Source organism: Pseudomonas guariconensis, from assembly GCF_015680235.1.
GTDB lineage: Bacteria > Pseudomonadota > Gammaproteobacteria > Pseudomonadales > Pseudomonadaceae > Aquipseudomonas > Aquipseudomonas guariconensis_A.
In genome coordinates this window covers 1-57671 of record NZ_JADLJL010000026.1, presented here as the reverse complement: position 1 = coordinate 57671, position 57671 = coordinate 1, and the positions used below count along the sequence as shown (strand labels likewise).

45 protein-coding genes, 4 tRNA genes and 1 pseudogene (1 of these 50 running past the window's edge) are annotated in these 57671 nt (G+C 64.3%); 20 read left to right on the top strand and 30 right to left on the bottom strand.

Features of this window, described 5'->3' with window-relative positions; genetic code table 11:
* Positions 1 to 231, top strand: partial view of an L-2-hydroxyglutarate oxidase gene (gene lhgO, locus IRZ56_RS17225; protein ID WP_196146041.1) — the final stretch only. Its footprint begins 963 nt before the window's first position; 231 of the gene's 1194 nt are visible here — the last part of the coding sequence; the start codon falls outside the window, past its left edge; it ends in the stop codon at positions 229 to 231.
* 42 nt (positions 232 to 273) lie between these two features.
* Complete coding sequence (locus IRZ56_RS17220; RefSeq protein ID WP_196146040.1) at positions 274 to 1602, top strand: MFS transporter; 1329 nt, start codon at positions 274 to 276, stop codon at positions 1600 to 1602.
* 95 nt (positions 1603 to 1697) lie between these two features.
* On the opposite strand, the gene IRZ56_RS17215 is transcribed toward IRZ56_RS17220, so the two are convergent.
* On the bottom strand, positions 1698 to 3020 hold the full coding sequence (locus IRZ56_RS17215; protein ID WP_196146039.1) for a T6SS phospholipase effector Tle1-like catalytic domain-containing protein: 1323 nt from the start codon (positions 3018 to 3020) through the stop codon (positions 1698 to 1700).
* A gap of 218 nt (positions 3021 to 3238) precedes the next feature.
* Between IRZ56_RS17215 and IRZ56_RS17210 the strand changes: the two genes are divergently transcribed.
* From IRZ56_RS17210 to IRZ56_RS17145, 14 genes are all read left to right on the top strand, one after another.
* Positions 3239 to 4198: an AAA family ATPase gene (locus tag IRZ56_RS17210; RefSeq protein ID WP_196146038.1), complete on the top strand. Its 960-nt coding sequence runs from the start codon at positions 3239 to 3241 to the stop codon at positions 4196 to 4198.
* 4 nt (positions 4199 to 4202) lie between these two features.
* Positions 4203 to 5147 carry a DUF58 domain-containing protein gene (locus IRZ56_RS17205; RefSeq protein WP_196146037.1) on the top strand — a complete coding sequence of 315 codons (945 nt, stop codon included), beginning with the start codon at positions 4203 to 4205 and terminating at the stop codon, positions 5145 to 5147.
* The gene (locus tag IRZ56_RS17200) at positions 5144 to 5638 is read left to right on the top strand and encodes a DUF4381 domain-containing protein (protein WP_196146036.1); all 495 of its coding nucleotides are present in this window, start codon (positions 5144 to 5146) and stop codon (positions 5636 to 5638) included. Before IRZ56_RS17205 ends, IRZ56_RS17200 begins: the two co-directional genes overlap by 4 nt.
* On the top strand, positions 5631 to 6707 hold the full coding sequence (locus IRZ56_RS17195; protein ID WP_196146035.1) for a vWA domain-containing protein: 1077 nt from the start codon (positions 5631 to 5633) through the stop codon (positions 6705 to 6707). Before IRZ56_RS17200 ends, IRZ56_RS17195 begins: the two co-directional genes overlap by 8 nt.
* A complete protein-coding gene (locus IRZ56_RS17190; protein ID WP_196146034.1) occupies positions 6704 to 8422 on the top strand; it encodes a tetratricopeptide repeat protein in 1719 nt (572 codons plus the stop codon). The genes IRZ56_RS17195 and IRZ56_RS17190 overlap by 4 nt, the downstream gene beginning before the upstream one ends.
* Positions 8419 to 10044, top strand: a complete 1626-nt coding sequence (locus IRZ56_RS17185; RefSeq protein ID WP_196146033.1) for a BatD family protein — start codon at positions 8419 to 8421, stop codon at positions 10042 to 10044. The genes IRZ56_RS17190 and IRZ56_RS17185 overlap by 4 nt, the downstream gene beginning before the upstream one ends.
* Positions 10045 to 10825: 781 nt before the next feature.
* Positions 10826 to 12388 (top strand): class I adenylate-forming enzyme family protein, encoded by a 1563-nt coding sequence (locus IRZ56_RS17180; RefSeq protein WP_196146032.1) that lies wholly within the window; start codon positions 10826 to 10828, stop codon positions 12386 to 12388.
* Positions 12385 to 13422, top strand: coding sequence for a class I SAM-dependent methyltransferase (locus IRZ56_RS17175; RefSeq protein ID WP_196146031.1), 1038 nt, complete (start codon positions 12385 to 12387; stop codon positions 13420 to 13422). The genes IRZ56_RS17180 and IRZ56_RS17175 overlap by 4 nt, the downstream gene beginning before the upstream one ends.
* Complete coding sequence (locus IRZ56_RS23295) at positions 13412 to 14590, top strand: acyl-CoA dehydrogenase family protein (protein ID WP_196146030.1); 1179 nt, start codon at positions 13412 to 13414, stop codon at positions 14588 to 14590. The genes IRZ56_RS17175 and IRZ56_RS23295 overlap by 11 nt, the downstream gene beginning before the upstream one ends.
* A 37-nt stretch (positions 14591 to 14627) precedes the next feature.
* Positions 14628 to 15014 (top strand): ectoine synthase, encoded by a 387-nt coding sequence (locus IRZ56_RS17165; protein WP_196146029.1) that lies wholly within the window; start codon positions 14628 to 14630, stop codon positions 15012 to 15014.
* A 41-nt stretch (positions 15015 to 15055) separates the two neighbouring features.
* Complete coding sequence (locus tag IRZ56_RS17160) at positions 15056 to 16282, top strand: MFS transporter (protein WP_196146028.1); 1227 nt, start codon at positions 15056 to 15058, stop codon at positions 16280 to 16282.
* A 263-nt stretch (positions 16283 to 16545) separates the two neighbouring features.
* On the top strand, positions 16546 to 17784 hold the full coding sequence (locus IRZ56_RS17155) for an exonuclease SbcCD subunit D C-terminal domain-containing protein (protein WP_196146027.1): 1239 nt from the start codon (positions 16546 to 16548) through the stop codon (positions 17782 to 17784).
* Positions 17781 to 21425 (top strand): AAA family ATPase, encoded by a 3645-nt coding sequence (locus tag IRZ56_RS17150; RefSeq protein ID WP_196146026.1) that lies wholly within the window; start codon positions 17781 to 17783, stop codon positions 21423 to 21425. Before IRZ56_RS17155 ends, IRZ56_RS17150 begins: the two co-directional genes overlap by 4 nt.
* The gene (locus tag IRZ56_RS17145) at positions 21422 to 22015 is read left to right on the top strand and encodes a glutathione S-transferase (RefSeq protein WP_196146025.1); all 594 of its coding nucleotides are present in this window, start codon (positions 21422 to 21424) and stop codon (positions 22013 to 22015) included. Before IRZ56_RS17150 ends, IRZ56_RS17145 begins: the two co-directional genes overlap by 4 nt.
* Before the next feature lie 99 nt (positions 22016 to 22114).
* On the opposite strand, the gene IRZ56_RS17140 is transcribed toward IRZ56_RS17145, so the two are convergent.
* From IRZ56_RS17140 to IRZ56_RS17090, 11 genes are all read right to left on the bottom strand, one after another.
* The gene (locus tag IRZ56_RS17140; RefSeq protein WP_196146024.1) at positions 22115 to 23272 is read right to left on the bottom strand and encodes a hypothetical protein; all 1158 of its coding nucleotides are present in this window, start codon (positions 23270 to 23272) and stop codon (positions 22115 to 22117) included.
* A 153-nt stretch (positions 23273 to 23425) separates the two neighbouring features.
* Entirely contained in the window at positions 23426 to 24517 is a 1092-nt protein-coding gene (locus IRZ56_RS17135) for a lactonase family protein (protein WP_196146051.1), read from the bottom strand.
* A 4-nt stretch (positions 24518 to 24521) separates the two neighbouring features.
* Positions 24522 to 24809 carry a DUF5629 family protein gene (locus tag IRZ56_RS17130; protein ID WP_196146023.1) on the bottom strand — a complete coding sequence of 96 codons (288 nt, stop codon included), beginning with the start codon at positions 24807 to 24809 and terminating at the stop codon, positions 24522 to 24524.
* Between the two features lie 180 nt (positions 24810 to 24989).
* Entirely contained in the window at positions 24990 to 27392 is a 2403-nt protein-coding gene (locus IRZ56_RS17125; protein ID WP_196146022.1) for an efflux RND transporter permease subunit, read from the bottom strand.
* Positions 27389 to 28402 carry a WD40/YVTN/BNR-like repeat-containing protein gene (locus IRZ56_RS17120; protein ID WP_419183261.1) on the bottom strand — a complete coding sequence of 338 codons (1014 nt, stop codon included), beginning with the start codon at positions 28400 to 28402 and terminating at the stop codon, positions 27389 to 27391. Before IRZ56_RS17120 ends, IRZ56_RS17125 begins: the two co-directional genes overlap by 4 nt.
* Positions 28403 to 28685: 283 nt before the next feature.
* Positions 28686 to 31343, bottom strand: a complete 2658-nt coding sequence (gene pepN / locus IRZ56_RS17115; RefSeq protein ID WP_196146020.1) for an aminopeptidase N — start codon at positions 31341 to 31343, stop codon at positions 28686 to 28688.
* 13 nt (positions 31344 to 31356) lie between these two features.
* The gene (locus tag IRZ56_RS17110) at positions 31357 to 32187 is read right to left on the bottom strand and encodes a DUF2797 domain-containing protein (protein WP_196146019.1); all 831 of its coding nucleotides are present in this window, start codon (positions 32185 to 32187) and stop codon (positions 31357 to 31359) included.
* Positions 32184 to 32444, bottom strand: a complete 261-nt coding sequence (locus IRZ56_RS17105) for a YeaC family protein (protein WP_084855074.1) — start codon at positions 32442 to 32444, stop codon at positions 32184 to 32186. Before IRZ56_RS17105 ends, IRZ56_RS17110 begins: the two co-directional genes overlap by 4 nt.
* Before the next feature lie 13 nt (positions 32445 to 32457).
* A complete protein-coding gene (locus IRZ56_RS17100; RefSeq protein ID WP_196146018.1) occupies positions 32458 to 33333 on the bottom strand; it encodes a rhomboid family intramembrane serine protease in 876 nt (291 codons plus the stop codon).
* A complete protein-coding gene (locus IRZ56_RS17095; protein WP_196146017.1) occupies positions 33330 to 34301 on the bottom strand; it encodes a metallophosphoesterase in 972 nt (323 codons plus the stop codon). The genes IRZ56_RS17100 and IRZ56_RS17095 overlap by 4 nt, the downstream gene beginning before the upstream one ends.
* Positions 34301 to 35191 carry an NAD(+) kinase gene (locus IRZ56_RS17090; protein ID WP_084855071.1) on the bottom strand — a complete coding sequence of 297 codons (891 nt, stop codon included), beginning with the start codon at positions 35189 to 35191 and terminating at the stop codon, positions 34301 to 34303. The genes IRZ56_RS17095 and IRZ56_RS17090 overlap by 1 nt, the downstream gene beginning before the upstream one ends.
* A 57-nt stretch (positions 35192 to 35248) precedes the next feature.
* Here IRZ56_RS17090 and IRZ56_RS17085 point away from each other — a divergent pair, with 57 nt between their 5' ends.
* The gene (locus IRZ56_RS17085) at positions 35249 to 36238 is read left to right on the top strand and encodes a DUF1853 family protein (protein WP_196146016.1); all 990 of its coding nucleotides are present in this window, start codon (positions 35249 to 35251) and stop codon (positions 36236 to 36238) included.
* 219 nt (positions 36239 to 36457) lie between these two features.
* Positions 36458 to 37003, top strand: a complete 546-nt coding sequence (locus IRZ56_RS17080; protein ID WP_196146015.1) for a cytochrome b — start codon at positions 36458 to 36460, stop codon at positions 37001 to 37003.
* On the opposite strand, the gene IRZ56_RS17075 is transcribed toward IRZ56_RS17080, so the two are convergent.
* Together IRZ56_RS17075 and IRZ56_RS17070 are read right to left on the bottom strand one after the other, a co-directional pair.
* Entirely contained in the window at positions 36994 to 37890 is an 897-nt protein-coding gene (locus IRZ56_RS17075) for a pyridoxal-phosphate dependent enzyme (protein ID WP_230390430.1), read from the bottom strand. The two genes, IRZ56_RS17080 and IRZ56_RS17075, sit on opposite strands and share 10 nt — an antisense overlap.
* A 65-nt stretch (positions 37891 to 37955) precedes the next feature.
* Positions 37956 to 39992, bottom strand: a complete 2037-nt coding sequence (locus IRZ56_RS17070; protein WP_196146014.1) for an NADPH-dependent 2,4-dienoyl-CoA reductase — start codon at positions 39990 to 39992, stop codon at positions 37956 to 37958.
* 187 nt (positions 39993 to 40179) lie between these two features.
* On the opposite strand from IRZ56_RS17070, the gene IRZ56_RS17065 reads away from it, so the two are divergent.
* Together IRZ56_RS17065 and IRZ56_RS17060 are read left to right on the top strand one after the other, a co-directional pair.
* On the top strand, positions 40180 to 41298 hold the full coding sequence (locus IRZ56_RS17065; RefSeq protein WP_196146013.1) for a carbon-nitrogen hydrolase family protein: 1119 nt from the start codon (positions 40180 to 40182) through the stop codon (positions 41296 to 41298).
* 3 nt (positions 41299 to 41301) lie between these two features.
* Positions 41302 to 42387, top strand: a complete 1086-nt coding sequence (locus IRZ56_RS17060) for an AraC family transcriptional regulator (protein ID WP_196146012.1) — start codon at positions 41302 to 41304, stop codon at positions 42385 to 42387.
* Positions 42388 to 42660: 273 nt separating this feature from the next.
* Here IRZ56_RS17060 and IRZ56_RS17055 read toward each other — a convergent pair whose 3' ends face one another.
* The 16 genes and pseudogenes from IRZ56_RS17055 to IRZ56_RS16980 all read right to left on the bottom strand — a co-directional run bounded on the left by IRZ56_RS17055 (position 42661) and on the right by IRZ56_RS16980 (position 57598).
* Complete coding sequence (locus tag IRZ56_RS17055; protein ID WP_196146011.1) at positions 42661 to 43500, bottom strand: DUF2242 domain-containing protein; 840 nt, start codon at positions 43498 to 43500, stop codon at positions 42661 to 42663.
* Positions 43501 to 43688: 188 nt separating this feature from the next.
* Positions 43689 to 43765, bottom strand: a tRNA-Asp gene (locus IRZ56_RS17050).
* A 140-nt stretch (positions 43766 to 43905) separates the two neighbouring features.
* Positions 43906 to 43982 (bottom strand) — tRNA-Asp (locus tag IRZ56_RS17045).
* A gap of 99 nt (positions 43983 to 44081) precedes the next feature.
* Positions 44082 to 44158: transfer RNA gene (locus tag IRZ56_RS17040), tRNA-Asp, on the bottom strand.
* A gap of 78 nt (positions 44159 to 44236) precedes the next feature.
* A tRNA-Val gene (locus IRZ56_RS17035) sits at positions 44237 to 44312 on the bottom strand.
* Between the two features lie 362 nt (positions 44313 to 44674).
* The gene (locus IRZ56_RS17030; RefSeq protein WP_196146010.1) at positions 44675 to 45448 is read right to left on the bottom strand and encodes an SDR family oxidoreductase; all 774 of its coding nucleotides are present in this window, start codon (positions 45446 to 45448) and stop codon (positions 44675 to 44677) included.
* Entirely contained in the window at positions 45445 to 46656 is a 1212-nt protein-coding gene (locus IRZ56_RS17025) for an O-succinylhomoserine sulfhydrylase (RefSeq protein ID WP_196146009.1), read from the bottom strand. Before IRZ56_RS17025 ends, IRZ56_RS17030 begins: the two co-directional genes overlap by 4 nt.
* Positions 46657 to 46671: 15 nt before the next feature.
* Entirely contained in the window at positions 46672 to 48177 is a 1506-nt protein-coding gene (gene purF / locus IRZ56_RS17020; RefSeq protein WP_196146008.1) for an amidophosphoribosyltransferase, read from the bottom strand.
* A gap of 42 nt (positions 48178 to 48219) precedes the next feature.
* Complete coding sequence (locus IRZ56_RS17015) at positions 48220 to 48774, bottom strand: CvpA family protein (protein ID WP_084855060.1); 555 nt, start codon at positions 48772 to 48774, stop codon at positions 48220 to 48222.
* 265 nt (positions 48775 to 49039) lie between these two features.
* On the bottom strand, positions 49040 to 49717 hold the full coding sequence (locus tag IRZ56_RS17010; protein WP_196146007.1) for an SPOR domain-containing protein: 678 nt from the start codon (positions 49715 to 49717) through the stop codon (positions 49040 to 49042).
* Positions 49701 to 51004: pseudogene (gene folC, locus IRZ56_RS17005) on the bottom strand (bifunctional tetrahydrofolate synthase/dihydrofolate synthase). Before folC ends, IRZ56_RS17010 begins: the two are co-directional and overlap by 17 nt.
* Positions 51004 to 51897, bottom strand: coding sequence for an acetyl-CoA carboxylase, carboxyltransferase subunit beta (accD, locus tag IRZ56_RS17000; RefSeq protein ID WP_196146005.1), 894 nt, complete (start codon positions 51895 to 51897; stop codon positions 51004 to 51006). Before accD ends, folC begins: the two are co-directional and overlap by 1 nt.
* A gap of 249 nt (positions 51898 to 52146) precedes the next feature.
* On the bottom strand, positions 52147 to 52767 hold the full coding sequence (locus IRZ56_RS16995; RefSeq protein ID WP_196146004.1) for a phosphoribosylanthranilate isomerase: 621 nt from the start codon (positions 52765 to 52767) through the stop codon (positions 52147 to 52149).
* Between the two features lie 60 nt (positions 52768 to 52827).
* Positions 52828 to 53676 carry a tRNA pseudouridine(38-40) synthase TruA gene (gene truA / locus IRZ56_RS16990; RefSeq protein WP_196146049.1) on the bottom strand — a complete coding sequence of 283 codons (849 nt, stop codon included), beginning with the start codon at positions 53674 to 53676 and terminating at the stop codon, positions 52828 to 52830.
* A 215-nt stretch (positions 53677 to 53891) separates the two neighbouring features.
* The gene (locus IRZ56_RS16985; RefSeq protein WP_196146003.1) at positions 53892 to 56522 is read right to left on the bottom strand and encodes a FimV/HubP family polar landmark protein; all 2631 of its coding nucleotides are present in this window, start codon (positions 56520 to 56522) and stop codon (positions 53892 to 53894) included.
* 71 nt (positions 56523 to 56593) lie between these two features.
* Positions 56594 to 57598, bottom strand: a complete 1005-nt coding sequence (locus tag IRZ56_RS16980; protein WP_196146002.1) for an aspartate-semialdehyde dehydrogenase — start codon at positions 57596 to 57598, stop codon at positions 56594 to 56596.
* Positions 57599 to 57671: the final 73 nt, after the last annotated feature.

Below are 57671 nucleotides of genomic sequence, written 5' to 3'. Positions count from 1 at the left end.
TACCTGGAGCAGTGCCGCAAGTACTGCCCACAGCTGCAGGTGCAGGACCTGCTGCCCTACGAGGCCGGCATCCGCGCCCAGGCGGTGATGCGCGACGGCACCCTGGTGCACGACTTCCTGTTCGCCGAGACGCCGCGCATGGTGCACGTCTGCAATGCCCCGTCACCGGCCGCGACCTCGGCCATCCCCATCGGCCAGATGATCGCCGAAAGGATCCTCAAGGCCCGCTGAACCTGCTGCACACCCAACTACAAAGACAATAAGGAACCTCAGATGTCGGTATATGAGGCGGCCCCGGCCGCGCCCGAAACCCCGGAACAGCAACGCAAGCGCCTGCGCAAGGTGGCCGCGGCGACCATCTTCGGCTCGATGCTGGAGTGGTATGACTTCTACCTGTACGCCACCATGGCGGCGATCGTCTTCTCGAAGATCTTCTTCGACGCCAGCAACCCGGCGGTGGCCTCGCTGCTGGCCTTCTCCACCTTCGCCATCGGCTTCATCGCCCGCCCCTTCGGCGGCGTGCTGTTCGGCTACCTGGGCGACCGCTTCGGCCGCAAGCAGGTGCTGGTGATCACCTTCTGCATGATGGGCGTGTGCACCGCGTTGATCGGCCTGATCCCCAGCTACGCCAGCATCGGCATCTGGGCACCGATCATCTTGGTGGTGATCCGTATCATCCAGGGCCTGGGCGCCGGCGCCGAACTGTCGGGCGCGGCGGTCACCTCCTACGAGCACGCCAGCGAAGGCAAGCGCGGCAGCCAGGGTGCCTGGCCGGCGCTGGGGCTGAACCTGGGTCTGCTGCTGTCGTCGCTGACGGTGTACCTGCTGACCATGAACGGTAACGAATTCCTCTTGGCCGGCGGCTGGCGCATCCCGTTCATCGCCAGCATCGCCCTGGTCGGCATCGGCCTGTGGGTACGCAAGAGTATCCCCGAGACCCCGGACTTCAAGGAACTCGACCAGGCCAAGGACAAGCCACAGGTCTCGCCGCTCAAACTGCTGTTCAAGAACGACCTCAAGGGCCTGGCGGTGGTGTTCTTCGTGGCTGTCGGCTACAACGCCCTGAGCTACATCTTCAAGACCTTCTCCCTGGCCTACCTGACCCAGTTCAAGGGCGTCGAAGCCCATGTCACCTCGCTGTCGGTGACCCTGGCCAGCCTGGTGGCGATCTTCGCCGTGCCGTTCTTCGGCTGGCTGTGCGACCGCTGGAGCAGCAAGCACGTGCTGATGCTCGGCGGCCTGCTGTCGGCGCTGTTCGCCTTCCCGTTCCTGAAATTGCTGGAAACCGGTGAGCCGACGCTGATCTACATCGCCATCGCCATCGGCACCGGCCTGCTCGCCCCGATGATGTTCGCGCCCCAGGGGTCGTTCCTCAGCCGCCAGTTCCCGACCCAGACCCGCTCATCGGGCTTCGGTACCGGTCGCGAGATCGGCACGGCCGTGGCCGGCGGCCTGGCCCCGCTGGGCGGCCTGGCGCTGGTGGCCGGCTCGGCGACCCACTCCACCGATGGCGTGGCGCTGATCCTGGCGGTTTCCGGGGTGCTGGTGGTGGTCTTTGCGCTGCTGGACCAAGGGCGCAAGCATTCGTCCTCGAAGAACTGACCAGCGCGGCGCGCCCCTTCGCGGCACAAGGCCGCTCCTACAATGGTCCCCCTGTAGGAGCGGGCTTGTCCTGCGATTGGGACGGCTCAGGTAAATCACCGATTGCCATGCATCACCCGCCCGCCCTCCGCCGGCCGGTCGATGTACAACACATCCAATTCGCTGTTTCGCAGCCCCTTGAGCGCATTCCAATGCGCCGAAGCATGGATATAGCGCGCCTCCAGCAACTGCCTTTGTTCCCTGGTCAGCCCCGGTTCTTCGCTGCGCCCCAGGGCGAAGTCATGCAGCTTGTCGCTGATGTCCTGTAACTCCTGCGGCAACCAGAAGGCCGCCGCACGCTCATCTAGTTCGGCAAACGGCACCCGCGCCCGCACCGCCAGTTCACGCATGATGCGAAGGTAGACCCGCGACAGGTGTCCCCGTACCTCCCGCTCGCGGTATATCGCCGCGTACACCCGCTTGTACGGCTCATCCCGTGGGTCGCTTCGCTCGACCGGCGCCTCCCAGGTCAAGACGTGCGGCCTAGCCGCTGACGTATGAGCGGGGTCCGTGGCCAGCCGCCCGGCCGTCAGGGTATAGGCCTGGGTCTGCTCCACAGGCGTACGCGACGGCACCAAGTTCGAGCGTGGCTTGCTGAGCAGCACCTGCTCGGTCATGCACTCCAGGTACCCCCCGCCGACATCCGAATGGGCGCCGGGCACGATGATATCGTTGTCGCTGCGCACCAGCGGGAAGTTGTGCCGCTGCTCGTCAGCCGCCACCAATTGCACCACCTGGCGCGCCACACCTTCGGCCAAGCCCAGCTGCAGCCCGGCATAGCGGTCGTTGGCTGGGCTGAAATTGCCTTTGAGCGGCTCGACGATCGCCGCCACGGTGTCGAACAGGCCGATGAAATTGATGACCAGCCCAGCACGCCAGTCGAACCCCTCGCCCAGCACGCCGGTCCGCGCCAGTAGGCTATCGCCGCCCTTGCCCAGGTCGTTGGCCAGGTGCCTGGCCGCTGCCGCGCCGCGGCTGAAGCCGAACAGGTCGAACTCCAGCGCTGCGACCTGCGCTTGCGGGTGGCCGACCAGCCAGGCGCCCATCTGCCCAGCGATCATCTGGACGGCCTGCGCGACGCGGGCCAGGACACCGCTGCTTCCCCGTCCAGTCGCCTGGGCAAAAGCCGAATCGTCCTGGCCTGCCCAGGTGCCGATCCCCTCGACGTAGCACTTGAAGTACACCCGGGCCGGTTCACCGCTGCCCTCCCGGTACAAGCCATGGAGCAATGCCACATTGCTGGGCGCATTACCGTAGCTGCCCAGGCCAGCGTCTACCGCCCCACCGGGCACAACGCTATTGCCGTGGTTATTGCCGGTGCCGTCGAAGAAAACGCCGATCCGCAAGGTGATCGCGCCACTCGGCTGTCGTAGGTCCATCGGTGCCCTCCCAGTGCTCGAAAATGAACATAAGGGTGCAAACCGAGGGCATTGAAAATCGGCAGATTCAACGGCTAGACAGACCGATAGCACTGTGCCTGCCCGAGAAATTTCCACGCCGCCATTGGTCGGCATGGGCCCGGATGGATTAAAGTATCAGCCCTTGCCCGGACGCTGCGGTACACGCATCGCCGGCCCATTTCCAGGAACCGTCGACGATGGAACACCGTGAGGCGCTGATCGCGCTGCGCACCTTTCTTTCCTCCCAGATCCTTGGCCAGGAGAAGCTGGTCGAACGCCTGCTGATCGTATTGCTGGCCGACGGCCACATGCTGGTCGAAGGCGCGCCTGGCCTGGCCAAGACCAAGGCCATCAAGGAATTGGCCGAGGGGATCGAGGCGCAGTTCCACCGCATCCAGTTCACCCCCGACCTGCTCCCGGCCGACATTACCGGCACCGAGATCTATCGCCCGGAAACCGGCAGCTTCGTGTTCCAGCAAGGGCCGATCTTCCACAACCTGGTGCTGGCCGACGAAATCAACCGCGCGCCGGCCAAGGTCCAATCGGCGCTGCTCGAAGCCATGGCCGAGCGCCAGGTCAGCGTCGGGCGCAGCACCTACGAGCTGTCGCCGCTGTTCCTGGTCATGGCCACCCAGAACCCGATCGAGCAGGAAGGCACCTACCCGTTGCCCGAAGCCCAGCTCGACCGCTTCCTCATGCACGTGAAGATCGGCTTCCCGGATGCCGCGGTGGAACGCCGCATCCTCCAGCAGGCCCGCGGCGAAGCTCTGGGCGGTGAGGTCAAGCCGGAACGGCGGGTCAGCCAACAGGCGATCTTCGCCGCGCGCAAGGAAATCCTCGGCCTGTACATGGCCGATGCCGTGGAGGAATACCTGGTGCAGTTGGTCATGGCCACCCGTACCCCGGCCAAGTTCGATGCCGAGCTGGCCGACTGGATCGCCTACGGCGCCAGCCCCCGTGGCTCGATCGCCCTGGACCGCTGCGCGCGGGCCCATGCCTGGCTGGCGGGGCGCGACTTCGTCAGCCCTGAAGATATCCAGGCGGTGCTGTTCGACGTACTACGCCACCGCGTCATCCTGTCCTTCGAGGCGGAAGCGGCGGGGATCGACCAGGACCGGGTGGTCCAGCGCATCCTCGACGTCGTCGCCGTCGCCTGAACTCATGCCCACCGCGTACCTGGCCGAACCCGGCATCCGCATTGGCCTGGCCGAGCTGATCGACATGCGCCACCGCGTGCGCGAGATCCAGCTGTTCTCCCGGCCCGGCCAGCGCAGCCCGCTGGTCGGCCTGCACCATTCCAAACTGCGCGGGCGCGGCGTGGACTTCGACCAGGTACGCGTCTACCAGGCCGGTGACGATGTGCGCAACATCGACTGGCGGGTGACCGCGCGCACCCAGGAGCCTCATACCAAGCTGTTCCATGAAGAGCGCGAGCGGCCGATCTTCATCCTGGTCGAGCAGAGCCAGCGCCTGTTCTTCGGTTCGGGGCTGATGTTCAAGTCGGTGCTGGCCGCCCAGGCCGCGGCCTTGTTCGGCTGGGCTGCGCTGGGGCATAACGACCGCATCGGCGGCCTGGTGTTCGGCGACAACGAACACCACGAGATCAAGCCACGACGCAGCAAGCAGAGCCTACTGCAACTGCTCAACCGCCTGGCCAAGGTCAACCAGGCGCTGCACACCGAGGCCCTGCCCCAGGCCGACAGCTTGGCTCTGGCCCTGCGCCGCGCCCGCGAGGTGCTGCGCCCCGGCAGCCTGGCCATCATCATCTGCGACGAGCGCGCCCTGAGCCCCGGCGTTGAGCAGCACCTGAGCATGCTCTCACGCCACTGCGACGTGCTGTTGATGCCGGTGTCGGACCCTCTGGACCACGCCCTGCCAGCCGCCGGCCTGCTGCGCTTCGCCCAACGTGGCGCCCAGCTGGAACTCGACACCCTCGACGCCAACCTGCGCCAGGCCTACCGCCAGCAAGCCGAGGCGCGCATCGAGCGTTGGGAGCTGCTGGCGCAAAAGCTGCGGGTGCTGATGATGCCCCTGAGTACCCAGAGCGAAATGATCGAACAGCTGCGCGAGTACCTCAACGCCCAGCGACCTGGGAGTACGCAATGAACCCGCTGGACCAGCTGCAACCACTGATCGCCCCGCCGGCCATCAGTCTGTGGCCGCCCGCACCCGGCTGGTGGGGGCTGCTGGCCCTGCTGCCGCTGCTCGCCTGGGGGCTATGGCGACTGCGCCATTGGCGCCCGGTCAAGCGCCCGATCGTGCGCGCCGAACTGCCCCTGGACCCGGTGCGCGTGGAAGCGCTGGCCGAACTCGCCCGCCTGCCGCGCCCGTACGACGGCGCCCCGGCCGGCGCCTGGCTGCAGCAGATCAACGCGCTGCTCAAGCGCCTGTGCCGCAACCACTACCCTGGCGCCAACAGCCATACCCTCAATGGCCGGCAATGGCTGGCGTTTCTCGACAACCGCTGCCCTGCCGCCGGCCTGACCCGTTGGATGGTGCTGGTCGAAGGCGCCTACAAACCCGAGTGCAAGCTCGACGACAAGGCCATCGCCGGGCTTGCCCAGGCAGTCGAAACCTGGATCCGCAAACATGTTTGAGCTGGCCTGGCCGTGGGTCTTCCTGCTATTTCCGCTGCCCTGGCTCGCGCGCCTGGTGCTGCCTGCCGCCGACAGCGGCGAGCCGGTGCTCAAGGTGGGCTTTCTCGATGAACTCGAAGGCCTGGCCGGGCGACGCGCGCGGCTGAACCTGCCGACCTGGCGCCAGCAGGCACCGTTCGTGATCATCTGGACGCTGCTGCTGCTGGCCGCCGCGCGCCCGCAATGGCTGGGCGAACCCGTCCCCGTGGCGGCCAGTGGCCGCGACCTGTTGGTGGCGGTGGACGTGTCCGGTTCCATGGACTTTCCCGACATGCAGTGGAAGGACGAGGAAATCAGCCGCCTGGACTTGGTAAAAGCGCTGCTCGGCGACTTCCTCCAGGACCGCGAAGGCGACCGGGTCGGCCTGATCCTGTTCGGCAGCGAAGCCTACCTGCAGGCGCCCCTGACCTTCGACCGGCGCACCGTGCGCACCTTCCTCCTCGAGGCGCAGATCGGCATCGCCGGCAAGAATACGGCCATCGGCGACGCCATCGGCTTGGCGGTCAAGCGCCTGCGCCAGCGCCCGGCACAAAGCCGCGTGCTGGTGCTGGTCACCGACGGCGCCAACAACGGCGGGCAGATCCACCCCTTGACCGCCGCACGCCTGGCTGCCCAGGAAGGCGTGCGCATCTACACCATCGGCATCGGCGCCAACCCCGAGGCCAGCGGCACCCCCGGCCTGCTCGGCCTGAACCCGAGCCTGGACCTGGACGAAGCCTCGCTCAAGGAAATCGCCGAGCTGACCCATGGCGCGTATTTCCGCGCCCACAACGGCGCCGAACTGAACGCCATCGGCGATGCCCTCGACCAGCTGGAACCGGTGGCCCAGCAACCGACCCAGGCGCGTACCGCCAAAGCCCTGTACGCCTGGCCACTGGCCCTGGCGCTGCTGCTGAGCGTGTTGCTGGTGGTAGCCGTGCAATGGCCGGACAACCTGTTGCAGCGCTTGCTGCGTCGGCCACGCTTCCTGCAACCGCACCCGGAATGGCGCCAGCGCCTCAAGCGCCTGCGCCTGAGGAGACGGCGATGATCGAACTCTGGCCACAATGGCTGCGCCCGCTCTGGCTGCTGGTGGTGCCGCTGCTCGGCTGGCTGTTGTTCAAGCTGTGGCATCGGCGCAAGCGTGCCGGGCGTTGGCAGATGATCCTGCCGGCGCAGTTCCATGCCGTGCTGCTCGGCGGCGGCAACGGCCAGGCCAGCAAGCTGCCCTGGGTGGCCCTGGGCCTGGCCTGGCTGCTGGTGGTCCTGGCCCTGCTCGGCCCCAGCTGGCAACGCCTTGAAGAAACCCGTCAGCGCCCTGCCGACCCGCTGGTGATCCTGCTCGAGCTGACTCCGCAAATGCTCGCCGAGGACAGCCCGCCCAACCGCCTGGAACAGGCCCGGCGCAAGGTCCAGGACCTGCTCGAGCACCGCCGCGACAGCCAGACCGCGCTGGTGGTATACGCCGGCAGCGCACATACCCTGGTGCCGCTGTCCGACGACCTGGGCACCACGCGCAACCTGCTCGAGGCCATCGACCCGTCGATCATGCCGCAACCCGGCCAGCGCGCGGACCTTGCCGTGCAGAAAGGCCTGGCCCTGCTGGCCCAGAGCGGCCTCGGCCAGGGCCGTCTGCTGCTGATCGGCTCGTCCCTGAACGAGCAGGAACGCGCAGGCATCCTCAAAGCCCTCGGCCGCCAAGGCCCGAGCCTGCTGATGCTGGGTGTCGGCAGCGCCGAAGGCGCCCCCGTGCGCCAGGCCAACGGCGAATTCCTCAAGGATGACCAGGGTGGCATCCTCGTGCCGCGCCTGGACGGCGCCAGCCTCAAGGCCTTCATCAATGGCACCGGCGGGCGTTATCGCCATGCCCGCATCGACGACTTGGACCTGCGTGGCCTGGGCCTGTTCGACACCCCCCGCGCCCTGCGCAACGACGGCCAGACGGTACAGCTGGACAGTTGGGCCGACCAGGGCCACTGGTTGCTGCTGCCCCTGCTGTTGCTGGCAGCCTGCGCCGGCCGACGCGGCTGGTTGTTCTGCCTGCCCTTGCTCCTGGCCCTGCCGCAACCGAGCCAGGCCTTCGAATTCAACGACCTGTGGTTGCGCCCCGACCAACAAGGCCAGCGTCTACTGGCGCAACAACGCCCCGCCGATGCCGCCCGGCACTTCCAGGACCCACAATGGCGCGGCCTGGCGCTGTATCAGGCCGGCGACTACGAAGGCGCCGCCCGGGCCTTCGCCCAGGGCAGCAGTGCCGCAGCCCACTACAACCGGGGCAACGCCCTGGCCCGCGCCGGCGAGCTGGAGGCCGCGCTGGATGCCTATGAGCAAGCCCTGGAACGCCAGCCCGACCTGCAACCGGCACTGGACAACCAGGCCCTCATCCAGCAATTGTTGCAACAACGCCAGGCCAAGGCCGAGGAACAACCGGCCGACAGCGATGCCCAAGGCACGCCCGGCAACGAGACCGAAGGCAACAGCAGTTCGGCAGCCAACCCAGCCCAGGGCACACCAGGCAACGAAGAACAGGGCGCCGCCGAGGAACCCGGCGAAGGCGCCAGCAACGAGCAGGCCCAGGGCGGCAACCAGCCGAGCGATGACGACGGGGTGACCCAGCCGCCGCAGCGGCCGGTCTCCACCAGCCTGGATGCCGAACAGCGCCAGGCCCTGGAACAGTGGTTGCGGGAAATTCCCGACAACCCCGCCCAGCTGCTGCGGCGCAAATTCTGGTATGAACAGCAATTGCATCAGGACAACCCACGATGAGTCGCCTCGGCGTCTTCCTACTCAGCCTGTTGTGGCTTCTCCAGGCCCAGGCGCAACCGACCCTGCAGGCCAGCGTCGACCGCACTCGCCTGCAGGCCGGCGAAACCCTGGAACTGACCCTGGAAAGCCAGGACGTCACCCAGTTCGGCAAGCCCGACCTACGTGCCCTGGAAGGCGATTTCGAGGTGCGCGGCACGCGCCAGCTCAACAGCCTGCACACGCTCGACGGCGAGACACGCGCCAGCACCCGCTGGATCATCACCCTGCTGCCACGGCGCAGCGGCAGCCTGCGCATTCCCGAACTGCAACTGGGTCATTCGCAGAGCCAGGCCATCGAACTGCAGGTATTGCAGGCCGACGCCAGCCGCCCGGAAAGCGCTGCCAAGGTATTCATCGAAGCCACCCTCGACCGCCAGGATGTCTATGTCCAGGCCCAGGCCGTGCTGACGCTGCGCATCTATCATTCGGTGCCGCTGTACGACGACAGCAGCTTGAGCCCCTTGCAGCTGGACAACGCCAAGGTCGAACCCTTGGGCGAGTCGCGCACCTATGAAAAAGAGATCGATGGGGTCCGCCACGGGGTGATCGAGACCCGCTATGCGATCTACCCGCAACAAAGCGGCAGCCTGGACATCCCGACGCTGACCTTCACCGCCACCGCTGCCGACAGTGGCGAACAACCTGCCGGCACGCCCCGGGTCGGCCGCCAGGTGCAGGTCAGCTCGCTGCCGCTGCACCTTGGCGTACGGCCGGTCCCCAGCGCCTGGCCGGCCAGCGAGCCCTGGCTGCCGGCCCGCAGCCTGAGCCTGGAAGAGCACTGGAACCCTGAACCGAGCAGCCAGCCCACCCAGATCGGCGACTCCCTGACCCGCAGCATCACCCTGCGCGCCGAAGGCCTGTCCAGCACTCAGTTGCCCCAGCTGCCGGCCACGGAAATACACGGCCTGCGCCGCTATCCCGACCAACCGTTGCTGCGCAACGAAATCAACGAACGCGGCATGATCGCCAACCGTGAAGAACGCGAAGCGCTGGTCCCCACCCACAGCGGCGACCTGGCCCTGCCGGCCTTGGACGTCACCTGGTGGAACACCCGCGAAGATCACCTGGAACACAGCAGCCTGCCGGCGCGCACCCTGACCGTGCAGGACAACCCAGCCCTGAGCGGCGAAACGCCGGTCAGCGATACCCGCAGCGGCACCGCCCTGCTCTGGCCCTGGCAACTGGCGACGGTGCTGCTGGCCCTTACCACGGTGCTGGGCTTCGCCCTGTGGTGGCGCGCACGCTCGCAACCGGCCATATTGCGCGCCGCGCAGAACGGGCCCAGCCCGCGCACGCTGCTGGACGACCTCAAGCGCGCCTGCCAGGCCAACGACCCCCAGGCCACCCGTCAGGCCCTGGATGCCTGGGCACGCCAGCAGCCGGAAACCCTGGCCGAGATGGCCGCCCGTTTCGTACCCTTGTCCGACGCGCTGGATGGCCTCAATGGCGCTTTGTACAGCGAAAGCGGCCAGTATTGGCAAGGCGACGAACTATGGCGTGCCATCGGTACCATTCCACCGGCCGAGCAGATCCTGCTGCCGTCGGGCGAGACAGGCAGCCTGCCACCGCTCTACCCCAAGTAGGCAGATGGGAGTCGAAAAGAGCCCTTGAAGCTATCTCAAGGGCTTGAGTAGGACGTGATCCCGAACATCAATTTTTTATGCCGTCTGCCTGGCCAAGTGTTTGTCGTGAATATGCAGTGCCTGTGAGACCGAGCGCCGCCCGCACGGCGCGCGATCAACGCATCATCTCCCCCCCAAAGACAGGCACCTGCCCCTACACATCTTCCGACAAGTACATATCTTTCCCTACATTCCGTGAAGAACCATTTTTAAATATCCCTCATCACATAACGCTGCGCACGCAACCCCGACAACCATCCACTTACAGATAGTTACATCCAAAGCATGAAACGTTTAAATTTTACTCGCAAACATGTGCGAAATTTCCCACTTCAAAAACGTCACAAAAGCGTGACAAAAATACTTCCCGAGTAACAAAATCATCCTTGACACGGAAAGATTCAGCATGAAAGATTTCTGCCACTGGCACGCCATGAACGGCAGCAAAGCATCAGCCCTGACATCAATAATGAAATGGAGCTTTCATCATGCACCCTATTTTCCAGCCCCTCCTCCCTGTGCTGAATCTTTCTATTTGTCCCTTGCACAGGCCGCATAAAATTACCGGTACGCTCTCCGTAACACGACCAGTTTGTGCCGTTAGGCCTAACATAGACATTGGTAATTCCCACTCTAAACAAGCACCTCGGCGAGTCTAACTACTCGTCGCGACACGCCACGCCCACTCAAGGAATATTATTACCCAACGCCTTTTTCCTTGTGTTTGAACGGAGGTTGAGCCGTGCAACTTTTCCATCAAGCCATAGCAGATAACTGCAGAAAGCACTCCGCAAAACCCGCCATTATCCTAGACGGTATCGAGACTCTTTATCAGGACCTACAAGAGAGGGTCGACAATATTGCCACCCTATTACCTACTCTCGGAGTTAATCCTGGCGATCGCGTGGGTTTGTATTCCTCTATTTCCATCGAACTGATCGCAGCCTATCTAGGCGTGCTACAAGTCGATGCCATTACTGCCGCCACTCATCATACATTGAGCCGAGAGAAACTGATTCATCAGCTCAAACATTCCGGCGCTCGGGTTCTCATCACCGACGCCACCGACGACTTGCCAGGGTTGATAGAGGCAGCTGGGCTGGAACTCGTGTTACTTACCGTGCCCCATCCCATTGCACTTAGCAAGGTTATGTCACTGACCGATGCGATCACCGCGCATAAGGAATTAAAAACAGTGGCTATCCCACCACGACCATTGAATCCTGAGCGCCCCACTTCGATTTTCTATACGTCCGGATCAACCTCCAACCCAAAGGGCGTGCTCGTCAATCATCGAATCATGCTAGCCGCCTGCCAACGCGTTACCGAATATCTACAAATTCGTGTTGATGATCGCATCCTCAGTTATTCGACGATGGCTTCCGACTACGGCCTGTACAACATAATGATGCCATTGGTCGTTGGTGCCACCTCCGTCATCGAAAGCACGGCGGCAAGCAGCGCCGAGGATGTTCTCACGGTAGTCGAGCGCGAAGCAGTTACCGCCATGCATGTGTTCCCACCGGTGTTTTCTCTTCTAGCCAGCACCGGACCACAGTGGCAAACACGACTACCTAGCTTGCGCTACATTTCAAGCAGCGGGCAGGCGTTACGTACTCGACATATCCAGCAGATACGTCAAGCTCTGCCCCAAGTACGGATCTTCTCCAATTATGGGCTCACCGAATGCAAGCGCGTCAGCTATCTACCCCCTGAAGAAATCGATCAACGTCCTACCTCAGTGGGTAAACCTCTGCCCGGTGTCAGCCTATACCTCATTGACGAGCGGAACCAAGCGATCAATCAGCCTGGTGAGATCGGCGAATTATTGGTGACCAGTGATTGTTTGATGCTTGGATACTGGAACATGCCCGAGGCTAATGAAAGGGCTTTCCTCCATAACACGTTCGGCCATTCCCGACTCTACCGCACCGGCGACTTATTCAAGTTCGACGAGGAGGGCTATCTCTATCATGTGGCCCGCAAGGATGACGTATTCGCGCGCCATACTTGGAAAGTCAATCCACGGGAAATCGAAACATGCCTAGCCTCTCACCCCGCCGTCGCCGAAGTGTTTGTGACTCCTGTCATTGATGAATTTGCAGGTCATGTACCCAAGGCCTGGGTTGTGCTGGAAACTGCCTACACCCAAACCTCCGAAAAGACCTTGCTCGATTACTGCAAGGCCCGTCTGGACTGGCATATGGTCCCGACTGAGTGGGTCTTTCTGGGTACCTTGCCAAAAACCGCTTCGGGAAAGTTGACATCAATAGGGATTGATTTGTTAGCAGGCGCTTCCTCATGAAAACATATACGCCGCAACCATTGAATGATCTCTGCTTGGATCAGGGCCTAACGCAAAGTGCCATGTTTAAACTAGCCAAACACTTCCATGGCTTAGCAACGGGTACGAACCAAGTCCCCATGCAATCGCTACAAAGCCATCTCAGATCGGAAATCGACGATCCGAGGGTTCTCGAATATCACGACCACCTGATAGCCGGTGCCGGGCCGTTGTTCCTGCACTTTCTGGCCAGCGTGCCATACATCCTCGAAGAGCTGTGCAGGGTCGGCACAGCCTTAACTCGCTTGGCCCAGGCTTGCACGCAAGACAACGACCAAACCTTCAACCTGTTCGAAGTAGACGCGTTCGACGGCGCTAATGGACGCACCTTAGCCATCCATTCTCAGGGTTTGATTCGCAGTTTCACTTCGTCACCCAATCGAGCCAACCAGATAGCCTTCGAGCATCATGCCGACCCCACGCGGTCATGGTTCTATCCACAATCCTTCTTCAATGTCAGCCAGCGGCTCTTTCAGACGCCTGAGTACTCGACTTTCAGCCAAGGATTCGAATTTATTTATGAAATGGCCGCTTTCCAATTTTATGGTCGCGATCGAGCGCGACAAATCGCTCACATCAAACACTTTCTCAAGCCGGCAGGGCTAGTTTTTTTCCTTGAGAAATTCAACCATTCCAATCCGGAAGAGTACCTACGGCGAGAACGGATCAAGGATGAGGCATTCAAAACTCGCTACTTCAGCGAGCAAGAGATTTCTTGGAAACGTCAGCAAATGCTCGAACAGATGCAGAACGGCCAAGTGACCCTCGAAGAACTGATAAATGCCATTGCGAGCCACTTCAAGCATGTCTACCTGCTTTGGAGCAGTAGTAATTTTTGCGAATTGGTGGCCTCGAACGACCTAGAACAAATGCAGCGATTCCTCAACTTGCTCGGCCCAGTAGTACAGCCTACGGAATTCTGCTTTGAAGGCTCACGCATTGGTTCTCTATCACCAAGCCCTGATGACGTAGGAGCGCCAAGCTGTGCTCGATGATGCCGAAAATACGTTTCACCACGCCGCCCAACCTACCGAGTGTCTACAGGCCTTGCAGCATCTTCCATACTGGCGTGAGCGCGCAGCCTATGCAGAAAAAAACCGTCGCCTGAGCAGCGATACCTTTACCGAGTTGTTCGATAACACGTGGCTGGATCTACTGTCACCGCAGGCACCTGCTACGAACAGCGGGCATTGGCCGACCTTGGTAGAAATTTCACGCATCGCCGCAAGGGCCTGTTCCTCTACGGGCTGGATATTAGCGCTGGTAGGTAGCCATAGTTGTATCGTTCGCCGCCTCCCTCTCCCCTGCCAAGTCCGATTGTACGCAAAGGGCTCCCAGCAGTTATTCGCCTCCGCCTCAACCAGTTCCGATAGCCACCTGTACTGGGAAGCCGGAGGCGTACGGATGAACGGACGCTGGCGCTTCAGCTCGGCTATCGAAGACGCGACTTGGTTGATAGTCAACGCACCTTGTCCCAACCACCCAGACGCCGAGCAGACACCACGTTTCTTACTGCTACTCGCCGCACAGGACGTCAGAAGGCTCGATAGCTGGGACAGCTTTGGCATGGCTGCGACCGGCTCCCATGATGTGCTAGCCGATCAGATTCTAGTGCCTCATGAACAGGTGTTCGCTTTAAACGAGGTGTTTGCTCATCACCCGCGCTCGCCCGGCACCGACTATCTCACTCACATGCCTCTGGCTCCTTATCTCACTACGTCGATCATAGGGCCACTGCTCGGGTGCGCCGAAGGCGCCCATGCTTCATATGTCGAAGCCCTAATTAATTCCCCTGCAGGGAGAGACCCACGGATCGCCGAACAGGTAGCGCATTCTGCGGCGCAATTATATAGCGCCAGGCTGCTCTATAACTCGCTGGTTTCCCAGCTACATGACGCAGGGATCCACGACCGCACGCTGGATGGCCATCAACTATTACAGCTCAAACGTGACCGTGCCTATCTAGCAAAACAATGCGTGCAGGTCGTGCGGCGTCTGGTGGAACGGCTAGGTGCCTCTTCGCTGGTTGCCAGCAACCCACTTCAACGTCATTGGCGCGACATCCAGGCCATGGCTGCGCATCGTGATCTGGCCTGGAACGACGCAATGCTCGCTTACGGCGAGACCATTCTTCGATCGGCCAAAGCCGCCGAATCGGCCTGATCTCATTTTCCCAAGAATGTCTTTTGTAGAGGTCGATATGTTCATTCGCAGCAAATCTGATGTAGAAAAAACACCTTATTTTGTTGAATGGGGCGCCGGCACCAGCCATCGCCTACTCACCGAACATGACGCCATGGGTTTTACCCTTTGCCACACCCTGGTTCGTGCTGGCAGCGAGTCGCTACTTCAGTACCGAAATCATCTGGAAGCGTGCTACTGCATTGCAGGGGACGGTGAGGTAGAAGATATGCAAGGCAATGTCTATCCGATTCGCCCCGGTGACATGTATGTACTGGACCAGCATGACCGCCATTACCTACGCGCCGGTAAGGAACAGGATTTGATTCTAGTCAGTGTATTCAACCCGCCCTTGCGTGGCGACGAGCGGCATAACCTGAACGACAGCCTGGGCTCCGCCTACTGATATAACCCGCGTCGATTCCCTGATATTTACAGGAGTTCAGTGTGCGCAAGGATTATCTGGCGTTCTTTATTTCTTTATTTCTATCGCGGCTGGCAGATCAGATTCTGTTGTTTCTCGTACCGCTAGTGGTGTTCCAAACCACTCAGAGTGCATCTTGGGCCGGGGTGGCTTTTTTTATCGAATCGCTGCCACGCTTTCTTGCATTTCCGGTATGTGGCGCGCTTTGCGATAAATTCTCGCCGATCAGGATCTTGCATATCAGCCAGGTTTACCGGGCCGTGCTTTGCGTCGTAATGATGGCGCTCTACGCCATGTTTGGCGGTCTCGGTTGGGTCGTGGCGCTGTCGGCGTTTTGCGGGGTGTTGACCACCCAAGGCATCATGGCACGCGAAGTGGTGATGCCGCATATATTCCAGCAGTACAGCTACACCAAGACCTTGTCCTATTCACAAATCGCCGACCAGACCGGGTTGGTACTAGGACCTTTGGTAGCAGCCTTGCTACTGGAGATGTCGACCTGGTCCTGGGCGGTGCTTTGGGTCGCCGGGTTATTTCTGCTGGCCGACCTGAGCATGCTGCTGTGGCAACGCTTTAGCCGTACCTCTTTGCAAGCATTCGAGCAGCATCAGGATATCTGGCTACAACCATTGCGTATCGCGTTCGGCCATATCCGCGAATTGGTCGAACTGAAGAAAGTCATCACGCTGGCCGTTGGTGTCAACCTGGTCATCGGCGTCACCCTGGCGACCTCGGCCGCCATGGTGATAGGTCACTACAGTGCCGATAAAGATAATTACGCCGGACTACAAACGGCCGGCGCGGTGATCACTATCGCGATCCTGTTCTTCCTCGCTCGGGTGACTCTGTCAATGCGAGTACTCGGTGGAGTCGCTTACTCGATGATCTGCGCGGGCGCTTTCATCTGCGCCCTGAGCCCAAATCTCAGCGGCTATGTGCTGGGCTTCTTGCTGATCGTCGGTTTCGACAAGATGTTCAACGTATACATGCGCAGCGTTCGTCAACGAGTGATCCCGACACAGGATTTCGGCAAGACGGTCGGAGTGATCACATTGCTCAATAACCTATCACAACCTCTGGCCGGCTTGCTGGTGGCCTTGCTTGCCGCCCCCTGGGGCACGCAAAGCGTAATCCTCGCCCTGGCCGTGCTGAGCACGTTGCTGGGCGTGGCAGCCTTGTGGTGGTTTGCAAAAGCCCGCGCCTCTGTCGCGTCAGCCTTCAAGCCCGAGCAGGACATAGGCAGTTCATGACGTATGGGATACGTGCGAGGTACGTCACAGAATACGCAAGGGCGCCCTGTCTCGGAAATACGTTCTTTTTAGCGAGTGGCTTGGGTGTTTGGCTATTGAGTTGGCGCTCCACCTTTTTATCAACCGCACAGATACCTGGCGCTGCAGCGCAGCCTCCCCCCTGCTCCCTCTCCCGCCGTGTTGGGTTACCATAGCCGCCCCTCAGAGAAGCTCATCATTCAAGCGAAGCACAAGCTTGCTTGACCCCACTCGACAGGTCACCCATGCGTCTGTTTCACACCTCCGACTGGCACCTGGGCCAAAGCCTGCACGGCCAGGAACGCGACTTCGAACATGCCTGCTTCCTCGATTGGCTGCTCGGCCAGTTGCGTCTGCGCCAGCCCGATGCGCTGCTGATCGCCGGCGATATCTTCGATACGGTCAACCCGCCGGTCAAAGCCCAGGAGCGGCTCTACGACTTCATCGTCCAGGCCCACGAACAACAGCCCAAGCTCGACATCGTGATGATCGCCGGCAACCACGACTCCGGCTCACGCATCGAGCTGCCGGCGGCGTTGATGCGGCGCCTGCGTACCCACGCCCTGGGGCGGGTGCACTGGCTCGATGAAGGCCTGCTGGATGCCGAGCGGCTGTTGATCCCGCTGACCAACGCACGCGGCAAGGTCTGCGCCTGGTGCCTGGCCCTGCCCTTCCTGCGCCCGGCGGAAGTCACCGGGCCGCAGCTGGGTGATGACTACCTGCAAGGCATCACCCAGGTGCACCAGCAACTGATCGAAGCCGCCCAGGCCAAGCGCAAGAAGGACCAGGCCCTGGTCGCCATCAGCCATGCGCACATGGCTGGCGGCGCGGTGTCCGAGGACTCCGAGCGCAGCCTGGTCATCGGCAACGCCGAGGCCTTGCCGGCGCGCTTGTTCGACAAGGCCATCAGCTACGTCGCCCTGGGCCACCTGCACAAGCCGCAGCGGGTCAACCGTGAGGAACGCATCCGCTACAGTGGCTCGCCGATCCCGTTGTCGTTCGCCGAGATCAACTACCCGCACCAGGTGCTGGAAGTGGAGCTCGAAGGCGCCGAGCTGGTCAGCATCGAGGCACGCCCGGTGCCACGCGCCGTGGCCCTGCAACGCATCGGCCCGGCGCCGCTGGGCGAGCTGCTGCAGCAATTGGCCGACCTGCCGGTGGTCGATCTTCTGGAAGACCCCAACCGCCAGCCCTGGCTGGAGGTGCGGGTGCGCCTGGACGAGCCGCAGCCAGACCTGCGCCAGCAAATCGAAGGCGCCCTGGAGGGCAAGGCCGTACGCCTGGTGCGCATCAGTGCCGAGTACGCCGGCAGTGGCAGCCAGGACGAGGACGAACGGGCGTTCGTCGAGCTGTCCCAGATGACCCCGCAGGACCTGTTCAGCCGCGCCTGGGAGCAAGCCTATGGCAGCCCCGTCGACGAACAGGCCCTGGCCGACTTCGCCCTGCTCCTGCAGGACGTGCAGCTGGAGGAGGTGCAGCCATGAAGATCCTTGCCATTCGCCTGAAGAACCTGGCCTCCCTGGCCGGCCCGATCGACATCGACTTCACCGCAGAGCCCCTGGCCAGTGCTGGCCTGTTCGCCATCACTGGGCCCACCGGCGCCGGCAAGAGCACCTTGCTCGATGCCCTGTGCCTGGCGCTGTTCGGCACCGTGCCGCGGCTCAACGACATCGGCCGGGAGGCCAAGGTGCCCGACGCCGATGGCGAGATTGCCACCTACGACCCGCGTAACCTGTTGCGTCGCGGCACTGGCAGCGCCTATGCCGAGGTGGACTTCGTGGGCATCGACGGGCACCGCTACCGCGCCCGCTGGGAAGCCAACCGCGCCCGTGAAAAAGCCAACGGCAAATTGCAGCTCAGCCGCCAGAGTCTGTACGACCTGGACGCCGAACAGCTGCTGGGTAGTGGCAAGAACGAATACAAGCAGTTGGTCGAGGCGCGCCTGGGCCTGAACTTCGAACAGTTCACCCGCGCGGTGATGCTGGCCCAGAGCGAGTTCGGCGCCTTCCTCAAGGCAGACGACAAGGACCGCAGCGAGCTGCTGGAAAAACTCACCAACACGGCGATCTACACCCGCCTGGGCCAACGTGCCTTCAGCAAGGCCCGTGAGGCAGGCGAAGCGCACAACGACCTGAAGAAGCAGGCCGAGCACCTGTTGCCGATGGCCGCCGAGGCCCGCGCCGAGCTCGACCAGCAGCTGGAGCAGGCCCAACAGCGGTTCAAGGCCGACCAGGCGCGCCAGCGCCAACTGGAACAGCAGCGCGCCTGGCTCGATGAACAGGGCAAGCTGCAGGCCCAGCACGCCGAAGCCCAAACTGCCTTGCAGGCGGCCGAGCTGGGCTGGGAACAGTTGGCCGAGCAGCGCCTGGACCTGCAACGCCTGGAACGCCTGGCCCCGCAGCGCCACCAGTTCCACCGCCAGCAGGTACTGGCCGCACAACTGGCGCCCCTGGCCGCGGAGCTCGCCGATCAACAGCGCCAGCAGGCCGACTTGCAGGTACGTACCGGCGAGCTGGAGCAAGCGCTGGAGGCGGCGCGCCAGGCCCTGACCCACAGCCAGGCCCAGCACAGCGAAAACGCCCCCCGCCTGCGCCAGGCCTTCGCCGCCCAGGACAGCCTGGCCCGTCTCGACCAGGAGCTGGCCAACCAACGCAGCGCCGCCCAGCAGGCTGACCAGGACGTCGCCGACGGCCAGCAGCAGGTACAGCAGCTCGAGGAACACCAGCAGCGCAGCCAGCAACAACTGGCGCAGATCGACACGGCGCTGGCCGACAGCGAGCACCTGGCTGGCCTGGCTAGCGCCTGGCAGGCCTACCTGCCGCAGCTCAAGCAAGTGATGCAGATCGGTGCGCGCCTGACCAAGGGCCGTGAGGAGCTGCCCGGCCTGCAGGCCCAGGCCAGCCAGGCCAACGCCCAGCTGCAAAGCCAACGCGACGCCTTCGAACTGCTGTTCCGCGAAGCCGGGGCCGAACCCCAGGCGCTGGCCGAGCAGATCGACCTGCTGGGCGCCATGCTCCAGGACAATCGCAAGCAGCAACGCGCGGTCGAAGAGCTTTCGCGCCTACAGGGCCGCGAGCTGGAACTGCGCCAGCACATCACGGCCCTGCGCGAGCGCCAGCAGCAGGCCATGCAGCAGCGCCAGCGCCTCATCGGCGAAGGCACCGCGGCCAAGGCCGAACTGGAAACCGCCGACCAGGCACTGGCCCTGACCCGCCAATTGCTGGAACGCCAGCGCCTGGCGCGCACCAGCAGCGTGGAAGAGCTGCGCGGGCAATTGCGCGCTGGTGAACCTTGCCCGGTCTGCGGAAGCGCCGAGCACCCATTCCACCAGCCCGACGCCCTGCTGCAGAGCCTCGGCCGCCATGACCAGGCCGAAGAGGACGCGGCCCGTGCGCAGGTCGAGCGCCTCAACACCCGCCTGGTGGAGCTGCGGACCGAGCTGGGCGTGGTCAATGCCCAGCTCAAGGACTTCCAGCAACAGCAGGTACACCTGGGCGAGCAGCTGCAACCGCTCAGCGAACAGCTTCAGGCCCACGCTCTGTGGCCGGCCCTCGCCCCGCAGGACGACAGCGCCCGCCGCACCTGGCTCGACGGTCAGCTGCGCCGCCTGGGTGAAGAGATCGATCGCGACGAGAAACGCCAGGCTGCCCTGCTCGCCCTGCAAAAGGATGCCGCCCGCCTTACCCAGCAGTTGCAGGCGGCAAGCGAGGCCCAGCAACAGGCCCAGCGTCACCTCGAGCAGCAGCACCAGGCCCTGGCCTCCGATGAGCAGCAACTGGAACAGGGCTTGAACGACCTGGCCAACGTACTGCCCGAGGATATCCTCCAAGCCCTGCGCGACGACCCGGCCACGGCGTTCCTCGGTCTCGACCAGCAGATCGCCCAGCGTCGCCAGCAGCTCGAGCAACGCCAGGACGAACAGCAGGAGCAACAGGCCCGCCAGGTGCAGCTGGACAAGCTGCGCGACCAGCAACACGCCCGCCTGGCGGCCCAACAGCAGCTCAAGCACAGGCTCGCCACGCTGGATGAACAGCGCCAGCAGGCCCTGGCGAGCCTGAGCGAACTGCTCGGCGAACAGGCCAGTGCCGAAGCCTGGCAACAGCACATGGACACCCAGCTGGAACAAGCCCGGGTGGCCGAAGCCGAAACGGCCCAGCGCCTCCAGGCGCTGCACACCCAAGGCGTACAGCTGGCCGGCGAACTCAAGGCCAACAGCCAGCGGCAACAGGCGCTGGAGCAGGAATGCCAGCAGTTGCAGGGCCAGATCGGCCAATGGCGCAGCGAACATCCGGAGCTGGACGACACAGGCCTGGAGCGCCTGCTGGCCATCGACGATGCCCAGCTCGGCGAACTGCGCCAGCGCCTGCAAAGCGCGGAAAAGGCCATCGAGCAAAGTCGCGTGCTGCTGCAGGAACGCGAACAACGCCTGCAACAACATGCCGACCAAGGCCAGGGCGATCTGTCTGCCGAAGCCCTGCATCAGGCCCTCACCGAAATCGGGCAGCAGTTGGCCGTGCAAGAACAGCAGTGCGCCGAATTGCGCGCGCGGCAGGCCGACGACCAGCGCCGCCAGCAGGCCCACCAGGCCTTGGCCGAACAGATCGAGCAGGCCTACCAACAATGGCAACGCTGGGCACGCCTGAACGCGCTGATCGGCTCGGCCTCCGGCGATGTGTTCCGCAAGATCGCCCAGGGCTACAACCTCGACCTGCTGCTGCATCATGCCAATAGTCAACTGCGCCAGCTGGCCAAGCGCTACCGCCTCAAGCGAGGCGGCAGTGCCCTGGGCCTGCTGGTGCTGGACACCGAAATGGGCGACGAACTGCGTTCGGTGCACTCGCTCTCTGGCGGCGAGACCTTCCTGGTGTCCCTGGCCCTCGCGCTGGGCCTGGCATCCATGGCCTCGAGCACCCTGCGCATCGAATCGCTGTTCATCGACGAGGGCTTCGGCAGCCTGGACCCCGAATCGCTGCAACTGGCCATGGATGCCCTCGACGGGTTGCAGGCCCAAGGGCGCAAGGTGGCGGTGATTTCCCACGTACAGGAAATGCACGAGCGGATCCCGGTGCGGATCCAGGTGCGCCGCCAGGGCAATGGCTTGAGTGACGTGGAGGTGTGCGGGTGATTCTCTACTCGTTCCGTCGCTGCCCCTGGGCCATGCGTGCGCGCTTGGCCTTGCGCTATGCAGGCTGCCCGGTGGAGATCCGCGAAGTGGCGATGAAGAACAAGCCGGCCGAGTTGCTGGCCTTGTCGCCCAAGGGCACGGTGCCGGTACTCGATACCGGCGCCGGGGTCCTGGAGGAAAGCCTGGACATCATGCGCTGGGCCTTGAGCCAGAACGACCCGCAGGACTGGCGCCTGCTGGCCGACCCGAGCGGCGCGCAACAGGCCGAGGCCTTGATCGCGCGTAACGACCGCGAGTTCAAGGCGCAGGTGAACCTGTACAAGTACGCCGAACGCTACCCCGAACACTCGCGGGCGTTCTATCGCCAGCAGGCCGAGCCGTGGCTGAGCGAGCTCGAAGGGTTGCTCGAAGGCCGGCACTACCTGCTGGCCGATCATCCGAGCCTGGCCGACGCCGCCCTGCTCCCGCTGATGCGCCAGTTTGCCGGGGTCGAACCGCAGTGGTTCGCCGAGGCGCCTTATCCGCGGGTGCGCAGCTGGCTGCACGGGTGGCTGAAGTCGGACGTGTTCAAGGCCGTCATGGCGCGCTGAGCATCATCCGGTTAACGCGAACGCTGCAGTGGGCTTGCTCACCCGATCTGGGAAGAGGCACTTGCTTGGATTGCGCTGCAAAGCGCAGACTTCAAGGGGCTATAACGTAGTGTCGAATACAACGGTGAGCGGGCTTTGGTACTTATACCCAGGCCGCATTGCGCTCAGGTCTTCGAGCTTGAAATGCAATTTGGCCGCTTCATTGACGATCGCGCGTGGCACCTCGAACCGACGTGAAAGCCCCCCTGCGGCACTTGTCGGCAGCTCGATGTCCGTTACCGGCCTGCCCTGCCAGGTAGCCCCTGGCACAGTCAATGAAACCTTGGTGATCGCCTTGTCCCGGAGCCCCTGGGAACCACCGAGAACGCAACCGAACGCGCCGGCGGACTCACACCGCACGCCGACCAAGAACGGCCCTCCCGCGCTGATTCGAAACGGCAAGTCGCGCGCCAGTAACGGGGGCAGGCGGCCAGTCCATCGCCCCCAGCCGCCTGTCGGTTCGAGCACTGCCCTGTTGGAGCCGGGAGGGAACTGCACATGCATGTCGGCGTGCACGGTCAATTCGATGTTCACGACGAGCGTGCGATCCGGCATGTTGCCCCACCTGCTCCCAAGATCGAATTCCCTGTGATCGGCGCTATCGAAGCGGTAGATGAGGCGATCCCTATAGACCCCTGGCGGCATTCTCTGGAGCCCAGGAATCTCCATGCGGAAGGGAAAACCTGTCAGTTGCACGCCATACGTGTACGTTTCGTTGGGCCCCGCATGCATTCTGCTCCAGCAGTCTCCCCTATTTGCTGTAGTCACCCACAGCGCATTCATGACAATGTGCTTAGCGGTTTTATAAACGGTACACGCTCCTGCCCCATCGCGACCCAGACGATCGACCGCGTGCCAGCTTAACGCTATACCGGGGTCATACCACTCGCCCTGCATCCCCAAGCCCAGGATGAAGAACCTACCTCGCTGGCCTCCCGGCGCGTTGAAATCAATATATCTAAAATCCGGAAGTCGGGTGTAGAAGCTCCTTCTGGGCTCCGTCTCTCTGCTATACACATCGGTCTGGTAGGTGATAGGAATATCCACCGTGCCGATACCTTGCCTGGAATTCTTCTCGATATCGCATTGCGCGGGCCAGTACTTGCAATAGCTGGCAGGGGCGCTCGACTCGATCCGCAGTTTCCCATTCCGGTACTTGGCATAGATCGTGACCTCCGCCGCAAAGGCCTGCCCTGCGAACGACAACATCAACGCCAACAGCACAGCCCAATGGAGTGGGTGATTCCTCATACATTTCCCCTCGAATGACTCTGTCTTTGCAAAGGGAAAGTTTGAGTAATTTTGGCCACACTGATTAACAAGACGCCTCCCAAAAAATCTGGGAAAAGTCTTACATCATAGGCAAGCGTGTCACTCGAGAAACTTCAGATCCGATGGCGCGTCCTGGGCCAGTTTCTGCACGGTTTCGCCCAGCCTGCCGCTACGCGGGTCGCGGCGCAGGACCACGATCTGGTTGCTCTTCTGGTTGGCCACCAAGAGGAACTTGCCGCTGGGGTCGAGGCTGAACTCCCGCGGGTGGTCGCCCTCGACGGAGCGGCGCTGCAACAGGGTCAGTTGGCCATCCTCCTTGCCCACGGCATAGGCCACGATCTCGTTGCTGGTGCCGCGGTTGCTGACATACAGGAAGCGCCCGTCGGCCGACAGGTGCAGCCCACCGGCCGCCTTGGCTGCAGCCTCCTGGCGCTCGGTCAGGGGCAGGCGCTGGCGTTCCATCAGGTTGCCGTCCTGCACATCGAACATCACCACTTCGGCGCTCATCTCCAGGGTGAGGTAAGCGTGCCGGCCCTTGGCATCGAACAGCAGGTGACGCGGGCCGCTGCCTGGAGGCAGGCTGACAGACGCCGGAATCGCCGGGCTCAGCGGATGCTCGGGGCTGGCCCCGTCGTAGCGGTAGATGAAGACCTTGTCGGCGCCCAGGTCGCTGGCGTAGAGGTGACGGCCCTCGGGCGAGAACACCACCGAATGCACATGGGCCCCGGCCTGGCGTTCAGGGTTGACCTTGCTCGGCGTGTGACGCAGCTGTTGCACCACCTCCTTCAGCTTGCCATCACGCGCCACCGGGAGCGCCACCAGGCTGCCGCCGGGCACCGGCGCGACCGCATAGTTGGCGACGAACAGGTAGCGCTGGTCATGGCTGAGGGTAGCGTGGGTCGGTTCGTCGCCACGGCTGGCCACTTGGTTGAGGGGCTTGATGTCGCCCTTGGCATTGAGCGAAAGGCTGCTCACATGGCCCTGGGGCGTTTCATTGACCGCGAACAGCAGGCGCTGGTCGGCGGACAGCACCAGCCAGGACGGGCTGACACTCTTGACCACCTGCAGCGGCTTGGCATCGACCTGGCCGCTGTCGCTGTCGAAGCGGTAGCGGTAGATCCCTTGGCTGGCACCGTCGGTGTAGCTGCCAACCAGTAATACCGCGGCATGGCTGTTCAATGTCAGGCCCATGAGACTAGCGGCCAGCAGGCTCTTCCAGGTCTTCATCGTCGTCATCTTCCGAAGCGCGCAGGGCATCCATACAGACTAGTCGATGCTCGCCGTCGGCATCGTCGAGCCGCCACTGGTCGCCCTCGGCGACGGCGGCGGCCACTTGTTCGGGGGTGAAGTGCCAGCGGCGCAACTGGCGGCCGTCCATGCATTCGATCGAAAGACCGGTGTCGTCGTAGGTGAAGTCGAAGGCGTGGAGCCCGTCGATCAGCAGCATGTCGCAGGCTGCGAGGGCGTTGGCGAGGGATGACATTGGAACACCAGGTAGAAAGTGGGGCGCCAGTATAACCCCGGGGCTGCTGTGCAGCCCAATCGCCGGCAAGCCGGCTCCCACAAGGAGCGAAACCTGTAGCCCGCCGATTGGGCCACAAACAGCGAAACCTGTGGGAGCCGGCTTGCCGGCGATTGGGCCGCAAGGCGGCCCCCTCGTGGATCAATGAGCGAAGATCGACCCGCCCACCTTGCCCGCCAGCTTCTGTGGCTTGATCAGGAACCGCGCCAGCGCCGGCAGCAGCCACAGTGCGCCAAACATGTTCCACAGCAACATGAAGGTCAGCATCAGGCCCATGTCGGCCTGGAACTTGATCGCCGAGAAGATCCAGGTGCACACGCCAATGGCCAGGCACAGGCCGGTGAACAGCACGGCTTTGCCGGTGGAGCGCAGGGTTTCGTAGTAGGCCTCCTGCAACGGCAGGCCGGCGCGTAGGAAGCTCTCCAAGCGGCTGTAGATGTAGATGCCGTAGTCCACGCCGATCCCTACACCCAGGGCGACCACCGGCAAGGTGGCGACCTTCACGCCGATGCCCATGAAGGCCATCAGGGCGTTGCCCAGCACCGAGGTCAGCACCAAGGGCAGGACGATGCACAAGGTGGCGGCGAACGAGCGGAAGGTGATCAGGCACATCACCGCCACGCACAGGTAGACCAGCACCAGGATGGTCAGCTCGGCCGATTTGATCACCTCGTTGGTGGCCGCCTCGATGCCGGCGTTACCCGCCGCCAGGAGGAACTGCAGGCCATCCTTGTTGTGGTTGTCGGCAAAGGCCTTGGCCACCGAGGTCACGCGCTCCAGGGTTTCAGCCTTGTGGTCGTTGAGGAACACCAGCACCGGTGCCAGGGAGCAATCGGCGTTGTACAGGCCATCGGCACGGGCGATGGAGTTATTGAGCACGTCCGGGTTGCGCGACAGGGTCTCCCATTTCAGGCTGCCCTCGTTCATGCCCTTGATCACCTGCTTGGACACGGTCACCAGGGAAATCGCCGACTGCACGCCCGGGGTGTTCTCCATGGTCCACATCAGCTCGTCGATCGGCGCCATGGTGGAGTGGATCGAGCAACTCTCCGATGGTGTCTTGACCATGATCACCAGCACGTCGGAACTGGTGGAATAGTTGTTGATGATGAAGTTGTTGTCCTGGTTGTAACGCGAGTCCGGGCGCAGCTCCGGCGCGCCCTGGTCGAGGTCGCCGATCTTCAGGTTCTGGCTGTACCACAGGCCACCGGCAAAAGCGGCCAGGGCCAAGGCGATGGACACCGGTGCCACCTTGGGGCTGGCGAAATTGGCCAGCAGGCGCCAGAACGGGTGTTCGCGGGTCGCGTCCTTCTTGCTGCGGGCGATGGCCTTCTGGCTGATACCTACATAGGAGATCGCCACCGGCAGCAGGATCAGGTTGGTGAAGACGATCACCGCCACGCCGATCGACGCACCGATGGCCAGTTCACGGATCACCCCGATGTCGATCACCAACAAGGTGATGAAGCCCACGGCGTCGGCCAAGATGGCGATCATGCCCGGCAGGAACAGCTGGCGGAACGTGCGCCGGGCGGCGGTCAGGGCATTGTCGGCACCGCTGGACTGCAAGGCGATGCCGTTGATCTTCTGCACCCCGTGGGAGATGCCGATGGCGAAGATCAGAAACGGCACCAGCATCGAATACGGGTCCAGCCCGAAGCCCACAGCGTGCATCAGCCCCAGTTGCCACACCACCGCCACCAGCGTGGTGACGAGCACCGCGATGGTGCTGCGGATGCACCAGGTGAACCAGTACAGCAAGGCCCAGGTGATGGCCAGGGCCACGCCGAAGAACATCACCACCATCACCAGGCCGTCGATCAGGTCACCGACCTTCTTGGCGAAGCCGACGATATGCACCTTCACGTTGGGGTTCTGGGCCTGGAACTTGTCACGGATCTTCTCTTCCAGCTGGTGGGAGAACTGCTGGTAGTCGAGCTTGACTTGTTTGCTCTGGTCCTGTGGGTCCGGGTAGCTCTCCATCAACGGCACGTCGACGATGCTGGACTTGAAGTTGTTGGCCACCAGGCGCCCGACCTGGCCGGACTTGAGCACGTTGTCGCGCAGCTCGTCGAGGCTTTGCGCCGAGCCGTTGTAGGTGTTGGGGATCACCTCGCCGCCGGCGAAGCCGTCTTCGGTGACTTCGGTCCAGCGCACCGCCGGGCTCCATAGCGATTTGAGCCCCGCACGGTCGACGCCGGGAACGTAGAACACCTCGTCGTGGATCTGGCGAAGGGTCTCCATGTACTCCTTGTCGAAGATGTCACCGTTGACCGCCTCCACCGAGATACGCACGGTGTTGCCCAGGTTGGCCAGGTCGTTGCGGTGCTCGATCATCTGTTCGATGAACGGGTGCTGCAGCGGGATCATCTTCTCGAAGCTGGTAGACGGGCGGATCTGCGTGGCCTGCCAGAACAGGAAGATGCTCACCAGCAGGCACAGGGCGATGACCACCGGCCGGTTGTTGAAGATCAGTCGCTCGAGCAATGTGGCCTTGTCCTGGTGGTGTTGCTGGTGCATGTCGAAGCTCTCCCGGCTGGTCATGGCTGCACCTCCTCGGCACCCTGGGCCGTGGCCAGGTGCACCCCGCCCTGCCCGACCAGCAGCAAGCCGCCGTCGGCAAGGCCAGTGGCAGCCGACAAGGCGATGCGGTCGGCGCGGTTGTAGACCGAGAAGCTCTGGCCGTCATCCTGGCTGCGCAACACGCTGCCACTGTTGCCCACCAGCACCAGGCTGCCATCCTCCAGAAGCGTAGCGCTTGCCAGGCCGAATTCGAACGGGCCACGGGCAGTCTTGAGCGGGACCGGTTGCCAGGTGTCGCCGAAATCGGTGGAGCGCAGCAGGTTGCCGCGCAGGCCGTAGGCCAGCAACGTGCGCGCCTGCGTGGTGCCGATCACGCCGAACAGCGACCCCTCGTAGGGGCTCTGGACCACGGACCAGCTCTGGCCGTTATCGCTGGAGCGGAACATGCTGCCCTGCTCGCCGACGATGAACAGGCCGGCGTCCTTGATCTGGGCGATGGCGTTCAGATGCAACTGGTCGGGGTTGTCCAGGCGCTCGCCGATGTCCTGCCAATGCTGGCCGCCATCGGTGGTCTCGAGCAGTGCGCCATAGGCGCCGACGGCGAAACCGTGCTGGGCGTCGAGGAAAGCGATATCGAGTAGCGGGGCCTCGCGGGCGAGGTCTTCGAACTGTTTGCTCCAGGTGGCGCCGCCATCATTGCTGGCCAGCACCTGGGCGTCATGGCCGACGGCCCAGCCGCGCTTGTCGTCGAGGAAGAACACCGCAGTGAGCAGTTGACGGGTGGGCACCCGGGCCTGGGCCCAAGTTTTGCCCTGATCATCGGAGAACAGGATATGGCCGCGGTCGCCGACCACCACCAGCCGCTGGCCGGCATGGGCGACATCGATCAACAGGCTCTGGCTGGCCCGGGCCGACTCCACCGAATACTCCTCGGCCGCCGCCGCACGCGCAGCATTCGCTCCTGTTGCCAACGCCAGTGCCAGCAGCGCACTGGCCGCCAGCGGCCAGGCTCCGCGCCTGGCTTGCGCCATCACCCGATCCGTCATGATCGCCCCCTGTTGTGTTCTTGTAGTGGGTCAATCTATTGCCAGGTACTGCGAAAAGCCTGTTCCAGAGCCCTGCAATAGCTTTGGGGCCATCGTATCGGGGTTATCGGCGGGAAGACAACGAGCGGGACGTTATGTTTTGTTAACCGCAAGAGCAGGGGCTGCCCTGCAGCCCTTTCGCGGCACAAGGCCGCTCCTACAATGGGTCGCATTCGCCTGTAGGAGCGGCCTCGTGCCGCGAAAGGGCCGCAAGGCGGCCCCGAGGGCTTCAAGCCAAGCTCTTGCTCACCACTTCATACACATCGCTGGACAACGCACCGGAGGCCAGAATCCGCTCCAGCTCGCCACGCATCAATGCCTGGCGCGCATCGTCGTACTTACGCCAGCGGGTCAGCGGCGCCAGCTGGCGCGAGGCGATCTGCGGGTTAAGGGCGTTGAGCTCGATCACCAGGTCCGCCAGGAAGCGGTAGCCCGAACCGTCGGCGGCATGGAAGTTCACCAGGTTCTGCCCGGCGAAGGCCCCGATCAGCGCACGCACCTTGTTCGGGTTCTTCAGAGTGAAGGCCGGGTGCTGCATCAGCGCCTTGACCCGCGCCAGGCCGCCCGGCAGGGTGCAGGCCGCCTGCACGCTGAACCATTGGTCCATGACCAGCGGATTGTCCTTGAAGTGCTCGGCGAAGGCTTCCAGGGCCTTGGCGCGCTCGGCCTCGAACGGCGAGTTGACCAGCACCGCCAAGGCGGTGAGGCGCTCGGTCATGTTGTCGCACTGGTCGAACTGCTCCAGCGTCGCCGCCAGCACCTCTGGCTTGCCGCTGAGCATCAGGTACGACAGGGCGATGTTCTGCAGGCTGCGACGGGCAAAGTGCTCGGCCTCGGCGACATAGGCAGTTTTCGCCGACACCTCGCGGTTGGCTTGGTAGCGCGCCCACAGGGCATCGAACAGCTGCTCGGCGATCTGCTTGCGAGCGAACTCACGGGCAGCATGGATAGCCTCGACGTCGGCCACCTGGCTGATCTCGGTCAGGTACGCCTCGCCTGGCAACGAGAGCATCTCGGCGACCATGGCCGCGTCCAGCGACGCATTGCCCAGCACGGTGCCCAGGGCCGTGATCAGGCGCTGGTCGAGCTTGAGCGCCTCGCCGCGCTGGTGCTGACCGATCAGCTCCTGCAACACCTGCACCGACAGTTGCTGCCCCGCTTCCCAGCGGTTGAAGCCGTCGCTGTCGTGCTGCATGAGGAACATCAACTGATCGCGGTCGTAAGGGAAGCTCAGCTTGACCGGCGCGCTGAAACCACGCAGCAGCGAAGGCAGCGGCTTGGCCGTGATGCCCTCGAAGGTGAAGGTCTGCTCGGCCTCGGTCACCGACAGCACGCGGCTTGTGCCTTGCGGCGCGGCTTCGCCGGCCAGGCGCAGCGGCAGGTCGTTGCCCTGGGCGTCGAGCAGGCCCAGCTCGACCGGGATCACGAACGGCAGCTTCTGGGCTTTGTCCGGGGTCTGCGGGCAACTCTGGCGGAAGGTCAGGCTGTAGGTCTGGGCCGCGGCGTCATAGGCTTCGCTGACCTCCAGGCGCGGGGTGCCGGCCTGGTTGTACCAGCGCTTGAATTGGGTCAGGTCGACGCCGTTGGCGTCCTCCATGGCCTTGATGAAGTCGTCGGTGGTCACCGCCTGGCCATCGTGGCGCTCGAAGTACAGGTCGCTGCCCTTGCGGAAACCCTCCGCGCCCAGCAGCGTACGCACCATGCGCACCACCTCGGCACCCTTCTCGTACACCGTCAGGGTGTAGAAGTTGGAAATCTCGATGAAGCTGTCCGGGCGCACCGGGTGGGCCATGGGGCCGGCGTCCTCGGCGAACTGGTGGGTACGCAGGTAGGCCACATCCTCGATGCGCTTGACCGTGCGCGAGTTCATGTCGGCGCTGAACTCGGCGTCGCGGAACACCGTGAAGCCTTCCTTGAGCGACAGCTGGAACCAGTCGCGGCAGGTCACGCGGTTGCCCGACCAGTTGTGGAAGTACTCGTGGGCCACCACGCCTTCGACACGCTGGTGGGCGGCATCGGTGGCAGTTTCGGCCCGGGCCAGCACGCAGCTGGAGTTGAAGATGTTCAGGCCCTTGTTTTCCATGGCGCCCATGTTGAAGTCGTTGACCGCGACGATCATGAAGATGTCCAGGTCGTATTCGCGGCCATAGACTTCTTCGTCCCAACGCATGGACTTCTTCAGGCTGACCATGGCGTGGTCGCACTTGTCGATATTCTCGGGCTCGACATAGATGCGCAGGGTCACATCGCGACCGGACACGCGGGTGAAGGTGTCCTCGACGCACCACAGGTCACCGGCGACCAGGGCGAACAGGTAGGCCGGCTTCTTGAACGGGTCTTCCCAGGTGGCCCAGTGGCGCCCGTCTTCCGACGGGCCGTTGCCGACAGGGTTACCGTTGGACAGCAGCACCGGGTAGCGATGCTGCTCGGCGATCACCGTGGTGGTGAAGGTACTCATCACGTCCGGGCGATCGAGGTAGTAGGTGATCTTGCGGAAACCCTCGGCCTCGCACTGGGTGCAGAACATCTTGCCGGACTTGTACAGGCCTTCCAGCGCGGTGTTGCTTTCCGGGTGGATCTTCACGCTGGTGTCGAGGGTGAAGCGCTCGGCCTTGGGCTGCAGGGTCAGGCTGTCGTCGTCGAGCTGGTAGTCGCCGGCGGCCAGGGGCTGGTCGTCGAGCTGCACGCTCAGCAGTTCAAGCTGCTGGCCATCGAGCACCAGTGGCGGCAGGCCGGCGCCACGCGCCGGGTTGCGGCGCATGACCAGCTGCGCATGGACCAGGCTGTGGTCCTCGAACAGCTCGAAGGTCAGGTGCGTCTCGTCGATCAGGTACTCGGGCGCCTGGTAGTCCTTGAGGTAGATCACTTGCGGTTGTTCGGTACGCATAGTGCTGGTCCTTTTACTGGTGCACGGCCAACTGGTAGGCCGTGTACTTGCGAATGTTGATCACGCCGGTGTCGAAGATCAGGTACTGGCCCTTGATGCCCAGCAGCGTGCCTTCGGCCACTGGGTCCTTGTCGAGGTTGAAGCTGACGATCTTTTTCGGGTAGGCCTCGACCGGGTAGCGCATCTGCACCACTTCAGCGTCGTGCACCGGCTGTATGGCCTGCAGGCCGAAGCGCTCCTGCAGACCGCGCAGGCCCTCGGCACAGGCATCGAAGATCTGCTCGCGGATAGCCGGCAGGTCGAGCACTTCGGCATCGCTCTTGAGCAGCGTGCGCCAGTTGGTGCGGTCCGGCACCTGGCTGCGCAGCAGGTCTTCGACCAGGCCCGACTGCTGCCGGGTGGCCACGCGCATGATCGGCAGGGCCTGGCTAGCGCCCTGGTCGAGCCAGCGGGTGGGCAGCTGGGTGGCACGGGTGATGCCGACCTTGATGCCCGACGAGTTGGCCAAGTACACCACATGGTCGGTCATGCAGAACTGCTCGCCCCACGAAGGTTCACGGCAGGTGCCGGCGTCGTAATGGCATTTTTCCGGGGCCATGATGCACACATCGCATTGGGCCAGCTTGGTCATGCAGGGGTAGCAGTAGCCCTGGCTGAAGCTGGTCTTGGTGCGCTTGCCGCAATGGGTGCAATGGATGGCGCCGAGGTATTCCAGGCGCACGGTGGACCCGATCAGCGGGTTGACCGGCACCTGCTCCTCACCCAGGCGGAAACTGTATTGAACGACGGGTGCTTCCAGGCGCACCGCCATCTTGCTCAGAGAGCCACGAGCGAGTTCGATCAATGTACCGAGTCCGACTTGAACAGGATGTTGGGGACCGGTGCCGACTTCGACGCGCACTCCTGCGGGCCCATGTAGCCGGTGCGCTGCTCCTCGGGCAGGTTCTTCATCTCCCAGGCGATCACCGCCTGCAGGGACAATTCCTTCTGCTCCGGGGTCAGCTTGCGGCCGTCGGCCCATTTGCCGATTTCCACGGCCAGTTTCAGGCTTTCGTAGATTTCGGGGGTGATGTTCTGGATCATTTGCGCGAACGTGGACATAGCGTCTCCTCAATCAGGCCGACAGTTTACGCCGTGCCAACGCCCCACCCAAGAGCCCGGTCAGACATCCGATGAGCAACCCGCCGACATGGGCGGCATTGGCGACCTGGCCGAAGCCGAGCTGGCCGACCACGCCGGTCAGGCATACCAGCAGCCAGATGAGCATCATCACCAGCACGCCCTTGGGCAGGCTGAACAAGGGGTTGGGCGCCAGCCACTGATACAGCCATACGTGCCCGAGCAGGCCATAGAGCACGCCGGACAAGCCTCCGAACAGGCTGGGGCCGCTGGTGTAGTGCTGGGCAAGGTTCGACACCAGGCTGAACACCAGGGTCAGGCCCAGCAGCATCCACGGGCCCTGGCGCAGCTCGATGCGCTTGCCCAGCTCCCAGTACCAGAGCGCGTTCATCGCCAGGTGCAGGACTCCGAAGTGCAACAGCATCGGCGATACCAAGCGCCACCACTGCCCTTCGGCCAGGCCCTGGGCCAGCGGGGTGAAGTACAGGTACTCGCCCTGTACACGGAACTCCAGGAAGGTGAACCAACCGATGGTCGACAGGTTGTCACCCAGGCCGGTCACCCCGGCCACCACCAGGCACAGCAACAGAATGGCAGCGGTGACCTTGCAGGCACGGGCCTGGTCGGCCAGCGATGGCTGGGTCGGGCCATTCGCAGGTAGACCCGCTCCCTCGATATCCAGGTCGTCGTTGCCCTCCGGGAAGCGCTGATACAACTGGCGCACGTCGTCGGCCAGGTGCTCGGGCACCCAGAGCACCTGCTCCTGGCCCTCCTCGACCACCCGGTGAGGCACCTGCAGGCGCCGCAGCATCCGCACGAAACCGCCCAGGTCCACCGCCAGCGGCAGGCGCATCGCCGCGACCACGCTCATTGGTTGGCCTGCGGGCGTTCGACATCGACCCAGACGAACTTGTGCGGGTCGATGCGGGTTTCGTCGTCCAGGCGGTAGGCCGCCAGCTTGCCGTAGAGCACCGCGCTGTAGTCCAGGCAGGCCAGGTTGGCGCGGATCGGCGCGGGTCGGCCGCTGCGCCAGTAATGGCCGACGAACAGCAAAGGCTCGTCCTCGCCGTAACGCAGCAGGGCGTTCTTCTCGCTGTGGCTCAAGGGCGTGCGGGCCACTTCCTCGGGCAGGGCGTCGGGCTGGAACACGATGTCTCCGTAGGTCTGTGGGTCTTCTTCCCAGAACTTGGTGCGGAAGAAGGCGCGGGTCAGGCCATCGCCGCCGGTCAGTGTCAGGCCGTCCGGCAGGCGCATATCGGTGCCACGCAGCAGGCGGTTGCACACGGTGGCGGCGAAGCTGCCGGACACCGCCGAGGCCTGGATGAAGTGTTCGTCGATGCGCCCGTCGGGGTATTCCCGGCGCAGCGGCTCGATCAAGCGAGGGTCCCAGCAGGCATGCACCAGGCGGAAACGGCCAGCGTCGACGAACAGCGGCAAGGTGTAGAACCATTCGAGGAAGTCGTGCCAGTCGCCTGGATGCTGGGCGAACTGGGTCAGGGTTTCGTCGATCAGGCGGGCATGGCGCGGCGTATGCTCGCGCACATAGGCCTTGCCACTGCCGGGCAGCGCCGGAGTGACCCACGCCAAGGCGTTGTATTCATGGTTGCCCATGATGCAGAACCCCTGGCCGGCCTCGACCATGTCGTGGACGATGTGCAGCGCCTCGCGGATACGCGGGCCGCGGTCGACGATGTCGCCCAGGAACAGCGCCTGGCGCCACGGGTGGCGCCAGACACCGCCGATGCGCTTGTAGCCGAGGGTGTCGAGCAGGCGTTCCAGGGTCAGGGCACAACCGTGGACATCGCCGATGATGTCGAAACTTCGCGCCGGATCGAGCATCAGTCGCCTCCACCACCCAGACGGCTGCCCCAGCCGAGTTTGGTGCGGCAGACCTCGTAGTAGTTATGGTCCAGCGGATGGATCAGGCGCAGCTTCTGCGGCTTCTTGCACACCGTGATGGTGTCGCCCGGGGCGCAGGTGAAGTGGTTCTGGCCATCGCAGGAGACCTGCGGGTAGATCGTCAGGTCCTGGGAAACGACGATCTTCAGTTCGCTGTTGCCGTCCACCACGATCGGCCGCCCGGAGAGGGTGTGCGGGTACATCGGCACGATGACGATGGCGTCGAGCTTGGGATGCATGATCGGCCCGCCGGCAGACAATGCATAGGCGGTGGAGCCGGTGGGCGTGGCGACGATCAGGCCGTCGGCCTTCTGGCTGCAGACGAACTGGCCGTCGATGTAGATTTCGAATTCGATCATCCGCGTCGACTTGCCCGGGTGCAGCACCACGTCGTTGAGCGCATCGCCCTGACCGATGGCCTCGTTGTGGCGACGCACCTCGGCCTGCAGCAGGAAGCGGTTTTCCACCAGGTAATGGCCGTCGAGCACCTCGGCGACCTTGACCTCGAGTTCGTCGGGGCGAATATCGGTTAGGAACCCCAGGCTGCCGCGGTTGATGCCCAGCACCGGAATGTTGTGCCGGGCCAGGGCGCGGGCCGCGCCCAGCAGGCTGCCGTCACCACCGACCACGATGACCAGGTCGCACACCTCGCCCAGCAGCTTGCGCGTGGAGGTCTGCAGGCCATGGCCGGGCAGCACCTCGGCGATGGTGTCCTCGAGGATGACGTGCAGGTGGCGCTCGAGCAGGAATTTTTTCAGCCGGCGAATGGTGTCGAGCACCTGGGAGCTGCCAAGGCGTCCGATGATACCGATATTGCGAAATTGCTCCATGGGGCTCCTGCGAGGCTCTGCGGCGGGTAACGAGTGGCCGGTGCGGCCTTGGGGATTATGGGCGAAACGACCGGCCAGCGGCAAACCGGCTATGCTCGCGGGATGATGCCGTTCGCCGATCTTCACGCCCTGCCCCGCCAGTTGCACCGCCCTGCGGTGCGCGACCTGGCGTGGGTGTTGGTATCGCCGCCTTTGCTCGGCCAACCGCCTTGCGCGCAGCGCCACCCGCTGGCGGCCAGCGCCTGGGCGCACGACCCCACGCGCCTGCTGCAATGGCTGTTGGCACTGGATCAGGACGACCGGCCGCTGCGCGACTGGCTCGCCCGCCTGACCAGCCACCGTCTGGGCCTGTACTACGAAAGCCTGTGGCAGTTCGCCCTCGGCCAGGCGCCTGGTATCGAGCTGCTGGCAGCCAATCTGCCGATCCGTGAAGGCGGGCATACCCTGGGGGAGCTGGATATCGTCTTGCGTGACCGGGAGGGCGTGCACCACCTGGAGCTGGCCATCAAGCTCTACCTCGGCCCACCCGGCGGGGACGGCCACGATCCGGCGCATTGGCTGGGCCCAGGCTGCCATGACCGGCTGGACCGCAAGCTGAACCACCTGGCCGGGCACCAACTGCCCATCTCGGCCAGCGCCCAAAGCCGTAAGGCCCTGGCACTGCTGGGGGTGGGCGAGGTTCACGCGCATGCCTGGCTCGGCGGCTACCTGTTCTACCCCTGGCCGGGGCATGCCCAAGCGCCGATCGGCGCCGATGCGCATCACCTGCGTGGCCGCTGGCTGCATCGAAGCGATTGGCACGGCTACCGGCAAGCCAACCCCGCCGGGCGCTGGCAGCCCCTGCCCCGGCCTGCCTGGCTGGCACCGGCGCGGGTCGAGGCGCACGCGTGCTGGGCGCCTGCCCAATTCGAGGCCTGGCTCGGTGAGCTGGACAGCCAGGCGCCGGCGCACCTGCTGGTCCGGTTGGAAACCGCCGGGGACGGTAGCTGGGAAGAGGCCGAGCGCATGTTCATGGTGGCGGACAACTGGCCCTATCTACCGGCTTGATACCTTGGCTGCCCATGCCGGCCCAATCGCGGGACAAGCCCGCTCCCACAGCCCGGCCTTACAGCTATCACTGTCCTTGTGGGGCTTGCCCCATGATTGAACCGCCACTGCCAACATCAATTCAAAGACCTGGCTCAAAGAAAAATCCCCAGCCAACGATTAGAGTTGCAGTTACGCGCCAAAAAGAGCGCCACCCCCGACCTGATGATGAGGACCCCCATGGCTTTATCTACCCCCCCGACGCACTACGCTCGCCTCTCTATCACCCTGCACTGGCTGATGCTGGTGCTACTGGCTGCGGTCTACGCCTGCATCGAGCTGCGCGGGCTGTTCCCCAAGGACAGCGCCGAACGCAACCTGATGAAGGACCTGCACTTCATGCTGGGCCTGACGGTGTTCATCCTGGTCTGGCTGCGCCTGGCCATGCGCCTGATCCGCCCCGCCCCACCGATCCTGCCCAAGCCGCCGGCCTGGCAGACGGGCCTGGCGCACCTGGTGCACCTGCTGCTGTACCTGATGATGATCGGCCTGCCCATCGCCGGCTGGTTGATCCTGAGCGCCGCCGACAAGCCGATCCCGTTCTATGGCCTGGAACTTCCGGCATTGACCGCCCCGGATACGGACCTGGCCAAGTTCATCAAGGGCTGGCATGAACGCATCGGCAGCTGGGGTTACTGGCTGATCGGCGTGCACGCCTTGGCCGGCCTCTACCACCATTACGTCCAACGCGACAACACGCTGGTGCGCATGCTGCCCTACCGGTAACCGCGACGCCCCTGCAGCCCACCGGTGTGCAGGAAGATCAGGCGCGTGCCGGGCGCAAAGCGCCCGGCCGCGACCTGGTCTCGCAGCGCCATCAAGGCCTTGCCGGTGTACACGGCCTCCAGCGGCACGCCGCTGTGGCGCTCGGTCTCGTCGATGAAGGCCAGCAGTTCATCGTCGAAGCGGCCGAACCCGCTCCGGCAGGCGTCATGCAGTTCATGGCCCCCCTGCACCAGCCCGGCGAGGCTCTGCTCAACGCCATGGCCACGCGGCACTGCCAGCGCTCCATGCACCGTCCGGGCGCCGCCTTCAGCGAGCACCAGGCCCGCCAGGGTGGTACCCGTGCCGACCGCCAGCCACCACCCGTCATGCCCTGACCAGCCCAATGTTGCCAGTTGTGCTCTCGCCTGCTCGACGATCAGCTGGCAGCCTTGGGCACCGGCCAAGCCACCGCCCCCTTCGGGAATACAGTGCCAACCCGGATAGCGCGCTTGCCAAGGTGCCCAGAAACCTGCCTGGTGGCGTTCGCGGTAGCCACCGTAGCCCAGCCAGTGCAACTCCATGCCCAGGGCCTGCAGGTCGCGTACGGTGGGTGTGTCCTGCGCATGGCCGCGCAACAGCCCGGCGGTGGAGAAGCCAAAACGCTTGCCTGCTGCCGCCAGGGCATGGAGGTGGTTGGAGTGATTGCCACCCAGGCTGACCAGGCCCGGTGCGCCAGCGGCCTGGGCCTCGAGCAGGTGGTGGCGCAATTTGAACCATTTATTGCCGCTGATCAGCGGGTCGATGAGGTCAAGGCGCAGCACCGCGACCTCGACCCCGGCTTGGTCGAGCCAGGGCAAGGGCAACGGTTGCAGGGGGGCTTGGGGAAGATCAGCGAAGGTCACGGACATCGGGCGAGTATATCAGTGGCCAGGCCGGTGATTGGGCCGCGCAGCGGCCCGCTCCGACAGTCAGCTCACAACTGCGCAGCCAACCTCGAGCCCTGGTTGATCGCCCGCTTGGCATCGAGCTCCGCCGCCACATCGGCGCCGCCGATCAAGTGCACCGACTGCCCTGCCGCCACCAACCCATCGTGCAACTCGCGCAATGGCTCCTGGCCCGCGCAGATCACTACGTTGTCCACCGCCAGCACCTGCGGCTCGCCCTCACCGATGCGCACATGCAGGCCATCGTTGTCGATCGCCAGGTACTCGACGCTGCTGAGCATCTGCACTCGCTTGTTCTTCAGGCCCGTGCGGTGGATCCAGCCGGTGGTCTTGCCCAGGCCATCGCCGACCTTGGTCTTCTTGCGCTGCAGCAAGTACACCTGACGGGCCGGCGCGTGCGGCTCGGCCTTGATACCCGCGACGCCGCCCCGGGCCTCGAGACGGGTATCGATGCCCCACTCCTTCCAGAACGCCTGGCGGTCCTGGCTGGTGGCCACGCCTTCATGCACCAGGTATTCGGACACATCGAAGCCGATGCCCCCGGCGCCGATCACCGCCACTCGCTTGCCCACCGGCTTGCGCTCGAGCAGCACGTCCAGGTAGCTGAGCACCTTGGCATGCTCGATGCCAGGGATAGCAGGCGTACGCGGGCGGATACCGGTGGCCAGGACGATTTCATCGAAGCCTCCGGCCACCAGTTCGTCGACACCGACCCGGGTATTGAGGCGTAGCTCGACACCCGTGCGCGCCACTTTGCTGCGGAAGTAGCGCAGGGTTTCGTAGAACTCTTCCTTGCCCGGCACACGCTTGGCCACGTTGAACTGCCCGCCGATCTCGCTGGCACTGTCGAACAGCGTCACCTGGTGGCCTCGCTCGGCGGCCACGGTGGCCGCGGCCAGGCCGGCGGGGCCTGCGCCCACCACGGCGATGCGCTTAACGGCGCGCACAGGCAGATAATTGAGCTCGGTCTCGTGGCACGCGCGAGGGTTGACCAGGCAGCTGGTCAGCTTGCCGCCAAAGATATGGTCCAGGCAGGCCTGGTTGCAGCCGATGCAGGTGTTGATCTCGTCGCTACGGCCTTCGGCGGCTTTGTTGACGAACTCCGGGTCGGCCAGGAACGGGCGGGCCATGGACACCATGTCGGCATCGCCCTCGGCCAGCACCGCCTCGGCCACCTCGGGGGTATTGATGCGGTTGGTGGTGATCAGCGGGATCTTCACCGCACCGCGCAGCTTGGCGGTGACCTTGGTGAAGGCCGCGCGCGGCACCTTGGTGGCAATGGTCGGGATACGCGCCTCGTGCCAGCCGATGCCGGTGTTGATCAAGGTGGCGCCGGCCTGCTCGATGGCCTTGGCCAACAGCACGATCTCGTCCCAGGTGCTGCCGCCCTCGACCAGATCGAGCATCGACAGGCGGAAGATGATGATGAAGTTCGGCCCGACCGCGTCGCGCACCCGGCTGACGATTTCCACCGCCAGACGCATGCGGTTTTCATAGCTGCCGCCCCAGCGGTCGGTACGGTGGTTGGTGTGGGCGGCGAGGAACTGGTTGATCAAGTAGCCTTCCGAACCCATGATCTCGACGCCGTCGTAACCGGCGCGCTGGGCCAGCACCGCGCAATTGACGAAGTCGGCGATCTGCTTCTCGATACCCGCCTCGTCCAGTTCCCTGGGCTTGAACGGGTTGATCGGTGCCTGGATCGCGCTGGGCGCCACCAGGCGCGGGCTGTAGGCATAGCGCCCGGTATGCAGGATCTGCAGGCAGATCTTGCCACCGGCGGCGTGTACCGCCTCGGTGACGATGCGATGTTTGTCGACCTCTTCCTCGGTGCTGAGCTTGGCCGCCCCGGAATACCCCACACCCTCATCGTTCGGCGCGATGCCGCCGGTGACCATCAGGCCAACGCCGCCGCGGGCACGTTCGGCGAAATACGCAGCCATGCGCTCGAAGCCACCTGGACGCTCTTCCAGGCCGGTGTGCATCGAGCCCATCAGGGTACGGTTACGCAGGGTGGTGAAGCCCAGATCCAGCGGGGCCAGCAGGTGCGGGTAACGGTCGGCAGCCATGGGTGAACTCCCTATCAGGCGTGATCACGGTATGCGGGCGCCTCGCAGGCCCCGTCGTTTGTCTGGCCCTGACATTAAACAGGCGTTTGAGCGCGCTCAATGATCGAAAGTGACAAGTTGTTGATCCTGCTGTACAGCAGGTCTACCCTAGGACACCCTCGATTCAGGAAGCTGACCTGGCCGCCTCATGCGAAAACTCCTGGCAAGCGCCCTGGCGCTGGTAATGATCGCCGCCCTCTGCGGCTACGGTTTCTGGACCTTGCAGCGCCCGGAAGGCCACTACCTGTCCGACCTGCGCATCGACCTGGCGCTCAACCATGGCGTGCCGGGCGAACAGGGCAACCTGCTCGGTGTCGAACCCCTGCTCTACCCAGGTGACTACCAGAACCTGCAGCGCTTGCACCGCAAGCTGTCGGCTTATCTGGAACAGGCACGCGCCCAGGGCCTGGTGAGCCCGCGCACCGTGGTGGTGCTGCCCGAGCACATCGGCACCTGGCTGTGGGCCCGCGGCGAAAAGAACGAGCTGTACCAGGTGACCCAGCGCCGGGAAGCCTGGCAGTGGCTGGAGCTGAGCAACCCGCTGCGCTACGGCCTGGCCATGCTCACCGCCACGGGCGACGATCGCCGCGCCGACGCTCACCTGCGCATGAAGGCCGAGCAGATGGCCCGCGACTACCAGCAATTGTTCGGTGGGCTGGCCAAGGAATTCGGCGTAACGCTGGTGGCGGGCTCCATCGTCCTGCCCGCCCCGTACGTCGACCGCGGCATCCTGCATCCCGGCAGCGGCCCGCTGTTCAACAGCAGCCTGGTGTTCGGCGCCGACGGCACGGTGCTCGGCCAACCGCAGCGCCAGCAGTACCCCGACAGCGAAGTGCGTCGCTACATTCATGATGGCCGCCAGCACCCGTTGCAGGTCATCCAGACCCCGGCCGGGCGCCTGGGCGTGCTGGTGGGCAGCGACAGCTGGTACCCGGAAAACTACCAACAGCTGGCCCGCCAATCGGTGGAACTGGTCGCCAACCCGGTGTTTCTCACCGGCAAGCACACCTGGAATGCGCCCTGGCGCGGCAATCGCCACCAGGATGCCGCCAGCGCACTGCCGCTGCAGCGCGGCGAGGTCGATGAACAGGCCGCCTGGCAGCGCCTGACCCTGACCGCCAACGCCAGCACGCCCAGCCTGAGCGTGTTCCTGCGTGGCCAGTTCTGGGAACAAGGCAGCGACGGCCAGGGCTTTGCCAACCAGGCAGGCCAACACCTGGCCGGCAACCCCAGCCAAGGTGCCCGCCTGCTGAACCTCTGGCTGTGACCGATGGCCCGGCCACGCGTGCGCCTGGGTGACCTTTCGGTAGGCTTCGTCCAGCCTTTGGGCGAGGCGCTGAAGCACCTGGGGTACGACCCGACACCCCTGCTGCGCCGCTACGGCCTGGACGCCCCTCGCCTGGCCGAAGCCGGGGCGCGCCTGTCGATCCCGCGCTACATGCACCTGGGCCATGCCGCCATCGAGCTGTGCGGCGAGCCGGCATTGGGGCTGCGCATGGGCCGCGCAAGCCGCCTGGCCCAGGCGGGGCTGGCAGGCGTCACGGCGGCCCAGGCCCCGACCCTCGGCGAGGCCGCCCGCACGCTGCTGCGCTTCGAACCCTTATATGCAGCGAACTACCGCGGCCAGTCGAGTTTTCTCGAGGACCGCCAGGGCGCCTGGCTACGCTTCTATTCGATCAGCCCTTACAACGACTACAACCGTTTCGTGGTCGATTCGTTGCTGGCTGGCTGGTTGGCACAGTTGTCCCACCTGGCAGGCGTGCCGGTGCAGGCCGAGCGGATGGACATCGAGTTCGAGGCGCCCAGCTATGCTGCGCAGTACCAGCCCCTGTGCGCGAATCCGGTACAGTTCGCAGCCGCCAATAACCAGCTGCGCCTGGACCGCGCGACCCTGGAGCTTCCTAACCCCCAGCATTGCCCCAGCACCTGGCACCACCTGCTGCAGCTGTGCGAAGCGGAACTGGCCCAACGTACGCGCGTACGCAGCCTGGGTGAACGCATCACCCACTTGCTGGGCCCGCTGCTCAATGGCGGCCAGGAACCGGACCTGGAAGCTGTGGCGCGTCACCTGCAACTGCCGACCTGGACGCTGCGGCGCAAGCTGGCCGAAGAAGGCACGCGCTTTCGCAACCTGCTCAACGACACACGCCGCGACCTGGCCGAGACCTATATCCGCGATACGCAGCTGGCCTTCGGCGAAATTGCCTATCTGTTAGGGTTCGCCTCGGCAGAGGCTTTCCAGCGCGCGTTCAAGCGTTGGACCGGCATTACGCCCGGCGCGTTTCGCCGCAACCAGCGGCGGGAGGGTCAGAGCTCGGTAGCGTCGTCTGCCGGCTCCATCGGGTCCAGTTCATAGGCCTGGAATTCGAGCAGTTCTTCCTGGTAATCGTCCATCGCTGCGTCCTCTTCAGTCATTCATCGGTCGAGTCATGCCGCCACGCTAAGCGTATTGGATGACCGCATCATGACACGCTGATAAGAGGTAGACGGAGCCGGTGCCGGGGAAGTTAAAGACCGCCACGCAGCCCAATCGCGGGACAAGTCGGACCGCCGCACCGCCGCTCCCACGAAGGACCTGCAAACTCAAATAGTTATGCGTTGTTCTATGAGAGCAGACCTGCCCCACGGTTCACAACGGCGCAGGTGGCGCCTCGGTCGTAGGCGCCTCTTGCTGCACCTCGATGGGTGCCGGCTCGACAGGCGGGGCGATGGGCTGGGAGCCTTGGCTGTCATCCACGACCGGCGCGGCCTGCACTTCGCTGGCAGGCGCGGTAGTGGGGGGTGTCTCGACCATTGGCGCCGGCATCGCTGCTTCGGCGGCAACGGGTGCCGGAGCAGGTTGGGTAGCGGGTGCCTGCTCTGGCAAGCCCAGGGCAGGCGCCGGTTGCTCAGGCTCCGGCTTGGGCGCCTCTACTTTCGGCTCGGCTTTCTCCACCTTCTTTGGCTTGGGCAGGTAGCTTTCCACCAACGCGAAGTAGCGCTCGTAGAACTGCGGCGCGGTGACCGTCTCGCTGGCCACCTTGACCATCGAATCGTCACTCGAACCGATGGGCATGGACACCGAGCCCAGTACACCCACTCCCAGGCTGGCCGAGGTGTTGGATTTCTTCAGGGCGTAGCGGTCCTGCAGGGCGTTGGCGAACATGGTGGAACGCTGTTCGTCGTTGGTGTCCGGTGCGCAGGTGACGTTGAAGCTGATCTGCAGGTGGTTATCGCTGTTCTGCTGGAAGCTCTTGTTGCCCGCGATCTGGTTGGGGCCGCTGCTGGTGATGATATAGCCCTGGCTGAGCAACGCACGACGGGCGGCCTCGCAGGACCCCGCCTCGCTCACCGCAAAGCTGCGCGAGAAAGTGCCCGAGTCATCGAAGTTCTCGTGCTCGTAGATGGCAGGCTTTTTCGACGAACAACCGGACACACCCGCCAGCACAAGGGCCAGCCCGAGCGCACCGAAGACGGAAGATCTGGACATCTTGGATTCCGGAGAAAAGGACAAACGGTGTGTATTGTGCAACACAAGAACGCTCACTGAAACTGCGGCGCTGGCCAGACCGAGCAAAATTCATCATCGCCTGCCGGCCTGGGCGCAGAAAACGAAAAAGCGACCCGAAGGTCGCTTTTCGTAGGCTTCGAGGTGTTCAAGGGACCTCGAGGCGAAGATGGCGCAGCGGACGGGACTCGAACCCGCGACCCCCGGCGTGACAGGCCGGTATTCTAACCGACTGAACTACCGCTGCGTATCGCCCAGGCTTGCGCCTGGTTGAAACTGAGGATCTGACCTTGCGAAGCGTTCGCTCGTAAGGCAGGCACAAAAAAAGCGATTCGCTGATCGCTTCGTTTGTTGCTACGAGGCGTTCAAGGGGCCTCGAAGCGAAGATGGCGCAGCGGACGGGACTCGAACCCGCGACCCCCGGCGTGACAGGCCGGTATTCTAACCGACTGAACTACCGCTGCGTATCGTTCAGGCTTGCGCCTGATTGAAACTGGGATCGGCCTGAAGTGCTCTTGGCCTTCAGACCCCAGACCGGTGAAAACACCCATCTGAAGAATAAGTGGCGCAGCGGACGGGACTCGAACCCGCGACCCCCGGCGTGACAGGCCGGTATTCTAACCGACTGAACTACCGCTGCGCATATGGACTTGCGTCCGGTTCCTCTCAATTAGGAAGCTTCTTTCGAAGGCTCCTGGGTCAGGAACATCTCAGGAAGTGGTGGGTGATGACGGGATCGAACCGCCGACCCTCTGCTTGTAAGGCAGATGCTCTCCCGGCTGAGCTAATCACCCTCGCAGTGTTGCTTGTTGCGTTTGCTTCGCTGAGGCCGCGAAATTTACGCAGGTACCGAAGCTAAGTCAATAGCCCCATTGAATTTTTTTTCAAAAAGGGCAAAAACGGTAATGGGAAAAGTGATGCCTTGCTCGGGTACTTGGTTGGCTGCCAAGCCAGCGCCTAAAGGTACAGCGGGGTCTTGGAAAACAGCGCAGGACAGGCGGGAGATCACCCAGCCCTTCCGGGCTTCGCTATCGCGCAGAACAAACGGCTAGCGCTGCCCCCTGTGGGAGCCGGCTTGCCGGCGATTGGGCTGACCTGCAGGGCACAAAGCAACAAGGGACCAGACGGTCCCCTGTTGCAGCTCAAGACCCGCCGCTTAGGCGTAGATCATCTTGCGGGTCATCCCGCCATCGACCACGAATTCCTGCCCGGTGACGAACCCTGCCTGACGCGACAACAGCCAGGCCACCAGCGCGGCGACGTCTTCCACCGTCCCTACCCTGCCCGCCGGATGCTGGGCATGGTCGGCGTCGGTCAAAGGCTCTGCGCGCCGCTCGGATGGGTCGCGGGCATCGATCCAGCCGGGGCTCACGGCATTGACGCGAATCTCCGGCCCCAGGCTCATGGCCAGCGCATGGGTCAAGGCCAGCAGCCCGCCCTTGCTCGCCGCATAGGCCTCGGTATCGGGCTCCGATTGCCGGGCACGGGTGGACGTGAGGTTGACGATGGCCCCGCCATGGGCACGCAAGTACGGCGCACAATGCTTGGCCAACAGCATCGGCCCACTGAGATTGACTGCCAGGGTGCGATTCCATTGGGCCAAGGAGAGGCTTTCGAGGGTTTGGTTGTGCGGGTTGGCGATGGCCGCGTTGCACACCAGCGCATCCAGACGCCCGAACTGCCCCAGCACCTCGGAAACAGCCGCGCTGACCTGGGCCTCGTCGGCGACATCCATGGCCACGAACCAGGCGTTGTCGCCCAATGCCTTGGCGACCTTGGCTCCGCGTTTGCGATCCAGGTCGCCCAGCACCACCTGCCAGCCTTCGCAGATCAGCCAAGCGGCGATGCCCAGGCCGATGCCGCGGGCGGCACCGGTCACCAGGGCCACCCGGCCGTTATGGCCGGGCTCGCCGCCCGCCCAGTCGATCACAGCGCCGCCAAGCCGCGGGCCAGGTCGGCTTGCAGGTCGGCCACGTCTTCCAGGCCGACGGCGACGCGGATCAGGCTGTCGCGGATACCCGCAGCCTCACGTTCCTGAGGCGTCAGGCGCCCATGGGAGGTGGTGGCCGGGTGGGCGATGGTGGTCTTGCTGTCACCCAGGTTGGTGGTGATGGAGATCACCCGGGTGGCATCGATGAAGCGCCACGCGCCCTCTTTGCCGCCCTTGACCTCGAAGCTCACCACCGCGCCGAACCCGCTCATCTGGCGCTTGGCCAGCTCATGTTGCGGGTGGCTCGGCAGGCCGGCGTAGTGGACCTTCTCCACACCCTCCTGTTGCTCCAACCATTCGGCCAGGGCCTGGGCGCTCTCGCAATGCGCACGCATGCGCAGCTTGAGCGTCTCCAGGCCCTTGGTGAAGATCCAGGCGTTGAATGGGCTGAGGGTCGGGCCGGCGGTACGCAGGAAGCCCACCACTTCCTTCATGTGCTCGCTGCGCCCGGCCACCACGCCGCCCATGCAACGGCCCTGGCCGTCGATGAACTTGGTCGCCGAGTGGAACACAATGTCCGCACCGAGCTTGAGCGGTTGTTGCAGGGCCGGCGTGCTGAAGCAGTTGTCCACCACCAGCAGCGCACCACGGGCGTGGGCGACTTCGGCCAGGGCGGTGATGTCCACCAGCTCAGCCAGGGGGTTGGACGGCGACTCGACGATCAGCAGCTTGGTGTTGGCCTTGATGGCCTTTTCCCAACCGCCGATGTCGACCAGCGGCACGTAGTCGACCTGCACGCCGAAGCGCTTGAAGTATTTCTCGAACAGGCTGATGGTCGAGCCGAACACGCTCTGCGACACCAGCACATGGTCACCCGCACTGCACAGCGACATGACCACGGCCAGGATCGCCGACATGCCGGTGGACGTGCCCACGGCCTGCTCGGCGCCTTCCATGGCCGCCAGGCGCTCCTCGAAGGCACGCACGGACGGGTTGGTGTAACGCGAATAGACATTGCCCGGCGTTTCGCCGGCAAAGCGCGCAGCCGCGTCGGCGGCCGTGCGGAAGACATAGCTGGAAGTCAGGAACAGCGCTTCGCTGTGCTCGGCTTCCGGTGTGCGGTGCTGACCGGCGCGCACCGCCAGGGTGTCGAAACCGACACCCTCGAGGTCACTGTCCAGTCGACCGGCATCCCATTGATCCGTCATGCCGTCGCTCCCAAATCAGTTGTTGTAGAGGTCGATGATCGCGCTGACGGCCTGGTTCTTTACCTTGGCTGCGTCGTTGCGCGACTGCTCGATACGCTCCAGGTAGGCGTCGTCGATGTCGCCGGTGACGTACTCACCATTGAACACCGCGCAATCGAAGTGCTCGATCTTGATCTTGCCGCCACCGACCGAGTCGATCAGGTCAGGCAGGTCCTGGTAGACCAGCCAGTCGGCGCCGATCAACTCGGCCACCTGTTCGGTGGTACGGTTGTGGGCGATCAGTTCGTGAGCGCTCGGCATGTCGATGCCGTAGACGTTGGGGTAGCGCACCGCGGGGGCCGCGGAGCAGAAGTAGACGTTCTTGGCGCCGGCTTCGCGGGCCATCTGGATGATCTGCTTGCAGGTGGTGCCGCGCACGATGGAGTCGTCCACCAGCATCACGTTCTTGCCGCGGAACTCCAGCTCGATGGCGTTGAGCTTCTGGCGTACCGACTTCTTGCGCGCGGCCTGGCCGGGCATGATGAAGGTTCGGCCGATGTAGCGGTTCTTGACGAAGCCTTCGCGGAACTTGACGCCCAGGTGGTTGGCCAGCTCCAGGGCCGCGGTGCGGCTGGTGTCCGGGATCGGGATGACCACGTCGATGTCATGGTCCGGGCGCTCGCGCTGGATCTTCTCGGCCAGCTTCTCGCCCATGCGCAGGCGTGCCTTGTATACCGAGACGCCGTCCATGATCGAGTCCGGACGGGCCAGGTAGACGTGTTCGAAGATGCACGGCTGCAGCTTCGGGTTGTTGGCGCACTGCTTGGTGAACATCTGCCCTTCTTCGGTGATGTACACCGCTTCGCCCGGCGCCAGGTCGCGGATCAGGGTGAAGCCGAGCACATCCAGGGCAACGCTTTCCGAGGCGATCATGTACTCGACGCCTTCGTCGGTATGGCGCTGGCCGAACACGACCGGGCGGATGCCGTTGGGGTCACGGAAGCCGACGATGCCGTAGCCGGTGATCATCGCCACCACCGCGTAGCCACCAACGCAGCGGCTGTGCACGTGGGAGACCGCAGCGAACACGTCTTCCTCGGTCGGCTGCAGCTTGCCGCGCACGGCCAGCTCGTGGGCGAACACGTTGAGCAGCACTTCCGAGTCGGAGTTGGTGTTGACGTGGCGCAGGTCGGACTCGTAGATCTCCTTGGCCAGCTGCTCGACGTTGGTCAAGTTGCCGTTGTGGGCCAGGGTGATGCCGTAAGGCGAGTTGACGTAGAACGGTTGGGCCTCGGCCGAGGTCGAGCTGCCCGCGGTCGGGTAGCGCACGTGGCCGATGCCCATGTGGCCGACCAGGCGCTGCATGTGGCGCTGCTGGAAGACGTCGCGCACCAGGCCGTTATCCTTGCGCAGGAACAACCGGCCGTCGTGGCTGGTCACGATACCGGCAGCGTCCTGGCCGCGGTGCTGGAGCACGGTTAGCGCGTCATACAGCGCCTGATTGACGTTCGACTTACCGACGATACCGACGATGCCACACATGCGACGCAACCCCTACTTTGATGAAACTTGATTGAAAAGCGCTCAGGGCCTGGTGGGCCCGAGCAACTGTTCCTTGAACGGAAGATCAGCGGGTGCGCTGACTCCACTGGACATCCACTGACCGGTGAACCCCAGGATCAGGTTCTTCGACCAATCAGCCACAAGGAGGAACTGTGGAATCAGGCGCGATTCCTGCCACCACGGGTCCTGTTGTACCGGCCCCAGGCTCAACAGCCCGATGGCCACCACCACCAGCAAGGCCCCCCGCGCGGCACCGAATGCCATGCCAAGGAAACGATCGGTGCCGGACAGCCCGGTCACGCGGATCAGCTCGCCGATGAGGAAGTTGATCATGGCCCCCACCAGCAGGGTAGCGACGAAAAGAATGGCGCAACCGGCGATGATGCGTGCCGAGGGCGTCTGGATATAGCTTTCAAGATACTGCGAAAGGGAGCCGCCGAACATCCAGGCGACCGCACCGGCAACGATCCAGATGAGCAGGGACAAGGCTTCCTTGACGAAGCCGCGCTTGAGACTGATCAATGAGGAAATGGCGATGATCGCGATGATCGCCCAATCAACCCAGGTAAATGCCACGGTGTTGCCTGCCGACGTTTGAGGCGGCGCATTTTACCAGAGCGGCGGGCTTGGGGTAAGCGGAATGTCAGGTGATTCGCGATAGCCCTATCGCCGGCAAGCCGGCTCCCACAGCTCCCCCGCAAAATCAAAAATGATGCGTTGCCCTATAGGAGATCACCCTGCCCTTCGGGCTACGCTGTCGCAGGGAACTGAGTTCGCAAGCAGTCCGTACACCCTGTGGGAGCCGGCTTGCCGGCGATAGGGCTGCAGGCGCAGCCCAGGCTCAGCCGCGCTCAGGCTGGAAGCGCACCACGAAGCCCTTGAGGTTGTGCTGGCGGTTGATCGCGTCGCGCAGGCGCTCGGCCTCGGCACGCTCGATCAGTGGCCCGACATAGACCCGGTTCATGCCGCCGGCCGAGCGGACATAGGCGTTATAGCCCTGGCTACGCAGGGTATTCTGCAGTTTGTCGGCACCGGCACGGTTGGACAGGCTGGCCAGCTGGATCGACCAGCTCACCGGCAGGCCATTGGCATCGACCTTGGACGGTGCGGCAGGCTTGGGCGCGGTCGCGGTGGGTGCGGGCGTTGGCGTCGCAACCGGCTTGTTCTCGACTTTCGGCACTGGCTTGGGTGCCGGCGCCTGTGCAACTGCCGACTGGGACGGCCCCGGGGTAATCGGCTGGCTGGGCGTGGTCATGGGCGCGGAGGACTCGTCGACGACCACCGGCGGTTGCTCCGGCTGCTCCGGCATTTGCGGCAAAGGCTGAGGCTCGGGCACCTGCACAGGTGTCACCTCCACCTGCGGCAAGCTCGGCATCGCCGGCGCCTCGGGTGCCTCGACACGCACCTGGCGCATCTCGTCCTCACGGGTGAACAGCATCGGCAGGAAGATCACCGCCAGCGCCACCAGCACCAACGCACCGACCATGCGCTGCTTCATCCCTTTATCCAGCACTGCCATCTACTCCTCCGGAGCTTGCCGCTCTAGCCATTCCAGGGCTTGGCCGACACAGAAAAACGAACCGAACAGCAGGATCTGGTCATCCGCCGTCGCCTGCGCGCACTGCCCCTCGAGGGCCGCATCGACGTTGGCGTAAGACTTCACCGTCGCACCGAGGTTCGTCAAGGCCGCCGCGAGCTCCGAGGCCGGACGGCTACGCGAGGTGTGCAACGGCGCCACTGCCCATTCATCGACCAGCCCCTTCAGCGGCGCGATGATGCCTTCCAGGTCCTTGTCGGCGAGCAGACCGAACACCGCCAGGCGCCGCCCCTTGACAGGGCGAGCGGCCAGGCGGGCCGCGAGGTATTCGGCAGCGTGCGGGTTGTGCCCTACATCCAGCAACAACTCCAGGCGCTTGCCTTGCCAGTGCACCGCACGGCGGTCCAGACGGCCGGTAACCTGAGTATCGAGCAGTGCCTGGCGAATCTGCCCGGCATCCCAGGGCAGCCCCATCAACACGTAGGCCTGCAAGGCCAGGGCCGCATTTTCCATCGGCAGGTCCAGCAATGGCAGGTCGTGCAGCTCGACGCTGCTGCCATCGGCCCGCGTGCCGCGCCATTGCCAGTGCTGCTCGGTGGTGGCCAGATCGAAATCGCGCCCACGCAGCAGGAACGGGCAGGCCAGCTCGCGCGCTTTGTCCAGCAGAGGCTGTGGCGGGTTCAGGTCGCCACACAGGGCAGGCTTGCCCTGGCGGAAAATCCCTGCTTTCTCGAAGGCAACCGATTCGCGGGTATCACCCAGATAATCGGCATGGTCGACACCGATGCTGGTCACCAGGGCGAGGTCTGCATCGACCAGGTTGACCGCATCCAGACGGCCACCCAGGCCGACCTCGAGCACCACGGCATCCAGGGCCGATTGCTGGAACAGCCAGAAGGCCGCCAAGGTGCCCATTTCGAAATAGGTCAGCGTGATCTCGCCACGGGCCGCCTCGACGGCCGCGAAGGCTTGGCACAGGCGCTCATCGCTGGCCTCGACACCGTCGATACGCACCCGCTCGTTGTAGCGCAACAGGTGCGGCGAGCTGTACACGCCGACCTTGAGGCCCTGGGCCTGGAGCAGCGCAGCGACGAACGCGCAGGTCGAGCCCTTGCCGTTGGTGCCGGTGACCGTCACCACCCGAGGCGCAAGCGTGCCCAGCCCGAGCCGGGCAGCCACTTGTTGCGACCGCTCCAGGCCCATATCGATGGCCGAGGGGTGCAACTGCTCGAGGTAGGCGAGCCAGTCGCCCAGGGTATGAAGGTTCATCACGCGACGGCAGCCACCTCGAGGGCCTCTGCCGGGGTCGCCTGGCCGGTCATCTGCGCCAGCAGGCGGGCCAGGCGCGGACGCAGCTCGCCACGGGAGATGATCAGATCGATGGCGCCATGCTCGAGCAGGAACTCGCTGCGCTGGAAGCCTTCGGGCAGCTTCTCACGCACGGTCTGCTCGATCACGCGAGGGCCGGCGAAGCCGATCAGGGCCTTGGGCTCACCGACGATCACATCGCCGAGCATCGCCAGGCTTGCAGAAACGCCGCCGTAGACAGGGTCGGTCAGCACCGAAATGAACGGGATGCCTTCTTCACGCAGGCGCGCCAGCACGGCGGAAGTCTTGGCCATCTGCATCAGCGAGATGAGAGCTTCCTGCATGCGCGCGCCGCCGGATGCGGAGAAGCAGACCATCGGGCAGCGGTGCTCGAGGGCGTAGTTGGCCGCGCGTACGAAGCGCTCACCGACGATGGCGCCCATGGAGCCACCCATGAACGAGAACTCGAAGGCGCTGACCACGATCGGCATGCCCATCAGGGTACCGCTCATGGAGATCAGGGCGTCTTTCTCGCCGGTCTGTTTCTGGGCCGCGGTCAGGCGGTCCTTGTACTTCTTGCCATCGCGGAACTTCAGGCGGTCGACCGGTTCCAGGTCGGCACCCAGCTCGGCACGGCCTTCGGCGTCGAGGAAGATGTCGATGCGCGCACGTGCGCCGATGCGCATGTGGTGGTTGCACTTGGGGCAGACATCCAGGGTCTTTTCCAGCTCCGGACGATACAGCACGGCCTCGCAGGCCGGGCACTTGTGCCACAGGCCTTCTGGCACCGAGCTCTTCTTCACCTCGGAACGCATGATCGAAGGGATCAGTTTGTCGACTAACCAGTTGCTCATGCTTTCTTTCTCCAGTATCGGTGGGCGGGGGCCGGTCTGGCCGGCCATGCCCTGCCCTTGAGCTCATGTTCTTCAATGAAACGAGACGGCCCGGCTCCGGGGCCCGCGCGATGCGAGCCAGCCTGGTGGCCGAGCCATCGTCAACCTGTCATGCCGGTAGTCCGCACGGCCCGCCCCATGGGCAGGCCTGGCAGCACCGGGCTGCGAAAGCTATGGACGATGGCGCGCGGGCAACCGTCACATCCGTCATCACGCCTGTTTCACCGCACGCATGAACGCCTCGATCTTCGCAGCGTCCTTGATCCCCTTGGCCTGCTCCACGCCGCCACTGACATCCACCGCATAAGGGCGCACCTGGGCGATGGCCTGAGCGACGTTGTCCGCCGACAGGCCGCCAGCCAGGATGACTGGCTTGCTCAGGGAAGCCGGCACCAGCGACCAGTCGAAAGCCTCGCCCGTGCCACCCGGAATACCGGGCACGTAGGTGTCCAGGAGAATGCCACGGGCGCCGGCGTACTGCCGGCAAGCCGCCTCGAGGTCATCACCGGGGCGCACCCGCAGGGCCTTGACCCAGGGGCGATGATAGCCCTCGCAATCGGCCGGGGTTTCATCGCCGTGGAACTGTAGCAGGTCGAGCGGGACCGCCTCGAGAATCTCGTTGAGTTCGCAACGCGAAGCGTTGACGAACAGGCCGACCGTGGTCACGAACGGCGGCAGTTCGGCGATGATGGCCCGCGCCTGGCGCACGTCCACCGCTCGCGGGCTCTTGGCATAGAAGACCAGGCCGATGGCGTCGGCGCCTGCTTCGGCGGCCGCCAAGGCGTCCTCGATGCGGGTAATCCCGCAGATCTTGCTGCGAACGTTGCTCATGGACAGCGAACCTTGAGTGATCGGTGAAAGGCCGAATGTTAGCAAATGACGTTTCGCCCGTCAGTCCGCAAGCGCCTCGTAGCCGGTCAGAAAGTGTGGGCCAATGTAACGAGCCGGCAGGTCGAATTCCTCGGGGTACTCCACCTGGACCAAGTACAGGCCATAGGGGTGGGCCGTCACGCCACCTTCCCGGCGGTTGCGCCCCTCCAGCACCTCGCGCGCCCAGGTGACTGGCCGCTCGCCGGCCCCGATGGTCATCAGCACGCCGGCGATGTTGCGCACCATGTGGTGCAGGAAGGCCGTGGCCCGGACATCCAGCACGATCATCTTGCCGTGACGGGTGACTCGCAGGTGATGGATGTGCTTGATCGGCGACTTGGCCTGGCACTGGCTGGCGCGGAAGGCACTGAAGTCGTGGGTACCGAGCAGGAACTGCGCGGCCTCGGCCATGCGTTCGACATCCAGCGGTCGGTGGTTCCAGGTCACTTCCTCGGCCAGGTGCGCAGGGCGGATCGGGTCGTTGTAGATGACATAGCGGTAGCGCCGCGCCGTCGCCTTGAAGCGGGCATGGAAATGCGCCGGCATCGGTCGGGCCCAGGTGACGCTGATGTCGTGGGGCAGGTTGAAATTGCTGCCCAAAGTCCAAGCTCGCTCATCGCGCACGGCGCGGGTATCGAAATGGACGATCTGCCCGCACCCGTGCACACCGGCATCGGTGCGCCCTGCGCAGATCACCGAGATCGGTTCGTTGGCCACCGTCGATAACGCCTGCTCCAGGGCCTGCTGGACACTCGGCACGCCGCTGGCCTGGCGCTGCCAGCCGCGGTAACGCGAGCCTTTGTATTCCACGCCCAGGGCGATGCGGGAGTAGCCTTCGGCCGCCGATTCGGCCGGGTCGATGTCGTTGATGTCCAAGAGCGCGAAACCTGTGGGTGGAACGGAAGGCGGGCATTATAACGGCAACGGCAGCCGGGAGGGCTGCCGTTGCTGGCGACGCGGTCCGCAGACAATGCCAGCCCTGTGGGAGCGGGCTTGTGGGAGCGGGCTTGTCCCGCGATTAGGCCGGGCCCGATATCACCGTCGCCCTTGATCGCGGGACAAGTCGGACCGCCGCTCCTACAACGCTAAACCAGGCGCGACAGCATGTCCTCGGCTTCCTGGCGCTGCTCGTCGTCGCCATCCTTGACCACTTCGTCGAGGATGTCGCGGGCGCCCTGGTGATCGCCCATGTCGATGTAGGCACGCGCCAGATCGAGCTTGGTGGCCACCTCGTCGACGCCGGAGAAGAAGTCGAAGTCCAGGTCATCCAGCGGGTCCGGCTCCTGGGCGGCATCGGCGGCGGTGAAGTGCGGCTCCAGCGATGGCGACTCCAGGCTTTGGGACAGTTTGTCCAACTCGGCATTGACGTCATCGAGCTCCGAGGCGAATTGCTTGTCGGCCGGCGACTCGTCCTCCAGCGATAGGGACAGGTCGAAGTCCTCCGGCAGCTCCAGCTCCGAGAGCGGGTCGAATTCGGGAATCTCATCGAACGCTGCCAGCTCCGCAGCCACGTCGACCGGCGCCTCTTCCGTTGCCGCCGGCGCTTGCGGCTCGCCGACATCCAGGTCGAAATCGGACAGGTCATCCAGGCTTTGCGGTTCGGCCTGGGCTTGCTCCAACAGGGCTTCGAAATCGGCATCGGCTTCGGCGTCAGAGGCGACCGGTTCGGCTTCCTGCGGTGCAGCTTCTTCGGCCACTACGGTTTGCTCCGGCGCCGCCTCAAGCGCAGCATCCACCGGCAGGTCGTCGTCCAGGCTCAGGTCGAATGCGCCGTCCAGCTCATCTTCTTCGATGGCAGGGACGTCGGCGACGGCGTCCAGCTCGGCTTCAGGCGGGGCCTGGGCCGCGACAGGCGCATCGAGCGGATCCGGCTCGGCGTCTGCAGGCGCCTGTTCGCCGTCCTGCAGCAGGTCATGGACGTACTGCTTGTCCATCTCGGCCGCCAGGGCTGCCGCCCCCAGGCCGAGGGCAGCAACGCCGACCATGGCCGGGAAGCGCTCCTTCAAGGTGTCGACCTGGGCCTTGTTCTGATCGGTAGGCGAAAGCGCACGCTCCTGGCCCGCGAACGCGGTCTGGTCGCCTTGGCGGGCATAGACTTCCATCAGTTTCAATCGCAGGTCGCTGCGCTGCGGCTCGGCAGCCACCGCCGGCTCCAGCAGGTCGGCGGCATGGTTCAGGCGACCTTGCGTCAGGCTCTGCTCCACCTCGGCCAGCAGGCTGGCCGTTGGGTCCGCGTCAGTTACAGGCGCAGGCTCCGGTGCAAGCGGTTTTTCCGCAGCCGTAGCGGCAGCGGCCGAGGCAGCAACCACGGCTGGGGAGAGTTTCACGCTCGGCGCCGACACATCCAGTTCATCGAAGCTTCCAGCCGGCGCGTTCAGGTCAGGGCTGCGTTCGCCCTCCTCGGCCAGCGCGCGGGCCATGCGCAGGTGCTTCTCGGCTTCCTGCTGGGCCTTGCGCTTGCGGGCAAGCAACAACAGCAGTACCAGCAGTACCAGGAACGCAGAGCCGGCGAGCAGGCCCAGCAGTACCGGGTTGCCCATCAGTTCGTCGAGCACGCCCCGGGCCTGCTCGCCTTGCTCGGCAGGCGCCGTGTCCACCGCAGCCGGTGCCGGCTTGACCACCGGCTCGGTCGAGGGCAGCTGGGCATTGACTGGCGGCTGCGTGGGCGCAGGTTCACCAGGCAGCGCGGCAGGCGGTGGGGTTTGCGCCGCCCCCTGCGCCTCGAGGCGTGCCAGCTGGTCGTTCTTGAGCTCGATCAAGCGCTGCAGCTTGTCCAGCTGGCTCTGCAGGTCGGCCATGCGGCTCTTGAGTTCTTCGTTGTCACGGCGGCTGGTGTCGAGGCTTTCCTGGGCCACGGCGAGCTTGTCGCTCAACGCCTTGGCCTCGCCCGCCTCGCCCTGCCCGCCTGGGCTGACCAGGCGCAGGTTGTCACCCTGGGCGATACGCTCTGGCGCCTCGCCGGCCGCGGCGCGTCGGGTGGCGTCCAACTGCCGAGCACGCGGCCCCAGGCGCCGGCCTTCACGCCAGGCAGTGTACTGCTCGGCCACCTCGCGAACGGCTTCGCCCTGGGGAATGCCCTGGATCTGCTGCTGATCAGGCAAGCGCAGCACCTGCCCAGTCTTGAGCTGGTTGATGTTGTTGCCGATGAAGGCATCCGGGTTCAACGCCTGGATCGCCAGCATGGTCTGCTGGATCGAGCCGCCCTGAGTATTGCGCGCGGCAATCTGCCAGAGCGTGTCGCGGCGCTTGGTGGTGTAGCTGCCCGCACCGCTGACCGCTGGCTCGACGTTGGCCGCAGACGGTGCCTCGCCCTGGGCCTTGGCCTGGTCGAGCAGGACGTTGTAATCGCGCAACAGGCGGCCTTGGGGCCACATCACTTGCACCAGAAACTTCACCACCGGTGCCGGCAACGGCTGGCTGGAGGTGACTCGCAGCACACTCTTGCCGTTGGGGTTGATCACCGGGGTGAAGGTGAGGTCTTCGAGGTAGCTGGGGTAGGCCACGCCAGCCTTGGCGAATTCTTCCGGTGGCGCCAGGCTCGGCGCCACTTCGGCAGTGGTAAGGTCGCGCACATCGAGCAGTTCGATCTCGGCATCCAATGGCTGGTTCTGCGCCGACTTGAGGGTCAGTTCACCCAATCCGAGGGCGTTCGCCATTCCGGACGACAACGCCGAGGCTGCCGCCATGGCCAGAACCAGTTTGCGAATTCGAAGCATGACCTCTTCCCTTGTAAGAATCGTCCCGAAACCTGCGTGTGGTGCAGGACAAAAGTACCCGCCAGTATCTTTTACGCCATGTCATTTATCAACAAGGCGGCCACTTGCACGGCATTGAGGGCCGCGCCCTTGCGCACGTTGTCGGTGGTCAGCCACAGATTGAGCTGCTCTTGTTCATCGATGCCGTGGCGTACACGACCAACATAGACCACGTCCTGGCCTACTGCGTCGCCGACGGCCGTCGGAAAGTCATCCGACTCGACCAACTCGACGCTTTCGGCAGCTTCCAGGGCGTGATTGACGGCGGCCAGGTCGACCGGACGGCGACTCTGCACGGCCACGCTGAAGCTGTCGCCATAGAACACTGGGGCCTGGACGCAGGTCACGGAGATCTTCAAGGTCGGCAGGTCAAGCAATACGCGCAGCTCATCGACCAAGCGGCGTTCCAGGCGAGTGTGGCCCTGCTCATCGGCAGCGCCGACCCGCGCCAGCAGGTTAAAGGCGACTTGGCGGTCGAAAAAGCGCGGCTCCAGTGGCCGGGCGTTGAGCAGCTCGGCGGTCTGGCGAGCCAGCTCGCTGACCGCTTCGCGGCCCTGGGCTGAAACGGCCAGGCATGCCATGACCTGCACACGCTCGATGTCCAGCAGGCCCTTGAGCGGGGCCAGGGCCACGGCCAAGGCGACGGCTGCAGCACTGGGGCTGGCGACCTGGGCGGGTTGTTCGAGCTGGGCGAGCTTGTCGCCATTGGCTTCCGGGACCACGGCCAAGGCCTGGTCCAGGCCACCGGACAGGTCGATCACCGCGCAGCCGGCCTGCTGGGCCTTGGGGGCGAAGCTGCGGGTCACGGCTGGGCTGGCGGCGAAGAATGCCAGCTTGACCTGGGTGAAATCGAAGCTGTCGACTTCGCGTACGCGCAGCTTCTTGCCGGCGAACATCAAGTTGCTGCCGGCGGATTCCATGCTGGCCAGCAGGTGCAGGGTGGCCACGGGGAAATCGAGTTCCTCGAGGATCTGAACGAGGGTTTCGCCGACGTTACCGGTGGCGCCGATGATGGCGATGTCGATGGGCTGGGGCATTTGGGGTCCTTCTGGTGGAACTGGGGGGGGGCACTTTACTTGGGTCGGGCGGCTGAAACTAAGTGCTTGGCTT

Bases quoted from the DNA above. Each gene is read 5' to 3' on its own strand.
- IRZ56_RS17220 (WP_196146040.1), top strand. From the start codon at position 274: ATGTCGGTATATGAGGCGGCCCCGGCCGCGCCCGAAACCCCGGAACAG.
- IRZ56_RS17215 (WP_196146039.1), bottom strand. From the start codon at position 3,020: ATGGACCTACGACAGCCGAGTGGCGCGATCACCTTGCGGATCGGCGTT.
- IRZ56_RS17210 (WP_196146038.1), top strand. From the start codon at position 3,239: ATGGAACACCGTGAGGCGCTGATCGCGCTGCGCACCTTTCTTTCCTCC.
- IRZ56_RS17205 (WP_196146037.1), top strand. From the start codon at position 4,203: ATGCCCACCGCGTACCTGGCCGAACCCGGCATCCGCATTGGCCTGGCC.
- IRZ56_RS17200 (WP_196146036.1), top strand. From the start codon at position 5,144: ATGAACCCGCTGGACCAGCTGCAACCACTGATCGCCCCGCCGGCCATC.
- IRZ56_RS17195 (WP_196146035.1), top strand. From the start codon at position 5,631: ATGTTTGAGCTGGCCTGGCCGTGGGTCTTCCTGCTATTTCCGCTGCCC.
- IRZ56_RS17190 (WP_196146034.1), top strand. From the start codon at position 6,704: ATGATCGAACTCTGGCCACAATGGCTGCGCCCGCTCTGGCTGCTGGTG.
- IRZ56_RS17185 (WP_196146033.1), top strand. From the start codon at position 8,419: ATGAGTCGCCTCGGCGTCTTCCTACTCAGCCTGTTGTGGCTTCTCCAG.
- IRZ56_RS17175 (WP_196146031.1), top strand. From the start codon at position 12,385: ATGAAAACATATACGCCGCAACCATTGAATGATCTCTGCTTGGATCAG.
- IRZ56_RS17165 (WP_196146029.1), top strand. From the start codon at position 14,628: ATGTTCATTCGCAGCAAATCTGATGTAGAAAAAACACCTTATTTTGTT.
- IRZ56_RS17155 (WP_196146027.1), top strand. From the start codon at position 16,546: ATGCGTCTGTTTCACACCTCCGACTGGCACCTGGGCCAAAGCCTGCAC.
- IRZ56_RS17150 (WP_196146026.1), top strand. From the start codon at position 17,781: ATGAAGATCCTTGCCATTCGCCTGAAGAACCTGGCCTCCCTGGCCGGC.
- IRZ56_RS17135 (WP_196146051.1), bottom strand. From the start codon at position 24,517: ATGGGCCTGACATTGAACAGCCATGCCGCGGTATTACTGGTTGGCAGC.
- IRZ56_RS17130 (WP_196146023.1), bottom strand. From the start codon at position 24,809: ATGTCATCCCTCGCCAACGCCCTCGCAGCCTGCGACATGCTGCTGATC.
- IRZ56_RS17125 (WP_196146022.1), bottom strand. From the start codon at position 27,392: ATGACCAGCCGGGAGAGCTTCGACATGCACCAGCAACACCACCAGGAC.
- IRZ56_RS17120 (WP_419183261.1), bottom strand. From the start codon at position 28,402: ATGGCGCAAGCCAGGCGCGGAGCCTGGCCGCTGGCGGCCAGTGCGCTG.
- pepN (WP_196146020.1), bottom strand. From the start codon at position 31,343: ATGCGTACCGAACAACCGCAAGTGATCTACCTCAAGGACTACCAGGCG.
- IRZ56_RS17105 (WP_084855074.1), bottom strand. From the start codon at position 32,444: ATGTCCACGTTCGCGCAAATGATCCAGAACATCACCCCCGAAATCTAC.
- IRZ56_RS17100 (WP_196146018.1), bottom strand. From the start codon at position 33,333: ATGAGCGTGGTCGCGGCGATGCGCCTGCCGCTGGCGGTGGACCTGGGC.
- IRZ56_RS17095 (WP_196146017.1), bottom strand. From the start codon at position 34,301: ATGCTCGATCCGGCGCGAAGTTTCGACATCATCGGCGATGTCCACGGT.
- IRZ56_RS17090 (WP_084855071.1), bottom strand. From the start codon at position 35,191: ATGGAGCAATTTCGCAATATCGGTATCATCGGACGCCTTGGCAGCTCC.
- IRZ56_RS17085 (WP_196146016.1), top strand. From the start codon at position 35,249: ATGGGCGAAACGACCGGCCAGCGGCAAACCGGCTATGCTCGCGGGATG.
- IRZ56_RS17080 (WP_196146015.1), top strand. From the start codon at position 36,458: ATGGCTTTATCTACCCCCCCGACGCACTACGCTCGCCTCTCTATCACC.
- IRZ56_RS17075 (WP_230390430.1), bottom strand. From the start codon at position 37,890: ATGTCCGTGACCTTCGCTGATCTTCCCCAAGCCCCCCTGCAACCGTTG.
- IRZ56_RS17070 (WP_196146014.1), bottom strand. From the start codon at position 39,992: ATGGCTGCCGACCGTTACCCGCACCTGCTGGCCCCGCTGGATCTGGGC.
- IRZ56_RS17065 (WP_196146013.1), top strand. From the start codon at position 40,180: ATGCGAAAACTCCTGGCAAGCGCCCTGGCGCTGGTAATGATCGCCGCC.
- IRZ56_RS17060 (WP_196146012.1), top strand. From the start codon at position 41,302: ATGGCCCGGCCACGCGTGCGCCTGGGTGACCTTTCGGTAGGCTTCGTC.
- IRZ56_RS17055 (WP_196146011.1), bottom strand. From the start codon at position 43,500: ATGTCCAGATCTTCCGTCTTCGGTGCGCTCGGGCTGGCCCTTGTGCTG.
- IRZ56_RS17025 (WP_196146009.1), bottom strand. From the start codon at position 46,656: ATGACGGATCAATGGGATGCCGGTCGACTGGACAGTGACCTCGAGGGT.
- purF (WP_196146008.1), bottom strand. From the start codon at position 48,177: ATGTGTGGCATCGTCGGTATCGTCGGTAAGTCGAACGTCAATCAGGCG.
- IRZ56_RS17010 (WP_196146007.1), bottom strand. From the start codon at position 49,717: ATGGCAGTGCTGGATAAAGGGATGAAGCAGCGCATGGTCGGTGCGTTG.
- accD (WP_196146005.1), bottom strand. From the start codon at position 51,897: ATGAGCAACTGGTTAGTCGACAAACTGATCCCTTCGATCATGCGTTCC.
- IRZ56_RS16995 (WP_196146004.1), bottom strand. From the start codon at position 52,767: ATGAGCAACGTTCGCAGCAAGATCTGCGGGATTACCCGCATCGAGGAC.
- IRZ56_RS16985 (WP_196146003.1), bottom strand. From the start codon at position 56,522: ATGCTTCGAATTCGCAAACTGGTTCTGGCCATGGCGGCAGCCTCGGCG.
- IRZ56_RS16980 (WP_196146002.1), bottom strand. From the start codon at position 57,598: ATGCCCCAGCCCATCGACATCGCCATCATCGGCGCCACCGGTAACGTC.